Origin of the sequence: Parendozoicomonas verongulae (assembly GCF_009711465.1) — a bacterium.
Taxonomy (GTDB): domain Bacteria; phylum Pseudomonadota; class Gammaproteobacteria; order Pseudomonadales; family Endozoicomonadaceae; genus Sansalvadorimonas; species Sansalvadorimonas verongulae.
On sequence record NZ_SMME01000870.1, the window covers coordinates 1 to 57671 of the forward strand.

General features: G+C 50.5%; 41 protein-coding genes (1 of these 41 running past the window's edge). 24 read left to right on the forward strand and 17 right to left on the reverse strand.

Translation table 11 applies throughout. The features are described 5' to 3' along the window. Nucleotides 1–888, forward strand: an 888-nt coding sequence (gene bamJ, locus E1189_RS20190; protein ID WP_230460558.1) for a BamJ family beta-barrel-assembly machinery protein, incomplete at its 5' end; no start/stop codon positions are given. Nucleotides 889–949: 61 nt separating this feature from the next. Here bamJ and rsd read toward each other — a convergent pair. The 3 genes from rsd to aceE all read right to left on the reverse strand — a co-directional run bounded on the left by rsd (nucleotide 950) and on the right by aceE (nucleotide 6203). After that, nucleotides 950–1435: a sigma D regulator gene (rsd, locus tag E1189_RS20195; protein ID WP_329602143.1), complete on the reverse strand. Its 486-nt coding sequence runs from the start codon at nucleotides 1433–1435 to the stop codon at nucleotides 950–952. A gap of 415 nt (nucleotides 1436–1850) precedes the next feature. Further along, a complete protein-coding gene (aceF, locus tag E1189_RS20200) occupies nucleotides 1851–3473 on the reverse strand; it encodes a dihydrolipoyllysine-residue acetyltransferase (RefSeq protein WP_155162950.1) in 1623 nt (540 codons plus the stop codon). Between the two features lie 69 nt (nucleotides 3474–3542). Then, on the reverse strand, nucleotides 3543–6203 hold the full coding sequence (aceE, locus tag E1189_RS20205; protein ID WP_155162952.1) for a pyruvate dehydrogenase (acetyl-transferring), homodimeric type: 2661 nt from the start codon (nucleotides 6201–6203) through the stop codon (nucleotides 3543–3545). A gap of 311 nt (nucleotides 6204–6514) precedes the next feature. Here aceE and glnE point away from each other — a divergent pair, with 311 nt between their 5' ends. The 9 genes from glnE to E1189_RS20250 all read left to right on the forward strand — a co-directional run bounded on the left by glnE (nucleotide 6515) and on the right by E1189_RS20250 (nucleotide 18666). After that, complete coding sequence (glnE, locus tag E1189_RS20210) at nucleotides 6515–9427, forward strand: bifunctional [glutamate--ammonia ligase]-adenylyl-L-tyrosine phosphorylase/[glutamate--ammonia-ligase] adenylyltransferase (RefSeq protein WP_155162954.1); 2913 nt, start codon at nucleotides 6515–6517, stop codon at nucleotides 9425–9427. Between the two features lie 165 nt (nucleotides 9428–9592). Beyond that, entirely contained in the window at nucleotides 9593–10519 is a 927-nt protein-coding gene (locus E1189_RS20215; protein ID WP_155162956.1) for a branched-chain amino acid transaminase, read from the forward strand. Between the two features lie 121 nt (nucleotides 10520–10640). Continuing rightward, nucleotides 10641–11672: a lipopolysaccharide heptosyltransferase II gene (gene waaF / locus E1189_RS20220; protein ID WP_329602144.1), complete on the forward strand. Its 1032-nt coding sequence runs from the start codon at nucleotides 10641–10643 to the stop codon at nucleotides 11670–11672. Beyond that, nucleotides 11669–12664 carry a lipopolysaccharide heptosyltransferase I gene (gene waaC, locus E1189_RS20225; RefSeq protein WP_155162958.1) on the forward strand — a complete coding sequence of 332 codons (996 nt, stop codon included), beginning with the start codon at nucleotides 11669–11671 and terminating at the stop codon, nucleotides 12662–12664. Before waaF ends, waaC begins: the two co-directional genes overlap by 4 nt. Next, nucleotides 12661–13809, forward strand: a complete 1149-nt coding sequence (locus E1189_RS20230; RefSeq protein ID WP_155162960.1) for a glycosyltransferase family 4 protein — start codon at nucleotides 12661–12663, stop codon at nucleotides 13807–13809. Before waaC ends, E1189_RS20230 begins: the two co-directional genes overlap by 4 nt. Nucleotides 13810–13811: 2 nt before the next feature. Further along, nucleotides 13812–14624: a lipopolysaccharide core heptose(I) kinase RfaP gene (gene rfaP, locus E1189_RS20235; RefSeq protein ID WP_329602145.1), complete on the forward strand. Its 813-nt coding sequence runs from the start codon at nucleotides 13812–13814 to the stop codon at nucleotides 14622–14624. Beyond that, nucleotides 14621–15397 (forward strand): lipopolysaccharide kinase InaA family protein, encoded by a 777-nt coding sequence (locus tag E1189_RS20240; RefSeq protein WP_155162962.1) that lies wholly within the window; start codon nucleotides 14621–14623, stop codon nucleotides 15395–15397. The genes rfaP and E1189_RS20240 overlap by 4 nt, the downstream gene beginning before the upstream one ends. Next, complete coding sequence (locus tag E1189_RS20245) at nucleotides 15394–16848, forward strand: lipopolysaccharide kinase InaA family protein (protein ID WP_155162964.1); 1455 nt, start codon at nucleotides 15394–15396, stop codon at nucleotides 16846–16848. Before E1189_RS20240 ends, E1189_RS20245 begins: the two co-directional genes overlap by 4 nt. 75 nt (nucleotides 16849–16923) lie before the next feature. Further along, on the forward strand, nucleotides 16924–18666 hold the full coding sequence (locus tag E1189_RS20250) for a carbamoyltransferase family protein (protein ID WP_155162966.1): 1743 nt from the start codon (nucleotides 16924–16926) through the stop codon (nucleotides 18664–18666). A 50-nt stretch (nucleotides 18667–18716) separates the two neighbouring features. Here E1189_RS20250 and argH read toward each other — a convergent pair whose 3' ends face one another. Then, a complete protein-coding gene (argH, locus tag E1189_RS20255; RefSeq protein ID WP_155162968.1) occupies nucleotides 18717–20069 on the reverse strand; it encodes an argininosuccinate lyase in 1353 nt (450 codons plus the stop codon). A gap of 145 nt (nucleotides 20070–20214) precedes the next feature. On the opposite strand from argH, the gene E1189_RS20260 reads away from it, so the two are divergent. Further along, nucleotides 20215–21300 (forward strand): sensor histidine kinase, encoded by a 1086-nt coding sequence (locus E1189_RS20260; protein ID WP_155162970.1) that lies wholly within the window; start codon nucleotides 20215–20217, stop codon nucleotides 21298–21300. An 18-nt stretch (nucleotides 21301–21318) separates the two neighbouring features. Further along, nucleotides 21319–22083 (forward strand): LytR/AlgR family response regulator transcription factor, encoded by a 765-nt coding sequence (locus E1189_RS20265; RefSeq protein WP_155162972.1) that lies wholly within the window; start codon nucleotides 21319–21321, stop codon nucleotides 22081–22083. 16 nt (nucleotides 22084–22099) lie between these two features. Here E1189_RS20265 and E1189_RS20270 read toward each other — a convergent pair whose 3' ends face one another. The 4 genes from E1189_RS20270 to E1189_RS20285 all read right to left on the reverse strand — a co-directional run bounded on the left by E1189_RS20270 (nucleotide 22100) and on the right by E1189_RS20285 (nucleotide 29086). Next, complete coding sequence (locus tag E1189_RS20270; protein WP_155162974.1) at nucleotides 22100–24229, reverse strand: class I adenylate-forming enzyme family protein; 2130 nt, start codon at nucleotides 24227–24229, stop codon at nucleotides 22100–22102. 37 nt (nucleotides 24230–24266) lie between these two features. Next, on the reverse strand, nucleotides 24267–25793 hold the full coding sequence (locus tag E1189_RS20275) for a SpoVR family protein (protein ID WP_155162976.1): 1527 nt from the start codon (nucleotides 25791–25793) through the stop codon (nucleotides 24267–24269). Continuing rightward, complete coding sequence (locus tag E1189_RS20280; protein ID WP_155162978.1) at nucleotides 25790–27079, reverse strand: YeaH/YhbH family protein; 1290 nt, start codon at nucleotides 27077–27079, stop codon at nucleotides 25790–25792. The genes E1189_RS20275 and E1189_RS20280 overlap by 4 nt, the downstream gene beginning before the upstream one ends. Nucleotides 27080–27163: 84 nt before the next feature. Then, a complete protein-coding gene (locus E1189_RS20285) occupies nucleotides 27164–29086 on the reverse strand; it encodes a PrkA family serine protein kinase (protein ID WP_155162980.1) in 1923 nt (640 codons plus the stop codon). Nucleotides 29087–29396: 310 nt separating this feature from the next. Between E1189_RS20285 and E1189_RS20290 the strand changes: the two genes are divergently transcribed. The 12 genes from E1189_RS20290 to E1189_RS20345 all read left to right on the forward strand — a co-directional run bounded on the left by E1189_RS20290 (nucleotide 29397) and on the right by E1189_RS20345 (nucleotide 40075). Continuing rightward, nucleotides 29397–30218, forward strand: coding sequence for an HAD-IIB family hydrolase (locus E1189_RS20290; protein ID WP_155162982.1), 822 nt, complete (start codon nucleotides 29397–29399; stop codon nucleotides 30216–30218). Nucleotides 30219–30482: 264 nt separating this feature from the next. After that, nucleotides 30483–31988 (forward strand): hypothetical protein, encoded by a 1506-nt coding sequence (locus tag E1189_RS20295; protein WP_155162984.1) that lies wholly within the window; start codon nucleotides 30483–30485, stop codon nucleotides 31986–31988. Between the two features lie 228 nt (nucleotides 31989–32216). Continuing rightward, nucleotides 32217–33185 carry a hydroxymethylbilane synthase gene (gene hemC / locus E1189_RS20300; protein WP_155162986.1) on the forward strand — a complete coding sequence of 323 codons (969 nt, stop codon included), beginning with the start codon at nucleotides 32217–32219 and terminating at the stop codon, nucleotides 33183–33185. Then, nucleotides 33182–33919: a uroporphyrinogen-III synthase gene (locus E1189_RS20305; RefSeq protein ID WP_155162988.1), complete on the forward strand. Its 738-nt coding sequence runs from the start codon at nucleotides 33182–33184 to the stop codon at nucleotides 33917–33919. Before hemC ends, E1189_RS20305 begins: the two co-directional genes overlap by 4 nt. 46 nt (nucleotides 33920–33965) lie before the next feature. Beyond that, the gene (locus tag E1189_RS20310; RefSeq protein WP_155162990.1) at nucleotides 33966–35183 is read left to right on the forward strand and encodes a uroporphyrinogen-III C-methyltransferase; all 1218 of its coding nucleotides are present in this window, start codon (nucleotides 33966–33968) and stop codon (nucleotides 35181–35183) included. Next, a complete protein-coding gene (locus E1189_RS20315) occupies nucleotides 35180–36400 on the forward strand; it encodes a heme biosynthesis HemY N-terminal domain-containing protein (RefSeq protein WP_155162991.1) in 1221 nt (406 codons plus the stop codon). The genes E1189_RS20310 and E1189_RS20315 overlap by 4 nt, the downstream gene beginning before the upstream one ends. Then, nucleotides 36400–36798 carry a DUF423 domain-containing protein gene (locus E1189_RS20320; RefSeq protein WP_155162992.1) on the forward strand — a complete coding sequence of 133 codons (399 nt, stop codon included), beginning with the start codon at nucleotides 36400–36402 and terminating at the stop codon, nucleotides 36796–36798. Before E1189_RS20315 ends, E1189_RS20320 begins: the two co-directional genes overlap by 1 nt. Before the next feature lie 27 nt (nucleotides 36799–36825). Further along, a complete protein-coding gene (trmB, locus tag E1189_RS20325) occupies nucleotides 36826–37542 on the forward strand; it encodes a tRNA (guanosine(46)-N7)-methyltransferase TrmB (RefSeq protein WP_155162993.1) in 717 nt (238 codons plus the stop codon). Between the two features lie 382 nt (nucleotides 37543–37924). Beyond that, entirely contained in the window at nucleotides 37925–38482 is a 558-nt protein-coding gene (locus E1189_RS20330; RefSeq protein WP_155162994.1) for an adenylyltransferase/cytidyltransferase family protein, read from the forward strand. A gap of 8 nt (nucleotides 38483–38490) precedes the next feature. After that, on the forward strand, nucleotides 38491–39108 hold the full coding sequence (locus E1189_RS20335) for an NUDIX domain-containing protein (RefSeq protein ID WP_155162995.1): 618 nt from the start codon (nucleotides 38491–38493) through the stop codon (nucleotides 39106–39108). 15 nt (nucleotides 39109–39123) lie between these two features. After that, a complete protein-coding gene (locus E1189_RS20340; RefSeq protein ID WP_155162996.1) occupies nucleotides 39124–39681 on the forward strand; it encodes a hypothetical protein in 558 nt (185 codons plus the stop codon). Nucleotides 39682–39742: 61 nt separating this feature from the next. Continuing rightward, nucleotides 39743–40075 carry a tryptophan synthase subunit beta like protein gene (locus E1189_RS20345; protein ID WP_155162997.1) on the forward strand — a complete coding sequence of 111 codons (333 nt, stop codon included), beginning with the start codon at nucleotides 39743–39745 and terminating at the stop codon, nucleotides 40073–40075. Here the strand turns inward: E1189_RS20345 and E1189_RS20350 are convergent. From E1189_RS20350 to pstA, 9 genes are all read right to left on the reverse strand, one after another. Then, nucleotides 40047–41417, reverse strand: coding sequence for a TolC family outer membrane protein (locus E1189_RS20350; protein WP_155162998.1), 1371 nt, complete (start codon nucleotides 41415–41417; stop codon nucleotides 40047–40049). The two genes, E1189_RS20345 and E1189_RS20350, sit on opposite strands and share 29 nt — an antisense overlap. A gap of 93 nt (nucleotides 41418–41510) precedes the next feature. After that, a complete protein-coding gene (locus E1189_RS20355; protein WP_155162999.1) occupies nucleotides 41511–45845 on the reverse strand; it encodes a cadherin-like domain-containing protein in 4335 nt (1444 codons plus the stop codon). Between the two features lie 33 nt (nucleotides 45846–45878). Beyond that, the gene (locus E1189_RS20360; protein WP_155163000.1) at nucleotides 45879–49739 is read right to left on the reverse strand and encodes a cadherin-like domain-containing protein; all 3861 of its coding nucleotides are present in this window, start codon (nucleotides 49737–49739) and stop codon (nucleotides 45879–45881) included. 69 nt (nucleotides 49740–49808) lie between these two features. Further along, complete coding sequence (locus E1189_RS20365) at nucleotides 49809–51257, reverse strand: HlyD family type I secretion periplasmic adaptor subunit (protein ID WP_155163001.1); 1449 nt, start codon at nucleotides 51255–51257, stop codon at nucleotides 49809–49811. After that, on the reverse strand, nucleotides 51257–53425 hold the full coding sequence (locus tag E1189_RS20370; RefSeq protein WP_155163002.1) for a type I secretion system permease/ATPase: 2169 nt from the start codon (nucleotides 53423–53425) through the stop codon (nucleotides 51257–51259). The genes E1189_RS20365 and E1189_RS20370 overlap by 1 nt, the downstream gene beginning before the upstream one ends. 160 nt (nucleotides 53426–53585) lie before the next feature. Beyond that, nucleotides 53586–54125 (reverse strand): pilin, encoded by a 540-nt coding sequence (locus E1189_RS25970; protein WP_408014780.1) that lies wholly within the window; start codon nucleotides 54123–54125, stop codon nucleotides 53586–53588. A 175-nt stretch (nucleotides 54126–54300) separates the two neighbouring features. After that, nucleotides 54301–55041, reverse strand: coding sequence for a phosphate signaling complex protein PhoU (gene phoU, locus E1189_RS20380; protein WP_230460559.1), 741 nt, complete (start codon nucleotides 55039–55041; stop codon nucleotides 54301–54303). A gap of 12 nt (nucleotides 55042–55053) precedes the next feature. Beyond that, nucleotides 55054–55950, reverse strand: coding sequence for a phosphate ABC transporter ATP-binding protein PstB (gene pstB, locus E1189_RS20385; protein ID WP_408014779.1), 897 nt, complete (start codon nucleotides 55948–55950; stop codon nucleotides 55054–55056). A 66-nt stretch (nucleotides 55951–56016) separates the two neighbouring features. Next, nucleotides 56017–57671, reverse strand: the 3' portion of a protein-coding gene (gene pstA, locus E1189_RS20390; protein WP_155163003.1) for a phosphate ABC transporter permease PstA. The gene runs 10 nt beyond the window's last position; 1655 of the gene's 1665 nt are visible here — the last part of the coding sequence; the start codon falls outside the window, past its right edge — the gene reads right to left on this strand; the stop codon is at nucleotides 56017–56019.

The following is a 57671-nucleotide window of genomic DNA, read 5'->3' on the forward strand; positions in this document are numbered from 1 at the left end:
CAGACAAGCCTTTCCGAAGACCCTGGAAAAACCCCTATTAAAACACGTCAAAAAACCGTAGTTTCCTTATTCATAAAAACACCAGAATCGCTTGCCTTCATCACTAAATTGAACAAAGATGTCCCTTTGCGGCCTGGCCGCACACTGCCATTGAAAGAAGAGAACGCAATGAAGCTGACAAAAATTGCTGCGGCCCTGGTGCTGTCTACTGTTACTGCCCTGCCTGTTATGGCAGCGGATAAAGCACCAACTACAGACAAGGAAAAGCTCAGCTACAGCTTGGGTGCGCTCCTTGGTATGCGAGTGAAGTCTGATTTCAACGACCTCGACGTATCCATGCTTTCTGCCGGTATGAGCGACATTCTGTCTGATAAAAAGCCAGCTATTGAGCAGGCAAAAATGCTTGAGATCATTCAAAAAGCTCAGCAGGAAGCTGCGGCAAAAGCTCAGCAAAAAATGATTGAAGAAGCTCAAAAGAACCTTGAGAAAGGCAACGCTTTCCTGAAGGCAAACGGTAAGAAAGCCGGTGTTAATACCACCAACTCAGGCCTGCAGTATTCCATTAAGAAGGAAGGAAAAGGTCCAAAGCCAACAAAAGACAGCGAAGTGACCGTTCATTACAAAGGCACGCTGCTGAACGGTAAGGTTTTTGACAGTTCCTACGATCGCGGCCAACCCGCAACATTCCGCGTAAACCAGGTTATCGCTGGCTGGACTGAAGCCCTCCAGATGATGCCAGAAGGATCGACCTGGGAGCTCTACATCCCATCAGATCTGGCCTATGGTCCGGGTGGCGCACCACAGGGCGGCATCGGCCCTAATGAATTGCTGACCTTCGAGGTTGAGCTGATCAAAGTCACTCCTCCTGCGGCACCAGCTGCTCAGTAAACCACCGTCTTAATAAGACAGATACTTGCCTGTTGCTGCAATCAGCAACAGGCAAGTACCTCTATCCCGCTTCAATTTGTGTGACAGTGTCTCTGTGAGCATTGTGCAGAATCTCAATGAGCCGATCTTCCAGCTCAAAGCGCTCCTCAAGGGTTTCCCCTATTTGAGAAAGCTGGTTCTGCAGCCCTACAACACAACCGACTTTCTCACAGCTGTCATTGAAATCAAGGCAGGCTCCCGTATTTTTCTGGATAGAGGCAAACAGCTGCCCAGAGTTGTTTAAGGCTTCTTTGTCGCCAAACTCCAGCGCCTCTTGCTCTAACTGCTCATAAATTTCAAAGTGCCCTGCTGATACGTAATCAACAAGTAACTGGCAGAAGTTACGAAGCTTATCCTGCAATGGCCGCTCATCATTACTGTGCGGCTCGACCCCAGTCATTGAACAATACAAAACAATCATATTCTGTCGTTCATTCAACCAGTTATCAATAAGCTCAGAAACTCCCCCCCACCTTTCTTTGGCTGACTTACAACCCTCCAGCATCATCTTTCCCCTTTACTGTTAGCATCCAAATTTTACAGCCATATCAGGAAAGACCGGTCGAAGGCTGATAATTTCCGACCGGTTTTGACCATCCTACGGCAGCCAATATGCAAACAGCAAGAGTTAATAACTAAAAAAGCAACGCTTCTAAAAAAAAATGAAATACAAAACAAAAACAAGGTTTATTGAGAATAATTCGAGATAACAAAAACAAAACTAATCAAAAACTAATATTTGAAAAAACAAATAAATAGTCTACTTATTTCAACAAAATAAAATAATAAACAACAGGTGACGCTTATTTTTTCAAAAGGAAAAACGTCTGTAAGGGAAACGTTATTTAGAGGGACTCTCAAAATAGACCATCAAATCAAAAAGGAGCTTAAAACTCCTTTTTTTGATTTGATGGTCTTCTCGTTTAGAGAAGAAGCTTTCTGATATCCGCAAGTAAGGTAGAAATCAGTACAGTGAATTTCGCTGCTTCTGCCCCGTTGATAGCTCTGTGATCATAAGACAGAGACAGAGGAAGCATGAGGCGAGGCATAAACTCGCTACCGTTCCACACTGGCTTCATAGAAGCCTTGGAGATACCCAGAATCGCTACCTCAGGAGAGTTTACGATTGGAGTAAAGGATGTACCACCAATGGAACCCAGGCTGGAGATAGTGAAGCACCCACCTTTCATCTCGTCCGGCTTAAGCTGCTTCTTTCGAGCCTTGTCGGCCAGCTCAGCACACTCAACAGCCAGCTCCCACAGGCCCTTCTTATCAACATCCTTGATAACAGGAACCAGCAGGCCGTCCGGAGTATCAACAGCAATACCGATGTTCACATACTTCTTCAGAATACGAGATTTGCCGTCTGGAGACAGAGACGCACAGAATTGTGGCATTTCTTTCAGGGCATAAGCCGCAGCCTTCAGCATGAAGGGCAGAGGCGTCAGGCGAGTGCCACGGGCTTCTGCAACTTTCTTCTGAGCTTTGCGGAACGCTTCCAGTTCGGTGATGTCGGCATCGTCGTGCTGAGTTACGTGAGGAATGTTCAACCAGCTGCGCTGGAAGTTCTTTGCAGCAACCTGACGCAGACGGTTAATCTGCACAACCTCGATTTCACCAAACTGGCTGAAATCAACTTCTGGAATCTCAGGAATACCTGAACCAACCATGGCACTGGCAGCTTCTGCCACAACAGGCCTGGACAGACGTTCACGAACAAACGCCTGAACGTCTTCCTTCAGAACACGTCCCTTGGGGCCAGTACCCTTCACCAGAGGCAGCTCAACGCCAAACTCACGGGCAATGCGGCGCACGGCAGGGCCTGCGTAAACATGACCAGTCAGAGCAGGCTTCACTTCTTCAATGCTGGCAACCTTCGTCGCATGGCCAGATGGGCTCACAGACGCGGCTGGAACAGGAATCTCTTTCTGAGGTGCTGGCGTGGGAGCAGACTCAGCCGCTGGGGCTGGTGCAGCGCCTGCAACTTCCAGACTGATAACCAGATCGCCTTCGCCCAGCTCGTCACCCACGTTCACATGCACAGCCGTGACTTTACCGGCCTGCGTGGAGGGTACTTCCATGGTAGCTTTGTCGGATTCCAGTGTGATCAGCGCGTCATCAACCTGAATCTCATCGCCAACAGACACTGCGATTTCAACAACGGGCGCTTTATCGCCGCCAATGTCCGGAACCTTCACATCGATCGTCTGAACAGACGGTGCAACCTGTGGCGCAGGAGCTGCCTCAACAACTTCCTGTTGGGGAGCTGGTGCTTCTGACTCTGGAGCCGGTGCAGGAGCTTCTGCTGCACTACCTTCCGTTTCCAGTTTCAGAACCTGCGCACCTTCACCCAAGGTGTCACCAATATTCACCAGAATCTCAACAACCTTTCCGGCTATAGGGGCCGGAACTTCCATGGTCGCTTTGTCAGACTCCAGAGTGACGATTGTGTCTTCTGCATCAACGGTGTCGCCAACGGAAACGTTAATCTCAACGATTTCGCCTTCGCCGCCGATGTCCGGAACCTTGATTAACTCTTCAGCCATTCTCTTAGCCTTCATATCTGATCGGGCAGCGATGCTGCCCGAATTCAGAGGAAATGTTCAATGCGTTTCTCAGCTGTAGAGCGGAGAAGCCTTTTCTGGGTTAATGCCCAGCTTAGCGATCGCGTCACTCAGCACACTTGCTTCCAGCTCACCGTCTTTCACCAGGCCAGTCAGGGCTGCAAAAGCAATAAAGTTACGATCCACTTCGAAGAACTCACGGAGGTTCTTGCGAGTGTCGGAGCGGCCAAAACCGTCGGTGCCCAGGGTGATGTAGGTAGCAGGAACCAGATCGCGAATCTGATCAGCGTACATTTTCATGTAGTCTGTGGCTACAATCACAGGGCCCTGTGCGCCTTCCAGCTTGGTTTCTACCCAGGACTTACGCTGCGCCTTCTCAGGGTTCAGCATGTTCCAGCGGGCAACTTCCTTACCTTCACGGCTCAGTTCGTTGAAGCTGGTTGCACTCCAGATGTCAGATTCCACATCAAACTGCTCACGGAGAATGTCGGCAGCGGCGCGAACTTCTTCCAGAATGGTGCCACAGCCCATCAGCTGCACACGCTTGCCTTCTTTCTTCTCACCTTCGGAGAAGCGGTACAGGCCCTTCAGAATGCCTTCAACAACATCATCACCCTCTGGCATGGCAGGCTGAACATAGTTTTCGTTCATAGTGGTGATGTAGTAGTAAACATTTTCCTGCTCACCGTACATACGACGCAGACCGTCCTGAATCACTACAGCCAGCTCGTAACCGTAGGTTGGGTCGTAGCTGATGCAGTTAGGTACAGTGCTCGCCAGAATGTGGCTGTGGCCATCCTGATGCTGCAGGCCTTCACCGTTCAGGGTGGTACGGCCAGCGGTTGCACCAATCATGAAGCCCCGCGCCTGAATATCACCTGCAGCCCAGGCCAGGTCACCCGTACGCTGGAAACCGAACATGGAATAGTAGGCATAGAACGGAATCATTGGGATGTTGTTGTTGCTGTAGGAGGTTGCCGCAGCAATCCAGGCAGCATGTGCACCCGCTTCGTTGATACCTTCTTCCAGAATCTGGCCTGTCTTGGACTCTTTGTAGAACATCAGCTGGTCGGAATCCTGGGGCTCGTACTTCTGACCGTGGGCAGAGTAGATACCCAGCTGACGGAACATGCCCTCCATACCGAAGGTACGGGCTTCGTCAGGAATGATCGGCACAATGTGCTTACCCAGAGTCTTATCCTTCACCAGCACACCCAGAACACGGTTGAACGCCATGGTGGTGGAGATTTCACGGCCGTTGCTGCCCTTCAGGACGGCATCGAACGCAGACAGTTCAGGAATTGGCAGCTGCACATCGGTGTTACGACGACGCTGTGGAATAAAGCCACCCAGCTTCTCACGACGCTTGCGCATGTAAACCATTTCAGGGCTGTCGGGCTCTGGTTTGAAATATGGAATGTTTTCCAGATCTTCATCTTTAATAGGCAGGTCGAAACGGTCACGGAAGCCCTTCAGGTCATCCATTGGCAGTTTCTTAACACTGTGAGTGATGTTGGCAGCTTCACCGGTAGCACCGGTACCGTAGCCTTTTACGGTCTTGGCCAGAATCACAGTGGGGGCGCCCTTGTGGTTCACAGCAGCGTGGTAAGCCGCGTAAACCTTGTATGGATCGTGACCACCACGGTTAAGCTTCCAGATATCTTCGTCAGACAGGTTTTCAACCATCTTCAGGGTTTCTGGATAGCGACCGAAGAAGTTCTCACGGGTCCAGGCACCACCTTTGTTCTTACAGTTCTGGTAGTCGCCATCTACGGCTTCATCCATCAATTGCTGCAGAATGCCGTCTTTGTCCTGTGCGAACAGTGGGTCCCAATGACGGCCCCAGGTCACTTTCAGCACATTCCAGCCTGCGCCTCGGAATACACCTTCCAGCTCCTGAATGATCTTACCGTTACCGCGAACAGGACCATCCAGACGCTGCAGGTTACAGTTCACTACGAACACCAGGTTGTCCAGATGCTCACGGCCTGCCAGAGAGATTGCACCCAGAGATTCTGGCTCATCCATCTCGCCATCGCCGAGGAAGGCCCAAACCTTACGGCCCTGCTCTGGCATCATCTCGCGGTTAATCAGGTACTTCATAAAGTGAGCCTGATAGATCGCCTGCAGCGGGCCAAGGCCCATGGATACGGTTGGGAACTGCCAGAAGTCGGGCATCAGCCATGGGTGTGGGTAAGAGGAAAGACCCTTGCCATCCACTTCGGAACGGAAGCTGTCCATCTGCCCTTCGTTGATACGGCCTTCGAGGAAAGCACGGGAGTAGATGCCCGGTGCTACGTGACCCTGATAGTAAACAAGATCGCCATCACGGTCGCTGTCAGGGCCGTGGAAGAAATAGTTGTAACCAATGTCATACAGAGTGGCACTGGATGCAAAAGAAGAGATGTGACCACCCAGATCGCCGCCACGTTTGCTGGCACGCTGAACCATAGCCAGTGCGTTCCAGCGTACCAGAGAGCGAATACGACGCTCCATGAACAGGTCGCCGGGCATCTTGGCTTCTTTGGAAGACGGGATGGTATTCCGGTAAGGAGTGGTTATCGCATAAGGCAGCTGGGTGCCCTTTCGGCTGGCCTGTTGGGCCAAGCGGGTAAGCAAGTAGTGAGCCCGCTCTTCGCCTTCATTTTCCAGTACGGCTTCAAGTGCTTCAAGCCATTCCTGTGTCTCAATCGGATCGGTATCGCGTTGCATGTTATGTCCCCGGTACTGAACGAAGTCAGTATAGATAGAGGAAGAGTTTGAAGGCGCCGATAGGGTACGCATACGCGCCGGGCACCCATTCTAAAGTATATGTAGTTTTACAACGCAAAACCGATCAATTTCAACTAAAAATTCAACTTTTTCTGTAATTTTTCTACAAAAAAACGAGTTTATTAACAAACTAAACATTTTCGGTAGTTTTTTACTCACAAACAGCCGAAGTAAACACCCCCTTACACTTCCGGTAAACTTAGCCTTCCAGCGACGTATCACTAGCGAAATGCCACTGAGGATGAAAAACTATGGCCACTGTTCCACCGGATACACGTGCCGCAAAAGTTACCGAGCAACAGGAGCAACGCTGGCAGTTATTTTCAGACACTTTTTCTCCTGAGCGGCAACCTGATATTCCTGCGACAGCTAAGAAACAGATTCTTCATCTATGGGGCGCCAGCGAGTTTTCCTGGGCTGTCTGCAGCACATCCCCCAACGTTCTCACAGCTTTACTGCACAGTGGCCTTTTACATCGTAGCTTGTCTGAAGGTGAGATGGAGGAAGAGCTTGCCCAGCTCTTGGCCGAGTCTGACTCCGAAGAAATTTTGATGAGCCAGCTGCGCCAGTTCAGAAAAAAGCATCTGCTAAGAATTATTTTTCGGGATCTCAACCGCCTCGCTCCCATGACCGAAACCACAGCAGACATCTCTATCATGGCAGACACTTGTATACAGCAGTCGTACAACTGGTTGCACGACGATTGTTGTAAACAACTCGGCACGCCCACACCACACCAGAAGATGACCATTCTCGGCATGGGGAAGCTGGGAGCAGGGGAGTTGAACCTGTCGTCTGATATCGATCTGATTTTCTGTTATCCCGAAAAAGGAGAAACTCGGGGGGCAAAACGCGTTCTCACTAATCAGGAGTTTTTCACCCGCCTCGGCCAGCGGTTGATTCGTGTGCTGGATGCCACTACAGCAGAGGGTTTTGTCTTCCGGGTTGATATGCGACTGCGGCCTTATGGTCAGAGTGGTGCACTGGCACTCAGCTATTCAGCCATGGAACAGTACTATCAGGATCAAGGGCGGGACTGGGAGCGTTACGCCATGATCAAAGCCCGTGTTATTACCGGTGGCGAAGCTGCTAACGAACTGATGCAAATGCTTCATCCCTTTGTGTTCCGGCGTTATATCGACTTCAGTGCCATCACTGCCCTGAGAGATATGAAGCGCATGATCCAGCAGGAAGTTGCACGACGCAGTATCTATAACAATATAAAGCTTGGTCACGGGGGGATACGGGAGATCGAGTTTATTGTGCAGAGCTTTCAGCTTATTCATGGCGGGCGGGATCGCAGCCTGCAGGTGAGGGCGCTGCTGACCTGCCTCGACCATCTTGAAAACTCCGGTTATCTTCCCCAGCACGTCTGCATGGAGCTACGTGAAGCCAACGAGTTTCTGCGCAATGTGGAACATGCACTGCAGGCATGGAAAGACAAGCAGACACAAACCCTTCCCAGTCATCCCGATGAGCAGTTCCGCCTGGCTCTGGCGATGGGTTTTACGGGCTGGGATGATTTTGTGACAGAGCTCGACAGACATCGCAACAACGTAGACCGACACTTCAGCGCCATTGTCTCCGAGGCTGAAGACACACAAGACGACGAAAGCCACCCAGTGGCAGACTGGGATACATTCTGGAATACCCGCCTGGACAAAGAAGAGGAAGTTGCCCTCCTCAATAAGATGGGATTCTTGAATCCTGATGAAACCCATCGCCGTCTGACAACTCTCCGCGACGGCAAAGTGCTCAAAACCGTACGTCGCCAAAGTGCCGAGCGCATCAGCCAGTTTATGCCTTGTTTGCTGAAAGCCGTACTTCGGGAAGAGAACCCCGATCAGGCTTTACAACGATTACTGACGATTGTTGAGGCTGTTTTGCGCCGAACTGCCTATCTGATGCTTTTAATAGAGAACCCCGGTGCACTGGAGCATCTGGTATCTCTCTGTTCCGCCAGCCCGTGGATTACCGAGCAGGTGGCTCGTCATCCGGCTTTGCTGGATGAGTTCCTGAACCTTGGCAACCTCTACACGCCACCGGAAAAAGCTCAGCTGGAAGATGAGCTGCGCCAGCAACTGGCCCATATTCCGGAAGATGATCTGGAAATCCAGATGGAATCCCTGCGCTACTTCCGCATGGCACACATGCTGCGGGTGGCTGCTGCGCAGGTGGTGGGGAAAATGCCGCTGATGAAAGAAAGCGACTACCTTACCTGGACTGCAGAGACTATTCTCTGTGCAGTTCAGGATATTGCCCAGCACCAGCTGACCAGTCGCCATGGTTCACCGGGCTACAAAAGCGACGAACCGAAGCCGGGCTTTTTGATTGTCGGTTACGGAAAACTGGGGGGCATTGAGCTGGGGCCAGGGTCAGACCTTGATCTTGTGTTTATCCACAACAGCAACCCGAACGCCATGACCGCTGGAGAACGCCAGCTGGATAACAGCATGTTCTTCACACGGTTAGGACAGCGGATTGTTCATATGCTCTCCACCAGTACGATGTCCGGGCAGCTTTATGAAGTGGATATGCGGCTGCGGCCGTCTGGTAACTCTGGCTTGCTGGTGTCATCACTCACCGCTTTTGAGAAGTATCAGCAGAAAGAGGCCTGGACATGGGAGCATCAGGCGCTTGTGCGTGCCCGCTGTGTAGCAGGTTCTCCAGAACTGGCGAAACAGTTTGAAACAGTGAGGGCCGAAACCCTCTCTCAACCAAGGGATCTTACAAAACTACAAAAAGAAGTGCGGGAAATGCGCCATAAAATGGTGAAGAGCCTAGGCACAAAATCCACCAGGGGAGGCACTCTTCCCACAAGCTGGACAGCAAATAGTCCGTTCCACCTCAAGCATGACCATGGCGGTATTGTTGATATTGAGTTCATTGTGCAGTTTGCGGTGCTGGCCTGGTCTCACACGCATCCGGCTCTGACTCGCTGGACAGACAACATCCGCATATTGGAAGAGCTGGCAGATGCCAAACTTGTTTCTGTTGAGCATGTTCAGCAGTTAAGTGAGGCCTATAAAGTCTACCGCAAAACATTGCACCGGCAGGCGTTACAGAACTTGGGAAGTCAGGTCAGTGGCGATCAGATGCATAGCAATCGAAAAACCATTATTTCCTTCTGGAACATGCTGCTTGACGACGAGATACTCTATTAAGACAAGGTGTTTTATGATGCAATAGAAAAGCCTTGCGGTTACAAACCACAAGGCTCTTCACATGAGCACTGTTAAACTTGAAACGGCGCACACAACAAAAAGAACGATCGGGCGGGAAACTGCCCTCCACAGACAGCAACAAGCAAATGAATGACAGGAGAACCTATGTCTTTCGCCGATCGAGATGGCGTTATCTGGTTTGATGGCGAGTTGATTCCCTGGCGTGAGGCCAAAACTCACGTTCTGACACACACTCTGCACTACGGTCTGGGTGTGTTTGAAGGTGTGCGTGCTTACGCAACTGACAAAGGCCCGCAGATTTTTCGACTGCAAGAGCATACTGACCGCCTGTTCCGCAGTGCTCACATTCTGAGCATGGACATACCTTTCTCCAAGCAGGATATTTTCGATGCCCACAAGACGGTTGTGCGGGAGAATAATCTTTCCGAAGCTTACCTGCGCCCCATGTGTTTTTATGGTTCTGAAGGCATGGGTCTGCGGGCAGACAACCTGAAAACCCATTGCATCGTCGCAGCCTGGGAGTGGCCCTCCTACATGAGCCCGGAGGCAAAAGAGCAGGGCATAAAAATTCGCACGTCGTCTTACACCCGCCATCACGTAAACATCACCATGTGCAAGGCTAAAGCAAACGGCAACTACATAAACTCCATGCTGGCCCTCAAAGAGGCGCTGGACAGCGGTTGTGAGGAAGCCCTGCTTCTGGATAACGAAGGTTACGTGGCAGAAGGCAGCGGTGAGAACATCTTCATTCTGAAAGAAGATGGTATTCTCTACACACCAGAACTGACTTCCTGTCTGGAAGGCATTACCCGGGACACCGTGATCCGTTTTGCGAGTGAGCTGGGCATTGAAGTGCGGGAGAAGCGCATCACCCGCGATGAAGTGTATATTGCCGAAGAAGCCTTCTTTACCGGAACAGCTGCAGAAGTACTGCCCATATGTGAGCACGATGGCCGTAAAATTGGCTCTGGTAAGCGAGGCCCTGTCACCGAGAAACTGCAAACCATGTATTTCGAGCAAGTCACCGGCAAACGAGAACAGTGGCCGGAGTGGCTCTCTCCAGTCAGCTAACTGCGGAAAACCGTAAAAGACAGATAGAAACTGTTATACAAAAGAGGCGTATAATTACCGCCTCTTTTTTTGTGGCACCACAAAATCGAGTACTGACGGAAACAATAACTCAGGGAAAAATGTGAAGTATCTGATTGTTGGCCCATCCTGGGTGGGTGATATGGTCATGGCCCAGCCCCTGTTCACCACAATAAAAGAACAGGATAACGACGCCCGAATTGACGTACTGGCCCCCGCCTGGAGTGCTCCCCTGTTGGAACGCATGCCAGAGGTCAACCGTGGGCTGGATATGCCTCTTGGCCATGGCAAACTGGAAATTGGCGTCCGCAGGCAGCTAGGGAAAGAGCTGGCCGCCAACAATTACGATCAAGCCATTGTGCTGCCCAACTCCCTGAAATCCGCCCTTGTGCCATTTTTCGCCAGTATTCCCAAGCGCACTGGCTGGAAGGGCGAAGTGCGTTACGGCCTGCTGAACGATATCCGTAAGCTGGATAAAGAACGTTATCCACTGATGATTGAGCGGTTCATCGCTCTGGCTTACGAGCCACACAAAACACTCCCCGCTCAACTGCCAAGCCCTGCACTCAAAGCTAACGCCGAGAGCTGTACTGCGGCACGTCAGCGCTTCAACCTAGCTGCCACCAAGCCTGTTCTGGCTCTGTGCCCCGGTGCCGAGTTTGGCCCCGCTAAGCGTTGGCCGGAGCGACACTACGCTGAAGTCGCCAGACAGAAGCTGCTGGAAGGCTGGCAGGTCTGGCTGTTTGGTTCTGCCAAAGACAAGCCGGGCAATGAAGATATTGTGTCTTTGATTCCCGAAGAGCTGCGTTCAGCTGCTCACAACATTGCCGGTGAAACCAGCCTTGGTGAAGCAATTGATCTGCTCTCCTGCGCCGATGCCGTAGTGAGCAACGATTCCGGCCTGATGCACATCGCTGCTGCTTTAGGCAGAAACCTCGTTGTGGTGTATGGTTCCACGTCACCGGAATTCACACCACCGCTAAACAAGAACCACAGGGTTTTGCGCCTTGGGTTGGATTGCAGTCCCTGCTTTAAGAGGGAATGCCCTCTTGGTCACCTGAATTGCTTGAACAAGCTGGAGCCAAAGCTGGCGCTGAATGCTCTTACTGAGCTGGCACAGGAGCATCGTGCATGAGAGTTCTGATTATCAAAACCAGCTCACTGGGTGATGTGATTCACACCCTGCCCGCCATTACTGATGCCTGCGCTGCCATTCCCGACATTACATTCGACTGGGTTGTCGAAGAGGGCTTTTCCGAGATTCCGTCCTGGCACCCGGCTGTGGACAATATTATTCCGGTTGCCATTCGACGCTGGCGAAAAAACATTCTGCGAACCTGGAAGAGCGGCGAGTGGAAAAACTTCCGCGACCAGATCAAAGCCAACAAATACGATGTAGTGATTGATGCTCAAGGCTTGTTGAAAAGTGCCATTCTTACCCGGGGCATCCATGCACCGGTTTACGGGCTGGATAAAAATTCTGCCAGAGAACCCATGGCTGCACGCTTTTACAGCCACCCGCAAGCAATTGCCAAAGGCCAGCATGCCGTTGAACGTGTACGACAGCTGTTTGCCAAAGCATTGGGTTATCCACTTCCAGAAGGGAAAGGTCATTTCCAACTGAAGGCAGAAACCTTCACCGACACCAACAAAGTACGCCCCTCCAGCCCTTATCTTGTTTTTATTCACGGAACCACTTGGGTGGATAAGCATTGGCCGGATACGTACTGGTGTAAGCTGGCTAAAAAAGCGACAGAAGCCGGTTACTACGTCTGCCTGCCCTGGGGCAGTGAGCAAGAGAGAGAGCGGGCCAACCGTATTGCTGAGTCTGCCGACAACGCACTGGTTCTTCCCCGCATGAGCCTCAAAGACATGGCCTCGGTGATTGCCGGTGCCAAAAAGGTAGTCGCTGTGGATACCGGCCTTGGTCATCTCACCGCGGCTTTGGAAGTTCCCGCCGTTTCCCTTTACGGCCCCACAAGCCCGGCTCTTGTTGGCGCTTATGGCAAGGAGCAGGTTCACCTGACTCTTGATGATTGCCCAAGTAGCATGCCCGCTTCCAATATTGAACCCGCTATCTTTGCCCCTATGACGCCAGATATTGTCTGGCAGGCAGTGTCTCAATGAAGCTGGCTTTTATACTCTACAAATATTTTCCCTTTGGCGGGCTGCAGCGAGACTTCCTGCGGATCGCCAAAGTCTGCCAGCAGGCAGGACACAGCATTACCGTTTATACGATGGACTGGGATGGCGAACGGCCGGACGGATTTGAGATTCACACAAATCGCCCGTTTGGTATGACTTCACCGACCCGCAACAACCGTTTTCAGGCGTGGGTAAAAGGTCAGCTGAAGCAAAACCCTGCCGATGTGGTTGTTGGCTTTAACAAAATGCCCGGGCTGGATGTGTACTACGCAGCAGACACCTGCTTTGAACACAAAGCCCGCACCCTGCGTAAAGATTGGTATAAGCACACACGCCGTTATCGTCATTTCTCTGCCTATGAACGAGCAGTGTTTGAGATAGGCGCTGAGACAGTCTCGTTGCTGATTTCTGAAAATGAGAAGACACTCTTTCAAAAATACTACGGCACACCAGAGAATCGCCTGCACCTTTTGCCGCCGGGTATTTCCCGGGATCGTCAACGGCCAGACAACGCCGATGAGATTCGTGCCCAGTTCCGCAAAGAGTTCCACCTGAAAGACGACGAAAACCTCATTTTGATGGTGGGGTCCGGATTCAGAACCAAAGGTGTAGATCGTGCTCTGCTGGCTATTAAAGGCTTACCTGATACCCTTCGCAGTAAAACGCGCCTGTTTCTTATCGGGCAGGATGACCCTCGTCGTTTTCAGGCTCAGGCGAAAACCCTGGGTATCAGTGATCACATCACTTTCTTTCAGGGCCGGGATGATATTCCCCGTTTTCTGGTGGGAGCCGATATGCTGATTCATCCGGCGTACAACGAAAACACAGGCACAGTTTTATTGGAGGCTCTTGTAGCAGGCTTGCCTGTTCTATGCACGGCGGTGTGTGGTTATGCCCATTATATTCTGGATGCTCAGGCCGGTGATGTGGTGCCATCCCCCTTCCAGCAAGACGATTTAAACCAACGCCTGACCACCATGCTAAATACCGACCCGGCACAAAGGCAACAATGGCAGACTAATGCATTGGCCTTTGCCCAAACCGCGGACATTTATAGTCTGCCCCAGCGCGCCGCCGATATTATTGAAAGCACTGGAAAAATGATGAAAGACAGGGAGCTTCCTTAACTGTGTTGTATCTTCGAGAGGACTTCCTGAAAGCATGGGAAGGCCAGGATCCATTTGAGAAAGTTGAGCAACTGGAAGGTGAGGTGTTTCGCCAACTGGAAGCTCGCAAAACCCTGCGTTTTAAGCAAGACGGCAAAAGCTTCTTTGTGAAAATCCACCGAGGTGTGGGCTGGTTTGAAATCATCGAGAACTGCATTCGTTTGCGCAAACCGGTGCTTGGGGCAGAGAATGAGTATCTGGCAATAAATAAGCTAGAGCCTCTCAGTGTAGATACCATGAAAGTTGTCGGCTATGGCAAAAAGGGTTGTAACCCTGCTACACAGCACTCGTTTATTGTTACAGAAGATTTGGTCGACACTATCAGCCTTGAGGACTTCTGCAAGCCTTGGCCACAAAACCCGCCCTCATTTCGCCTTAAGAAAAAGTTGATTGAAAAACTCGCGCAGGTTAGTCGCACTCTGCACACGAATGGCGTAAACCACCGGGACTACTATCTCTGTCATTTCCTGCTGGCTATTCCCAACGGTATAGAGAATGTTGACCCGGATAATTTCAAAGTCTCACTTATCGACCTCCATCGCACCCAACTGCGGGACGAAACCCCACGACGCTGGGTGCGTAAAGATATTGCAGGCCTCTATCACTCAGCGCTGGATATCGGTTTAACCCGCCGGGATATTTACCGCTTTATTCGTGTATACACCGGCCTGCCGTTACGGGAAGCCTTCAAACAGTACGACTGGCTTTGGTCAGGTTTAGAAAACAAAGCCCAGCAGCTTTATGACCGTGCCCAACGCAAATGGGGGACGCCATGATCGGCAACCTGCTTCGCAAAGTTCGTTGGACAGTAGCGCCCCAGTACCGTGGGACGCCTATCGGAGATAATTTCTCCACTCTGGATAAAGTTTTCAGTCTTCCCATTCTCGAAGGCATTGTTTCAGGTGATACAGAAAGTACCGTGTTTCGTTACCAACAGGATGGCGTTACTTTCTATGTAAAGCGCTACCATGCGACCAAAGGCCTGCGCAGCTGGTTGGGCCGTAGCCGCTTACGGGGCGAGTGGAACAACCTTAAGCTGTTCAAACAGCTGGATATTCCTGCGGCACGATTAGCCGCTTACGGCGAGGAACGTTTTCTCACTTACGCTGGCCGAGGTGCATTGATTACCGAGGCTCTGCCCAATACCCGTGACCTGTCAGATCTCGCTCACAGCAAAGACCCTTGTTTTCAAAATCGCCAATGGGTGCAAAAGGTAATCGCACAGGTAGCCGATAGCGCCCGTAAAATGCACAACGATGGTTTTGCTCATAACGATTTCAAATGGCGCAATGTTCTCGTAAATGACGATATTGATAATCCCGGTGTGTTCCTGATTGATTGCCCCGCAGGTCAGCACTGGTTCGGGCCATTTCTCCGTTATCGTATTATTAAAGATTTGGCCTGTCTGGATAAGATGGGGAAATACCACCTCAGTCGCACCCAGCGTTTGCACTTTTTTAAGCTCTATCGCAGAACAGATAAAAAACTGACGTCACAAGATAAAAAGATGATTCGTCGTATTGTTAAGTTCTTTGAGGGGCGGGAATGAACCAGCAACTCAGTCAGGAAACCAAAGTGTACACTGCCGAGGAATTGCCGGAGCTGACTGAAGCTCCAGAAGTCCCCTTTATTATTGTCAGTGATGCAGGTGATTTACTTTGTCAGAAGGTTCTGCGCTTTTTACCCGGTAAGCGTATCGTTGTTCAGGCGGTCCTGAATGAGCAACCCGTCGTGACAAAATGCTTTTATGGACCGAAGGCGCGGCGGGATGCGCAGCGTGAGCTCGACGGCATAAGCGGGTTTCAGCGTGCAGAAGTCAGCACGCCTGCATTGATTGCGCATAGTTTAAACGACAACCTTAGCATTGTGGCAACCGCTCTCCTCGCCCCAGTGGAAAGCTTTGAGCAAGAGTGGCATAAAGAACTCACCAAAACATCCCGTCGGCAGTGGATTATAAAAATTGGTCGAATCCTGGCCAGTATGCACAAAGCCGGAGTTCGTCAGACAGATATCCATCTTGACAACCTGCTTTTGCACAAGGGAGAGCTGGTTCTGATTGATGGTGGTGGAGCCAGGATTTCCGCCTCTCTCTCGCGCAAAGAAGCACTGGAAAATCTGGCACTGTTTCAGGCGGTACTCTATCCGATGTATGACAATTTTATCCCTGACCTGTGGAATGCTTACTCTCAAGTTGCTCCTGATATCACCGCCCAGAGTTCACAGAATGAGTTTTCATTACTTGTTCAGCAGCAGCGCAAGTGGCGTGAGCGGTTTGTGCAAAAATCACTGAGGAACTGCACCCAGTTCCGGGTTTATGATAGCTGGCGTGAGTTTGTCTCTGTGGATAAAAGCGAAGACACTCCAGCCCTACGGGCGTTTCTCGCCAACCCTGAGCCCTATATTGAATCTGGCAAAGTTCTTAAACGGGGCACAACCAACACCGTTGCGATTGTGACACTGGATGATGGAGAAGAGGCTTTTGTTAAACGTTATAAGAGCAAAAAAGGCTTTCTCCATAAATACGTCCGCTGTCTGACAACGTCACGGGCACGCATCAGCTGGTTGAATGGACATTTGCTTCACATGCTGGGAGTTAAAACACCCAAGCCGCTGGCGATGAAAGAAAAACGTTTTGGCCCTATCACAACCTGCAGCTATATCATCAATCGTTTTCAGCCTTCTCCCCATGCCCTTGAGTGGTTTACGGAAGGTGAACTGCCAGCCAATTGTAAGGAAGTGCGGGATAACATTGACGTGATGCTGAACACGCTAAAACGTTCGTTGATTTTCCATGGGGATTTAAAGGCAACCAATATCCTGCTGGTTGATAACCAGCCTGTTTTGATTGATTTGGATGCTATGACCTCGTATAAAGACCCTCAAAAATTTTATAAAGTTCACCAGCAAGACATAAAAAGGTTTGCCCGCAACTGGGATAACTCCCCTGAGGTTGCCGCACTCTTTGAACCAGTAATCCAGCACTTATCCAGGGTGTTTTAGGCAGTAATTGTTTTCTCATAGTTTGGCTACTTCACCCCGGGATAGGGCTTTGCACTGAGTACTAAGGAATCGTTGATGATTATTCTTGGTCTGTCTGGCGCTATTGGCCACGACCCTTCTGCTGCACTGTATATTGACGGTAAGCTCGTTGCTGCCGTTGAAGAAGAACGCCTGATTCGGGATAAGCACGCCAAGGGTAAAATGCCTTTGGAAGCGACCCGGTTTGTATTACAGCAAGCCGGAATTCAGCCCTCCGATGTCGACATTGTTGCCGTCCCCATGGCTCCTATCAGTCTGTCCTCCAAAGCACGCTGGCACTACGCCAAGCGCTATTGGTACGCGCCTGATCGCTCCCTTGATGCTCTGTTCAACGGCAACCGTCGTTATCGCCGCTATGTGCGCAACATCCGCTTGATGCTGGAAAGCATTGGCTTCACTTGGGGCGATTTTGAGTTTGAACCGGTTGAGCACCATCTTGCCCACGCTTCCAGCACCTACCATCTGAGCGGCTTTACCGAAAAAACCGCCATTATGGGTGTGGACGGCAAAGGTGAATACGCCACTACCTTTTTTGGTTATGGCGAGAACGGTAAGATTCATAAGATTAAAGAATTTTACGACCCCGACTCCCTTGGTGGTTTGTACGGCGCCATGACCGAATACCTCGGCTTCGATATGCTCGATGGTGAGTTCAAAGTGATGGGCATGGCTCCTTATGGTGATCCGAACAAATACGACCTTAGCCGTTTGATTGATTTCGATGGAAAAGACTTCAAGATCAACACTAAGCTAGCCAACGTCATCGGCCTGCGCCGGTACAAGGAAGAAGGCAAAGGCTTCTACTTCACCCCCAAACTGGTGGACTGGCTTGGGCCTCGTCGTCAGGGTGATGTGGCTGACGATCCTTACATTCACTATGCTGCATCCATTCAGGCTCTGTATGAGAAGGTGGTACTGGGGCTGATGGATCATTATCTCGGCGATATCATCAAGGAAACCGGCAAGATTGCTTTTGCAGGTGGTGGCGCACTGAACGTGAAGCTGAACCAGAAGATTATTGCTCGCCCGGAAGTCAAAGAGCTGTTTGTCCAGCCTGCATCTGGTGATGCCGGCACAGCTATTGGGGCGGCGTCGTATGTTTCCATGCAGCGCGGGCAGGGCGTTGAGAAGATGGAGCACGTTTATCTTGGCCCATCATTCACTAATGAACAGGTGGTTGAAGCCTGTAAGGCACACCCTGAGCAACCAAAGTTTAAGCAAATTGCAGATATTCCCCAGAACATCGCCAAAGTGCTTCACGAAGGTAACCCGGTTGCCTGGTTCCAGGGCCGGATGGAGTTTGGCCCTCGTGCATTAGGTGGCCGAAGTATTGTCGGTTGCCCCAGCCATCCGGGGATTGCTGACCGTATCAATGAACAGATTAAATTCCGCGAGCGGTGGCGCCCGTTCTGTCCCAGTATGCTTGCGCGTACAGCCAGGGAAATGTTTAAAGTTGATCATCCAGCACCGTATATGACGTTCACCTTCGAAGTAAACGAGGAGTGGAAGAGCCGCGTTCCGGAAGTTGTTCACGAAGATGGCACATCCCGCGCACAGGCTCTCAACCCCGGAATACACGACCGTTACTACACATTGATGGAAGAGATGGAAAAGCTCACCGGCAATGGTGTGGTTTTGAATACGTCCTTGAATCGCCGTGGTGAGCCAGTTGTGTGCACACCTACGGATGCCTTGAATATGTTCTTTGGGTCAGATCTTCAGTATCTGATTATGGAGGATATTCTGGTGGTGAAAGGGGATTTTCCTGAGTACGTGTAAATGAAAAGGCCTGAGGTGTTTACCTCAGGCCTTTTATGACCCTGAGAGCGTCAGGCAAACTCTCCAGTCCCGCCAACATGCCCACGGGCACTCACACAGCCCTCCAGAGAAAGCGCATCCTGCACGCCATATTCAATCACACCGGAGAACTGCTGTAGTTCATTCAGTGTCATGTCTGAAAGGTCTTTACCGGTGTTCAAACCATAAGCCACGGCCTTGCCGACAATTTCGTGAGCTTCACGGAAGGGTACGCCTTTCTTCACAAGGTAATCGGCCAGATCGGTTGCCGTAGCAAAGCCTTTCCTGGTAGCAGCGCGCATATTCTCCGGTTTGGATTTGATATGGGGCACCATATCCGCAAAAGCTCGAAGGCAGTCTTTCACCGTATCCGCGGCATCAAACAGTGGTTCCTTGTCTTCCTGATTATCTTTGTTGTAAGCCAGCGGCTGACCTTTCATCAGTGTCAACAGACTCATCAGATGGCCATTCACACGTCCTGTTTTGCCGCGCACCAGTTCCGGTATATCGGGGTTTTTCTTTTGGGGCATGATGGAGGAGCCGGTACAGAACCGATCTGGCATTTCGATAAAGTCGAACTGCTGAGATGTCCACAGCACCAGTTCTTCCGACATTCTGGAGAGGTGAGTCAGCACCAATGCGCTGGCGGAGCAGAACTCGATGGCGAAGTCCCGATCACTGACGGAATCCAGTGAGTTAGCCGTTGGCGCATCAAACCCCAGAAGCTCCGCAGTATAGTTACGATCAATCGGGAAGGTAGTTCCCGCCAAAGCTGCTGCGCCGAGGGGGCTTTGATTCATACGTTTGCGGCAGTCCTGCATACGGCTGGAGTCGCGCACTAACATTTCTCGCCAGGCTCTGAGGTGATGTCCGAAGGTAATGGGCTGGGCAACCTGCAGGTGAGTAAAGCCCGGCATGATAGTTTTGTTTTCTTTATCGGCCAGTTCTGTCAGGCCATTTTGTAACCGTTCCAGCTCATCAAGAATATTGTCGATTTCATCCCGCAGCCAGAGACGTATATCGGTAGCTACCTGATCATTTCTGGAACGGCCGGTATGCAGCTTCTTACCTGCAATACCAATCTTTTCAGTCAGCCGCGCTTCTATATTCATATGAATATCTTCCAACGCTACCGACCATTCAAACTCGCCCCGCTCAATTTCGCCTTCAATGTCTGCAAGGCCATGTAGAATACTTTCCAGCTCTTCGTCTGTAAGAATACTGGCCTTGTTAAGCATTTTAGCGTGGGCTTTGGAGCCCTTGATATCGTGATGATAAAGGCGCTTATCAAAATCAATTGATGCCGTGAATCGCGCAACGAACGCATCCACTGGTTCGCTGAATCGTCCGCCCCACTGCTGATTTGATTTCACCTTCTCACTCATGATGTCTGCATCCCGAGAAATGTTTTGCTTATTGATTTATAAATGGACTTGTCGGGAGATTATACCGCTGGCGACATTTCTTCGCTTCCCGATTAGCGGTATAACTAAGGAATAAATTCTAATAGCGTATAAGTTGAGCCTGTTGATGAGTCTGCCCGACAAAGATGCAGATAATTTTTTTCTACCCAATATTTGCTCCCCCCGTGCAGTATTTCTGCTGGTTGTTATTGCTGAGCTGTTTGTGCTGGTTCTGGTTCTTGCCTGGACAGGTGCTGGCACCTTTGACTGGAATCGTCTGGCGCTGACCTCCTTGTTTGTGCAATGGATTGTGCTGGTTTCGGCCGCTGTCATCTGCAGCCTGCGGCCACTGCTGTACCGAGCTAACCCTGCCGTTATCACAGGTACATGTCTGTCGGTATGCCTTGCTGTAACATCCCTGTTTACGCTGATTTCTATATGGATTATGGGAAGCCTCTCTCTTTCCACCCTTAGTCCCGGGGCGCCTGTCAGCTTCTGGCAGGAGCAGGACGGTCAGCTTCTTCGTAACAATATTATTGCTCTGATTATGGGAACCATGGTGTTGCGTTACTTCTTTCTGCAAAAGGAAGTTTTACGTCAGCAACAGGCCGAGCTGAACTCTCGCATCCAGTCTCTTCACTCCCGCATTCAGCCGCACTTTCTGTTTAACAGTATGAATACGATTGCCAGCCTGATTACCTCACGGCCACAGATTGCCGAGCAAGTGGTTGAGGATCTGGCAGACTTGTTCCGTGCCAGTCTGGATAAGGCCACCATTCTCATTTCCGTAAAGGAAGAAATCGCTCTAGCCAGGCAGTATCTCAATATCGAATCTCTGCGCTTTGGAGAACGCCTCAACACAGTCTGGAAAACTGATGAGTTCTCTCCGGATGCAGTGATTCCAAAACTTTGCCTGCAACCCATTCTGGAAAATGCGGTTTATCACGGCATTCAGCCCGACCCGCAAGGCGGTGAGGTGCATATAAATATCTGCAGTGAGAAGCAGATCATAACTTTAACAGTGCGCAATACACTTCCTCAGCAAGATGTGGATAACTCTTCTCATGGCAACAAGATGGCACTGAATAATATTACCGACCGACTCCAGGCACTCTATGGAGACGAAGCAGGTTTGCAAACCCGCATTTATCAGAGCGACAATCGTAGCTGGTTTGAAACCACCCTTAACTGCCCGGACAGATCAAAAAGCTAGAAGACATAAACGTACAACATGACCATAAACAACAATATAAAGGTACTGGTCTGCGACGATGAACCTCTCGCCCGAGAACGCATGCGCATAATGCTGGACCGCATTACGGGTGTTGAAGCAGTAAAAGAAGAAGCAGGGGACGGTCAACACGCTTTGCAGTTGATTGAAAAACACACACCAGATATTGTCCTTCTGGACATTCGTATGCCGGGGATGGATGGCCTTGCCTGTGCACAACATATCGCCAGGATGGACACACCACCCGCTGTGATCTTCTGCACAGCCTACAATGATCACGCTCTTGATGCTTTTAAGGCGCAAGCCGTGGATTACCTGTTAAAGCCCGTTCGTCAGGCTCAGTTAGAAGACACTCTACAGCGTGCCCAACGCCTGACCCGCTCACAGCTCTCCGCACTTAATGCCAAACAGGGTGAAGGTGCCCAGCAATCTCCCGACAGTCATATCTCAGCCCGCACTCACAAAGGTATTGAGCTGATTCCAGTTGACGACATCACCCTGTTTCATGCGGACCACAAATATGTCACCGTGCACTACAGCAGGGGGGAAGTATTGATTGATGAATCTCTCAAGAGCCTTCAGAGCAGGCTGGGGGAAAGCTTTGTACGCATCCACAGAAACGCCCTTGTCGCTCATGACGCCATCGAAAATTTTATGCGTAACGAGCAAGGCTTTTATGAAATACATATTCGTGGAAAGGAACATCCTATGGTTGTCAGCAGGCGCCATGTTGCCTCTGTCCGGCGCCTGCTATCAAACAGATAAGAACCTCGGGTTAGCTTTATTTACCTCCCTCTAAACTCACCTGTCTCAAAAATATTGCCTGATCCTTAACAGAAAGCTCCTCTTTGAGACTGCTAGAATGTTTCCGAATCATATCTGCAAGTTGATTCTTTACCGGCACCCTTTTCAGCTTAAACAGGGGGGTTCTGGGCAAAACCACACCCGGCTTAAGCACATGAATTAATTCTTCCACAGGCAACTCATGAGCTTCAAGACCTCTCGATTCTCGTAGAGCTTTGAGAACCTGTTCTGGCGACACCTCGTGTCCAGGGTGAGGGTTAACAATCAAGGCTACCCTTTCATCCGCAGTTGCTGTATCAGTGTACTTTTGTATTCCGATAGACATGGACTCCTGAACCCCTGCCACGGTATTCGCGATAGTTTCAATACTCTCAGGGTTTACGTTTTGACCACCAACAATAATAATTTCCTTTGAACGACCAGTTAACTTAAGGTGGCCCTCTTTCAGAACGCCTTTATCTCCAGTTTTTATCCAGCGCCGTCCGTGCTTGTCAACGATGAATGTTTTGGCTGTCTCATCAGGGCAGTCATAGTACCCGGAGCAAACATTATCACCAGAAACCAACACATCCCCTTCGTCGTCCACCGCATACATTTCAAGATCAATACCAGCACTTATATCTGCATCATCAGGAATATTGGCAATTACAAGGTCGACATAAGGCAAAGGTACCAGTCCCGCCCCTGGCTCTAGTTCCAAAGCTATAGCAACAGTGGTTTCAGACATACCATACCCCTCGGTAATGTTGGTGCCGAAAACACGTTGCACCGCGGTTCGCGTCGTGCTTCTTGTAGCTGAGGCTCCAGAGATAACCAGAGTTGGCTTTTTATTTTCAAATACTTTTGTGAGGCTTTCCGACATCCCCGTCGCTAATCTATGCAATAGTTTATCAACCCCAAACACCATGTCAGGCTGACTATTTGACAAGGTTGACATGAGCTCTTTGGCATTACGAGGGTCTGCTACGAGATGCAAAGTTCCTTTCACTGTAGGTGTAACACCGAGCGCCACCAATAAACCAAATGAGTGAGTCATCGGCAGAGGCATCCACATAGAAGGGTTTTCTGGTGCGTCCCTCATATAGTGCTGCAATATATCCACAACCTGCGCATGGTTTGAAAACAGGTTTTTATAGCTGATGGGTATAGCTTTAGGTGTCCCGGTTGTGCCACTGGTAAACTGCAATATAGCTGTATCATCAGGCTTTTTTTGAAAGTATCTCAGCTCTCCACTCTCTCCAATGTTTATAGCCTGTGATAAAGAGATGCTCCCCCTTGGAGGGGTTTGGGTCTTGCCCTGCAACGATGCCCCTGTCGTCACCGCCAGTCGCTTAAGTCCCCCCACAATACCTCTCCCTTTATCAGCATCCATAACTCCAGACATCACGAGTGGTATACTGGAGAAATCACTTTCTCCTCCCCTTTCGGTTTCCAGCCTGTTAGCCACATCGATTCCAGCATCCACTACTTTAGAGTGTGTTTTCATGCCAATCAGCATGGATGCTCCCGATGCCTGCAATTGCTGCCCGAGTTTAACTGTCAGCATCTCATGATCGCCAGCTGTCAGAACAATCACAGGCACCAAACCTGCCCTGAAAACTCCCAGCAGAGTAACCAGTAGTTCCGGTGAAGAAGGCATCATCACTGCCACGCGAGCATTATCTGGAAATTTCTGCCTTTGTAGAAAAACAGCCAGGGCTTTACTCTGTCGATCTAATTGATTAACCGTGAGCTTCTTTTGCAAACCTGTCACAGCTATACGAGTAGCTGCATCTGAAGTAGCGAAATAATCTCCCCATAATGCCTCAATATCGATAGAGGGCGGGCTCAATTCCGGGTTAGTGGTCAGCTTTTTCTGAATATTGTCTGGGTAGTGCTTAAACCATGGCTTATCAGCCCAGTTGACGGCTTGTACGCTTGAGCAAAAAAACAATAACGCAAGGGAAAAGCATAACCTCCTGTTGACTACAGTTACGTAAGTCCAAAACTCATTGCGATCATCTGATTTCATGCGAGGAAAGCCTAAAGGAAACATACTTCTACCTGTTCTTACGCTATTACCTGCTGGAAGAACTCCATTGTAGGCGAATAAAAAAATGCTGGGCATAAAGCCCAGCTAGCACAAGAAAAAAGATTGCGGTTTTTTAAGCCGCCTCGCTATCGCCTCCCTTGGCTGACGTTGAATAGGTTTCAAGAACCTGCTCGCCATCAACCGACTCCAGCCGCACATCAAAACCCCAAAGGCTTTGAATGTGGCCCAGAATTTCGTTGGTGCTGCCATTATCCAGAGGGCAGTTTTTATGACGGTAATGACGAAGCGTCATCGACCGATCGCCCTTGGCATCCACGCTGTATACCTGAATATTAGGTTCCAGATTTCCCAGGTTGTACTGTGCAGCCAGATTCTGACGCAGCTGCCGGAAGCCTTCATCGTTGTGAATAGCCCCCACTTCCAGATAGTTATTTGCCTCTTCAGAGACAATCGTGAACAGACGCATATCCCGCATCACTTTCGGTGAGAGATACTGGAGGATAAAGCTCTCATCCTTAAAGTTACGCATGGCATAGTCCAGCACTTCCCCCCAGTTCTGATTGCCTGCAAAGTCCGGGAACCAGCGTTTGTCTTCATCTGTGGGATCAAGGCAAATGCGCTTGATATCTGTGAAGATGTTGAAGCCCAGAGTGTAAGGGTTCAAACCACTGTAGCGGGGATCATCAAACTCCGGCTGGAACACGACATTGGTGTGAGACTGCAAAAACTCCAGCATGCTGCCGTCGGTAATAATTCCCCTGTCGTGCAATTCATGCATCAGGGTGTAGTGCCAGAAGGTCGCCCACCCTTCGTTCATCACTTTGGTTTGCTTTTGTGGATAGAAGTATTGCGCCATCTTCCGCACGATACGGATCAGTTCACGCTGCCAGGTGTCCAGCAATGGCGCGTGCTTCTCAATAAAGTAGAGAATGTTCTCTTCCGGATCCGCCGGGAAGCGGGCTTCCACCTTCTCTTCCTTGCGGAACTTCTGGGGAATCGTGGTCCAGATATCATTCAGTGTGCGCTGAATATACTCTTCCCGCTCCTTCTGACGATGCTTTTCTTCATCAGCAGACAGCGGCACCGGACGTTTATAGCGGTTCACTCCCTGACTTTGCAGAGAGTGCGCTGCATCCAGAATTTCCTCCACCGCATCAATGCCATATTTCTCTTCACACTGAGCGATGTAGTTTTTGGCGAACATCAGGTAGTCAATTATAGAATCCGCATCCGTCCAGGCCCGGAACAGATAGTTCCCCTTGAAGAATGAGTTATGGCCATAGCAGGCGTGGGCAATTACCAGCGTCTGCATAGTCATGGAGTTCTCTTCCATCAGGTAGGAGATACAGGGGTTGGAGTTAATCACAATCTCGTAGGCCAGCCCCATCTGGCCTCGCTGATAGTTTCCCTGGTTGGCAAGAAACTGCTTACCGAAAGACCAGTGGTTATACATCAACGGCATACCCACCGATGCATAAGCATCCAGCATCTGCTCGGAGCTGATTACTTCAATCTGGTTGGGGTAAGTATCCAGACCAAACTCTTTGGCAATCCTGGCAATCTCATGATCGATAGATTCAATCAACCCGAAGTTCCACTCCGAGCCGGTAAACAGGGGGGCTTTTGCTGACTTGGTCATGCCATCGCCTCCTTCTTCTCAAACAGTTCACGGAACACCGGATAGATATCCGTCGGCCCCTTGATATGGGACATGGCAAAGTGGTCAGGGTGCGCCTGTTCCAGCTTCTTGTACTCGTGCCACAGGTTCTGATGATGACGGTCGGTAATCTCGACATAGGCGTAGTATGCCAGATTCTTCATCATATCTTCCGAGATAACCTTCGAGCACTTGGGCGAATCTGCCTCCCAGTTATCACCATCCGAAGCCTGGGCCACGTAGATGTTGTACTTCTTGGGATCGTACCGTTCGTCGATAATATCCCGTGCCAGCGTTAGGGCAGACGACACCACCGTTCCACCAGTTTCCCGCGCGTAGAAGAAATCGTGCTCATCGCACTCTTTTGCTTCGGCGTGGTGGCGGATAAATACCACTTCCACCTTCTCGTAGTTCCGCTGCAGGAACATATAGAGCAGGAAGAAGAAACGCTTGGCCATATCCTTTATGTCACGGGTCATGGAGCCAGATACATCCATCACGCAGAACATCACTGCGCTACTGGACGGCAGTGGCACTTTAATCAGGTTGTTGAACTTGAGATCAAAGTCATCAATAAACGGCAGCCGTTTGATTTTCTCGTTCAGTTCCTTAATACGCAGTTTAATTTCTTCTGCCCGTGCCTCATTGGTATCGTCCGGGCTGACTTCCATCTCCCGCAGTTCACGCTTGAGGGCACGAATCTCTTTGCGATCCTTGCCAGACAAAGCAATCCGCCGTGCGTGTGCACCACGCAGGGAGCGAATCACATTCAAACGATCCGGCGCACCGGCACTGGTGAAACCACCACGGCGGAAAGCAAACTCGCTGCTTTCCTTTAGCTCTTTGCGCACCATGTTGGGCAGCTCAAGATCGTCAAACAGATACTCGAGAAACTCATCACGGTTAATCTGGAAGGCAAAATCGTCCAGGCCTTCACCACTGTCGGAGGCATCTCCTCCGCCACCGCCTTTGCCCTTTCCCTTACCGCCCTTGGGCTTGGGAAAACGGTCGCCTGTCACGAACTCTTTATTGCCCGGATGGGTCTGATCCCGATCACCACCTTCTCCGTGATGGAAGAAGGGCTCGGACAAACTTTTCCGGGAAATAGTTATTTCTTCACCACTATCAGTGTCGGTGATACTTCTGCTGTTCACCGCGTCGTTTACAGCTTTCTGGATCTGCCGGCGATAACGGCGCATAAAACGCTCGCGATTCACCGTACTCTTCCCTTTACTGTTACGACGGCGGTCTATGATAATACTGCTCATAAACACCTCCAGCTTTGTGTCAGGAAAGACTGGGGCGACTCCCTAAGGAGCCCCCCGTCGTGTTATACACATGACTGTCTGACGTTACTGAGACTTGCGAACCCGGATATACCATTCGCACAGCAGGCGTACCTGCTTCTCGGTGTAGCCATGCTTCATCATCCGTTCCACAAAATCGTGGTGCTTCTTCCGCTCATCCTGGCTGGACTTGGTGTTAAAGCTGATCACCGGCAGCAGATCTTCAGTATTGGAGAACATCTTCTTCTCAATCACTGAGCGCATCTTCTCGTAGCTCAACCAGCTTGGGTTCTTACCTTCATGATTGGCGCGAGCCCGCAACACAAAGTTCACTACTTCGTTACGGAAGTCCTTCGGATTGGCGATACCCGCAGGCTTCTCGATCTTCTCCAGCTCATCGCTCAATGTTGCTCGGTCGAGGATGTGGCCGGTGTCAGGGTCACGGAACTCCTGATCCTGAATCCAGAAATCAGCGTAAGTGATGTAGCGGTCAAAGATATTCTGGCCGTACTCAGAGTAGGACTCCAGATAAGCAGTCTGAATCTCTTTGCCCAGGAACTCCACATACTTGGGCGCCAGGTATTCCTTGATGAAACGCATATAGCGATCATGGGTTTCCTGTGGGAACTGCTGCTGCTCAATCTCACGCTCCAGCACATACAGCAGATGAACCGGGTTGGCTGCCACTTCTGATGAGTCGAAGTTAAAGACCTTGGACAGAGTCTTGAACGCGAAACGAGTGGAGAGACCTTCCATGCCTTCATCAACACCGGCCGCATCCTTGTACTCTTGCAGAGACTTGGCGTGTGGATCGGTATCTTTCAGATTTTCACCGTCGTATATTCGCATTTTGGAGTAGGCGTTGGAGTTATCAGGCTCCTTGATACGGGACAACGTGGTGAACTGAGCCAGCATCTTCAAAGTGTCAGGTGCACAGGGCGACTGCTTCAAGGAGCTGTGCTCAAGGAGCTTCTCATAAATATGAATCTCTTCACTGACACGGGTGCAGTAAGGCACCTTGACGATATTCACTCGGTCGATGAAGGCTTCGTTAGTCTTGTTGTTGCGGAATGTCTGCCACTCGGATTCGTTGGAGTGCGCCAGCAACACACCTTCAAACGGAATCGCGCCGAGGCCTTCGGTACTGTTGTAGTTACCTTCCTGAGTGGCAGTCAGTAACGGGTGGAGTACCTTGATGGGCGCCTTGAACATTTCGACGAATTCCATGACACCCTGATTGGCACGACACAGGGCTCCGGAGAAGCTGTAAGCGTCTGGATCGTCCTGAGAAAATTCTTCCAGCTGACGGATATCAACCTTACCAACGAGACTTGAGATGTCCTGATTGTTTTCATCGCCGGGCTCCGTTTTGGCTACTGCAACCTGGTTGAGAATGCTCGGGTATAGCTTCACAACGCGGAACTTGGATATGTCGCCGCCGTACTCATGGAGGCGCTTCACTGCCCAAGGTGACATGATGTGACGCAGGTATCTGCGAGGGATACCGTACTCTTCACTCAAAATGGCGCCGTCTTCCGCGTCATCAAACAGCCCCAGTGGTGATTCAAACACCGGCGAGCCCTTGATGGCATAGAACGGCACCTTCTGGATCAACGCTTTGAGGCGCTCTGCCAGAGAGGATTTACCACCACCCACAGGGCCCAGGAGATAAAGAATCTGCTTCTTCTCTTCCAAACCTTGAGATGCATGGCGGAAATAGGAAACGATCTGATCTATGGCTTCTTCCATACCATAGAACTCGTTAAAGGTTGGGTAACGCTTGATGATTTTGTTGGAAAAGATACGGCTCAGGCGCGGATCTCTGGAGGTATCCACCATTTCTGCTTCGCCGATGGCCATGAGCATCCGCTCAGCGGCATTGGCATAGGTACCTGAATCCTGCTTACACAGGTCCAGATACTCCTGCAGGCTCATTTCTTCCTGTTGTGTAGAGTCGAAACGGCTCTGATAGTGCTGAAACAAGGACATAAACCACCCGTCTTATCGTTATTCATGTTACGGATCTGCCAGGGCCTTCCACTCAGGCCACTTTGCTTCCCTGTTTGCGCTCCTTTTCGAGTCTTTCTTATAACTGGCAGCCTTCTTCTTGTGCTATTGGATCATGCCCATTACTGTTCCTGATGAACATGGCAGGATATAGGTATTTTTAACTATAAAGCAAAGCTATTTTTACTTAACTCGTGCACCCATCCTACCCATAACCACTAGAATTAAAAAGACTGTTTTGGTCAGGTATTTTATGTAATATTGGATCTGTTACCTCTTCGGTAAAATAATAATGAAAGATATCAGACTGCTTGTTTTTACCGATCTTGACGGCACTCTTCTGGATCATGAAAGCTACAGCACCGAGCCCGCCGCAGAGGCCCTTGCCCTTCTCAAAGCTCTTCATATTCCCCTGATATTCAACACTAGTAAAACCCGTACAGAAACGGTTTTCCTGCGGAATCAACTCAATAATAACGACCCGTTCGCCACAGAAAACGGCAGCTGTCTTTCTATTCCAGATAACTACTTTTCTGGCGAAGCTGAAAAAGGCTATCGCACAACAATGTTTGGCAGCCTGTATTCCCAGACTATCCAAATACTTGCAAATATTCGCTCTGAATATGGTCTATCCTTCACAGGCTTTCACGATATGACACTGAGAGAAATATCAGCCTGCACAGGGCTGGATCTCGAAGAGGCTAAACGCGCCCGGGACAGAGACTGCAGTGAACCACTGATCTGGAGCGATACTGAAGAAAACCTGTCGCTATTCAAACGCCTGCTGGATGCCAGAAACCTGCACCTTACACGGGGTGGACGCTTTCATTATGTGTCAAGCGAGGGTAATAAAGGGTTAATAGTGCAGTGGCTGAAGGATCATTTTCAGGCGGAATATCCTGACAGCAAATTCATGACTATCGGGTTAGGTGATGGCAGTAACGATCTCCCGATGCTGGAGGCTGTGGATAACCCCGTGCTGGTCATATCAGACCATGGTCATGCACCAAAATGCAACCACATCAAAAACCTGATCACCACGGATGCACCTGGCCCGGTCGGGTGGAATCAAACGATTCTCAAATTGGTGCACGAGCTACTCTATGAGTCATAGCATTCTTACAACCGGCGTGCAGTTCAATCAGAAAACCTTCCACACCATAAAAGACACTTACTACCGCCAGGCTTTGGGCTTCATTAAACCTTATTAGGTACCCGGATCATTGCTTTCACATAATGATGGCAAGTGAATCCTCACAATGAAGAGCAGGCGGTAAAACTGGACGGCTGTAAAACTGGACAGCTAAAAGCAATATAATCTCGCTAAACGACATCCATGGTCTATACATAAATGGCAGCCCCTCAAGAGTGATGACCAATGGGATCTGTTGCTGCGAGTCTGGTTTTGCCGATCTGGAAAAAGTTATTTGCGTGTATTTTGATCCTCTGCCTGTTTTTTATTACGCCCCATACTCATGCAGTGAAATTTAAACGCTTCAAGGTCACAAATCTGCAAACCAGTACAAAAGGCGCAGATCTAGTATTCCAGCTCCGACATCAAGCAGAGCAAGCCAAGCGTCAAGAGGATGAAAAAGAAAGAGAGAAAAAAGGTTTCTGGAAAAAACGAATGGACAAAAGCCCAAAAACCAGCCCGCTAACATTGAGTCAAGCAGCACCTGCCTCACATTTAACGACAACAAAGATGAAAGAGTTAAGAGACGAAATGCTAACAGAAAGGGGGGATTTAACCGCACTGGAATTTATGGGTTCTGTGACTTTAGACACCAGTTTTTCAAAACAGGAGCACGGATCCGGTCAACTCATAACCAAAGAAAGCGACGACCCCGTCATCACCTTTGGCCATATCAACCTGGCTACAGATGAAATAGAAGCCAGCATTCAAAGTGCCCAAATGAACATTCGCCGCATCACACTTTATGATAGGTTAAAAGCAAAAGACGAACTGTGGTTCAGTGATAGATCCATAACACTGGATGGCTGGGACGTTATCCCCGATTCATCTGTCCCCCTGGAATCGTTCACACGTTTTTTATTTTGGAACCACGCACTCAGACCGCTGCGAAATGAAGGACATGCTTCCTACCCTGGTTCCACCGCTGCAATGCCAAGTAGTCCGCTCTATGGTCATTCAAATGCAGACATTCCCATAGACCCTCAAAAGCCCTCGATCCACGAACTGCGTCTGAGCGTTACAGTTCAAAGTGCCTATGAAACAGCCAATTCTGTGACAAAACCAGAACAGCTTTACCAAGCACTTGTGACTTTTGCCAATAGCCACAGGCCTATGCTGCAAAAGCTAGGAGTAATTGATGATCTGCTGGGAAGACATGTTGATAAGATTAGTATTCTCTTGCATAGCGAAAAACCCAATACGCCTGTCTCAGCAATATCTGCCTCAACACCTTCATTAGTGCATACAGCTTCAGTACTCACACACCAAAGACTCTCCTATCTGCAAACCCATACTTTCCTTGGTTTTGAGTATGTGTACACACCGGAAGCAACTGCAGCGTCCCCTCAAGCTCATGAAATACGATGGGATATACATGAGGACAAGACGGACCTTTTCATCCCACCTGAGCTTAGGCTCCAAATGCCCCCCATAGAGCAGAGTTATCGAATGGGAGGGGTTTCAATGTTGCCTCACTCTTTTGATCAGCCCAGGTATCACCACATACTCAATGAGACTGCTCAGCAGTGGCCTGGAACCAATACCCTAAATACCTACCCTCGAGTTTCAGGATACACAGCTGGCGCAGTATACCCTCCGATCACTACACTTCCAGCATCAGTTACACAACTGTATGGGCGTTTTCCAAGCATTGTCTGTCCTGCATGCAGCTCATTCTATAAACAGAGCTAGGAAATACGCAGAGGACAATGGACTCACCCTCGTTGTTACTCTTCTTTTTTTCTCCCACAACCACACAGGCCCCGTCTATCAAAGTCGATTTGAGATAAAAGCTTATGACCAGGCAGTCAGGCATTTCATTGGATGCTGCAGTTTTTTTCCTGCAAAAACCGTATGATTGGGTAATTATTGGAGCGCCCTGCTACACAAAGCTGGCAGTAAAAAAGAGTACAAGCAGCAATGAAAACCCTCAGAATCGCCACCCGCAAAAGCGCACTGGCTCTCTGGCAGGCGGAATATGTAAAAAGCCGACTGGAAACCTTACACCCGGATCTGAACGTCGAATTGGTAACAATGGTCAGTCGTGGCGATAAACTGCTTGATGCTCCACTGGCCAAAATTGGTGGCAAAGGGCTGTTTGTAAAGGAACTGGAACACGCCCTGCTGGAGAACCGGGCGGATATCGCCGTTCATTCCATGAAAGATGTCCCCATGCACTTTCCGGAAGGCTTGGGACTTTCTGTGATCTGTGAGCGGGAAGACCCTCGGGATGCTTTTGTTTCCAACACATACACATCTCTTGAAGAGCTGCCTCAGGGAGCGATTGTTGGTACCTCCAGCCTGCGCCGCCAATGTCAGATTCTGGCCAAACGCCCAGACCTCACCATCAACTTCCTCCGTGGCAATGTGAACACCCGTCTCGCCAAACTGGATGCTGGAGAATACGATGCCATCATTCTCGCCGCGGCAGGGCTGATTCGCCTTAAGTTTGAAGATCGCATCACCCATTGTCTGGAAACAGATTTATCCCTGCCAGCAGGCGGGCAAGGCGCCGTTGGCATCGAGTGCCGTACAGGCGATTCAAACATCATCGACCTTATCAAGCCACTGCATCACGAGGACACGGCCAAATGCGTACTCGCTGAACGCGCCATGAATCAGACACTGAATGGCGGTTGTCATGTCCCTATTGCCAGCTTTGCCGAGCTTCAGGGCGACCAACTCTTTCTGCGCGGCCTTGTCGGCCAGCCAGATGCCAGTAAAATTTTGCGAACGGAACACACCGTGCCTGCTAATGAATACGAACAGGCAGGCATCCGTGCTGCAGAGCACCTTCTGGAGCAGGGGGCCGGAGAGATTCTCGCCTCACTGCTACATTCCACCACAGCCAACGCCAGCACACCTGCTGGCTCATCAGACGAACAATGAGCTTACCTTTGGAAGGGCTGCGGGTGCTGATCACCCGCCCGCAGCCACAAGCCAACCGGCTTGCGGACTTTCTGCAGGGCAAAGGCGCCAAAACCACTCTTCTTCCCATGGTGGAGATTCGCCCTGTACTGCCAGCACCAAAGCTGGAGGAGCTATCACAGTTTCATAAAGTGATTGCTATTAGCGTGCCCGCTGTCGAAGTGGGTTTTCAAAAACTTACAGGGTTTCATCCAGATACCAAGTGGTTTACGCCGGGCAAGGGAACGGCCAAAGCGTTGAGGGAGAAAGGTATTCATCCCCAGTGTCCTGAATCGGAATTCACCAGCGAGTCCATGCTGGAACTACCTGCGCTGAAGCAGGTAGAAGGCGATAATATTCTGATTCTGAAAGGTGAAGGTGGGCGAGATCTGCTGACAGAGGAGCTCACTCGCCGGGGAGCACGGGTTGTAGCGGTGGTTCTCTATCGTCGTCAATGCCCTGATTACTCCCCAACCGAAATAGAAACGACACTGGCAAGTGCGGACATAAATGCTATTGTCGCCACCAGTGGTCAAATCATCAGCAATATTCAGGCCTGCGTACCCAACCTTCAGGATTTGATTCTTGTACCGCTGATTGTGCCCAGCCCACGAGTGGCCAGGCAGGCCAGAAAGTTTGGTTTTAAAAAAGTTGTTATCAGCCCAGGTGCGGGTGATCAGGATATTGCCGAGGCTTTATTACAGCTCGTATATTGATACGCTAAACAAACCGATAGACAAACTGATAAGTGAGCAGGTCAGGGTGAACGACAATACGCCACAGAAGATGTCCCAGCCCCCGAAGGATGAGCGGGCGGACAAATCATCATCGGGTATGGCCAATCGCCAGTCCGTCAAAACACCAACCATTAGTAGGCTGGCGGTGTTTGCCACCGCTCTGTCCCTGACTCTAACAGCAGTAATTGGAGCGGCAGGCTGGTACGGCTATCAGAGTGTCTGGCCGCTGCTCTCCAACGACAAACTGGCAGGCCAAAGCTGGGTAGATCAGCAATTCACTGAAAACAACCAGAGCGTTAAAAGCGCCCTCTACCAGACCCAGCAAACGATAAAACAGAATATGCAGGACGTTGTGGGGCAGTCTGACCGCCTGGTTACCCGCATCGATAATGTGGATCGTCGTCTGAACCGTCTTCAGGGCGCAGACCGTAATGTCTGGAAGCTGGCTGAGGCAGAATACCTGATGCGACTGGCTAACCAGCGCCTGCTCACCATGCATGATATCAAAAGCGCCAAAACTCTCCTGTCTCAAGCCGATGTGCTGTTAGTGGCTGTGGATGAATACGGCCTGTTCAATGTGCGTCAGGCTCTGGCAGAAGACTTGGCTGCACTGCGTGCCACACCGGAGAATGATATTACCGCCAGCTGGATGGAATTGAATGCTCTGGCTGACCGCATTGATCAATTGCCTCTGGCATCCTCCAATGCTCCCATGGTCGAGCCAGCCTCCGAACCGGAAATCATTACCAGTGATCAACCTGAAACCCTGCCAGATGATGCGCCCTTGCAAGAACAGGTAAGCTTTACTCTGAGCCAGTGGATCAGCGCAGCCTCCGAAGCCGCGGAGGATATCTTCAACACTTTTGCGGCCCAGTTCCGTCTGCGTGAAAGCAACCACAAAGTGGCTCCTCTGGTGTCTGCCCGCCAGGAGATGTACCTGCGTCAGAACCTGCGCTTGATGCTGGAGCAGGCCCAGACTTCTCTGTTGCAAGGGCGCACTGAGGTTTATCAGGCCAGCCTCAGGAAAGCTCAAGGTTGGCTCAACCAGTGGTTCATTAATAACGGTTCCGAGATTACCGCTCTTCATACAGCTCTGGATCGTCTTGCGGGAACGCCCGTTGAGCAATCAACACCAGACATCAGTCGCTCACTGACTTCTCTGAAAGCCTACATCAACGAAAAAGCGGATCATAACCTGCCCGTTGAACCTGTAACCAAAAGCAAGACGGAGGACAGATCATGAGACAGATCATCCTCAAATCCCTGTTTGTTCTGCTCTTGATTGCGGGCTGTTTTCTGACTGTTCGCTATTTCTTCCTTGATAGCGGGTATGTTCTGGTGGCCTATAACGGCTACACCCTTGAAAGCAGCCTTTGGGCGTCTATCCTGGCACTGGCTTTTTTACTCTGTGGATTAAAACTTGCGCTGTCACTTATTCGTACTTTGCAAAATGGTGCAGGTGCAATTGTTCCCATGACTGCCAAAGCCCGCCGTCGTCGTGGTCAAAAACTCTCTAACAAAGGTTTGATCGCATTTGCCAACGGCAATTGGAAAGCGGCCCAGCGTCATCTTTCCCAGGCTGGACAAACCGGCACTTTCCCTCTGCTGAATTACCTTGTGGCGGCAAGAGCCGCCAGCGCAAGTAATGATATGGAAGCCTGCAAAGACTTTCTGCGAAAAGCCGATGAGACAGCACCTGCCGCTTATATGGCCATTGGTATTACTCAAGCTGAGGTGCAGAGCTCGCAAGGGCAGTTTGAGCAAGCTTTGGCAACGCTCAAATCTCTCCATAAAAAATCACCCAGGCACCCGTACCTGCTTAAACTGCTAAAGCAAACCTATGAGCGACTGGGCGACTGGCATGCGCTGGCAGAATTACTTCCCCAACTGCGTAAGCACAAGGTTCTGGACAACGGCGCTCTGGAGGAGCTGGAAAAAAACATTTATCGCGAACTGTTTGATCAAGCACGTAATAAAGGTCGCAACCTGAAAGGAAGTGAGTGCACCCGTCCTGCCGATGACATCTGGCAATCTCTCACTAAAGCCCAGCGTCGCAATACCGATTTGCTTTATCGGTATGCACTGTGCCTGTTTCAGCTAGGCGCTCAGGAACAGGCGGAAGCGTTTATTCGTCGCCAGCTTCCCGCACTCTACAGCGTTTCCCTGATTCACATTTATGGTCGGATTGTCTGCACTGACCCCAGCCGCCAGCTTCTCGCTGCAGAAAAGCTGTTGGCAGAGCGCCCGAATGATCCAGAGCTGCTCTTGGCTCTTGGCCGTATCTGCTCCAAGAATCAGTTGTGGGGCAAATCCCGGGAATACCTGGAAACCAGCCTGAAGCTGCGTCATAGCGTTGATACCTATAACGAGTTAGGCATACTGCTGGCACAACTGGGAGAGCATGAGCTAAGTTCCGGCTACTTCCAGAAAGGCCTGACTCTTGCGACGGATAATGTGTAATGGGGCGCTCATTTCTGATTACTGCTGCAATATCAGGATTTCTTGTGGTGGCACTGGGTGCTTTTGGCGCCCATGCGCTGGCCGCAAGTTTTTCAGCCTATCAGCTGAATATCTGGGATAAAGCCGTCAATTATCAAATGTTTCATACAGTAGCCCTTGGCCTGGTTGCGGTGCTGGCACTTTTTTCTTCTGATAAACCCAATCGCACATTATTGTGGGCTGGACGCTTTTTCACCACAGGTATCGTGCTGTTTTCTGGCAGCCTCTATCTGCTGGCGATTACTGAGATTCGCAAACTCGGTATGGTCACTCCGCTGGGTGGAGTCGCTTTTCTGCTGGGCTGGCTTACAATTCTCTGGCACGGGATTCGGATCACCCCGTATAATGCGCGCCCTTGAAAAACGTTCACTGACAGTTTCTCCCCCATGACCGAAACCGATATTTCTTCAAACGATCAGGCGCAAACGCCTCATCCCCGTAAGATCAAAAGCTTTGTACTGCGAGCTGGGCGAATGACAACCGGCCAACAGAAAGGCTGGGATGTTATTTTTCCGAAGCAGGGCCTCAAGCTGGAAGACGGGCTGTTGAATCTTGATGGCGTTTTTGGCCGCAAGGCTCCGCTGGTACTGGAGATCGGCTTTGGTATGGGTTTGTCTCTGGTTGAGATGGCTGGTAACGAGCAGGATAAAAACTTTATCGGTATTGAAGTTCATCGCCCCGGCGTTGGCAGCCTGATGAACGAAGCAGATAAAGCTGGTCTCAGAAACTTACGCGCTTACTGCGACGATGCGGTAGAAGTTCTGGCCAAATGCATTCCAAATAGCAGTATCGACCGTCTGCAGGTGTACTTCCCGGATCCATGGCACAAAAAACGTCACAACAAGCGTCGCCTGATTCAACCTGGATTTGTTGCATCTCTGCTGCCCAAGCTGAAAACCGGTGGTGTTCTGCACTTGGCAACAGATTGGGAAAACTATGCAGAACAGATGATGGAAGTGATGAACGCCGCAGAAGGCTGGAGAAACCAGGCTGGCGAGAACAATTACTCTCCCCGTCCGGATTACCGTCCCATTACCAAGTTTGAAAAGCGTGGCGAACGTCTGGGCCACGGTGTGTGGGATCTACTCTTCGAAAAGATCTGAGTATCAAAATAGAAATACAAATGCTCGACTTCGGTCGGGCGTTTTTATATCGGCCAGAACAAAGAGCTAAGGGGGTTATTGAGAGTAGCTGGAAAAAGCAAAAAAAAAGCCTGACATCCAAGCAGAGGGGGGAGGAAAATGATGTCAGGCCTATTATTACAACCAAAAGTCAGGGAGTAATGAAAAAGCCTGTCCATAATAGCTCTTTACAATTTTCACAAAATCCGTAAATCCACGAGAGGGGTTGCCATAATTACCTAACCTGACAAGAGCTATACCAAGTGTATATTTTTGTAGTTCTACAAAAGCCAGTATTCATTTCCCGAACTTCGCAAGTCAGTTAGAATTAACAGCTTCACCACCATTCATTTTCGGTTGATTCATGAAGCGTACTGGCGTTTTCGGCTCGGCTTTTAATCCTCCTACACGAGGGCATCTGGACGTTATTCAACAAGCCGCCTCAGAGTTCGAGCACATTCTTTTGGTTCCCAGTGCTGCACACGCTTTTAACAAGCAATCCCTCTCTCTGGAAGCCCGTGCCGGGCTGCTGGCTGCTTTTTGTGAGGATATGGCAGACATCCACTGCTCTGTGACTGTATCCCTTGTGGAACAGAAACTTCACCAGGAAAAGCCGGATCGCCCCGTATACACCTGGACGCTATTAAATCACCTTAGCCAACAAAACCCTGATACCGAATTCAGCTTTATCCGAGGCCCGGATAACGCTGCCCCTGAAACCTGGCAGCGGTTTTACCGCCATCAGGAAATTAGTGAACGGTGGAATATTTTTACCGCCCGTGAAAATATTCATGCACGCAGCACACTGGTACGAAAACTTCTGCAAAACTGTAATGAGAGTGAGATTCCAGAGCAGGCACTTGCCAAACTGGTTACACCATCGGTTTTAGCACATCTGAAAGCGAAGAACCTTTACAGATAGGAAGGACAATGAGCAGCAAGAGCAAACTCTCTTTCACCATTGAAAAAACAGAACCTCTCTACAAAGGTTTTTTTCACGCTGCTCGCTATTACTTTCGCCACTCTCTGTTCCGTGGAGGGGAGAGCAACCTTGTTGCGCGAGAGGCCTTTCTTCGCACACCCGCCGCCGCAGCATTGCTCTACGATGAAAAACTCGACAATGTCGTTCTGGTAGAACAGCTTCGGGTTGGCGCCATGATTGAAGCTGGTGCTAACGCCGAATCTGCCTGGATGCTGGAGGTTGTGGCAGGCATCGCAGAGCCAGGTGAAAAGCCGGAAGATGTCGTGATGCGTGAAGCGGTAGAAGAGTCTGGCTGTCTCATCACAGAACTGAAGCCCATCTTTGCGTATTATCCGTCTCCCGGTGCCTGCAACGAAGTCATTCACCTCTTCTGTGGTCTGGTCGATAGTTCCAATGCTGGAGGCATTCACGGGCTGGATTCAGAAGACGAAGACATCCGCGTACATGTCATCAAAGCGACAGATGCTCTTGCTATGCTGGACGATGGCAAGATCAATAATGCAACAACAATTATCGCCCTGCAGTGGCTGCGCACTTACAGAAGCCAGCGCACATCAGCAGGCTAAATCAGGACATCAACAATGACTCCTTTTCGCGGTTTTTTGTTTGCCCTCACCCTGGCTGTTCTCGCTGGGTGTAGCTCAACACCTTATAAAGATGGTTATCCGTTTTCAGCGAACTGGGCGGTATTGCCTGTTCAGTCCCTGCAATCGGAAGAAGCAGGTATTCAGATTGAACGGATGCTGACGGTGCTGCTGGCCTCCAAAGGTATTAAGAAGGTGGAGCTGCCACCGGAAACAGAAACCCGCGGTGACAATTCCCTGCTGGACAGCGCCCATCGTCTGAAAAATGCACTGCAGTGGGCCGCCCAACACGGTGTAGAGCTCGGAATGGCAGGCACAGTCAACGAGTACACCAAAAGCACAGATGGCCGTTTCGCGATGGATCTGACCCTCAACCTGATGGATATCAAAACCGGTGATGTGATGTGGACTACATCTGGCCGAGGTGAAGGCCGCCCGGGGGATGACCCGATTGCCGTTGGCCGTAAGCTGGTGAGTACTCTGCTGTCCGGCCTTCCCCTGACATCCACTATGAAAGAGTCCAGCGGTTGGTTCAGCTGGGTTTCTGCGATGTAAGCTAAGGTCTGTGACGGAGTGCTAACCTGAAAAGAACGCACACAAATAACGGTCACTGATTATGCTTTACGGGCTCAGGGATGATGACGGAATACTGATAGCCATCGGCGAGCAGGCTGTATCGGAGCAGTGGCAGGAGCTGGACCAGAATTCCAGAGAAGTTCTCCGCTTCCTTAATAAACAACGCAGTTCAGATCTGGAGGACTCGGATAAAGACTTCATCCGGGTTCTGGACGACTTGATTGAGTTGATGATTGAAAAACAGCTTTTCCAGTTTACCGAGCTGCCCCAGCCCGCACAGGATAAACTCTTAAAACGCCGCTGGTACCGTCAGCAACTACGAGGCGATGACGATACTACCCACCTTATTGACCCCCAGGAAGGTTTACTCTGAAGTTCATTTCGGCCTGAAGCATCATTGGCAGGTCAACATTCATACTATCCAGCAGTTGCCCCGTTCCGTACAGTACTCGGTAGCGGGAAAACAACTCTTCGTGAACAGCTTCAATAAAGTCCCTCTGAGACTGGAACAGCTCGTTTTCTGTATCCAGCAAATCCAACAATGAACGTTTTCCTAACCGGAACTGCTGCTGATAGGCCTTGGCCACTTCCCGGCTGGCAGAAATGTGCTCCTTCAGATAATTCACCTGACCATCCATATAAACGAATGAGTCCCAGGCCAGGCGTAAGTCTCGCGTCACATTACGATAACTCAGTTCACGGGAAGCACGCGCTTCTTCTACCTTCCAGGCTGCTTCTCTGCGGCGAGCCTGATCTGCCCCACCGTTATAGAGGTTGTAGGAGAAGTTCAGCATGGCGCTGAGCGTGTCGGTACGGCCATCGGCCGTAGGAATATCGGAGCGGATGTCGCTGAAGGTTTGCCCAACTTCCAAATCCAGCTGGGGCAGGAAATTACTTTTGGTGGCTTCAGCCTGAGCTTCATAGGTTTTTACATCGTAACCGGAGGCCTTAATCATGGGGTTGTTCTGCCCAGCCATGGCCATGGCTTCATCCAGGGTCACAGGCAGCATGGAGATATCCATCTCCGGCATAACCAGACTATTAGGCTTGCGATTCACAACACTGAAAAACTCACTGCGCCCATTGGAGAGTGTGTTTATAGCTGTTACGAGATTGGCACTGGCCCGTGCCCGACGGCTTCTGATTTGTTCGAGATCTGAGGTGCGGGAGAGCCCGCTATCGGTACGGGTGTGAATTTGATCGTATATCTCATCGTGAATCGCAAGATTTTCACGAGCCAGCTCCACAAGCTGCTCCGCCCGAATCACTTTGAGATAGACTTCTGCAACTTGCAGGGCCACAGTTTCTGCTCTGGCGTGCATCATCAGAGAGCGGGAACGGGCATCCATCTGCGCTCCTTTCAAGCGGCTGCTGGTGCGGAACCCATCAAAGAGCATCTGTTGAACGGCGAAAGTCGTTTCTCCCAAACGATCCGTTGTTTTTGTATTTCCAGATTTGACATTGGTGTTCTTACGCTGCCAGCCGGTACGACCGCTAATACCCAGTTTAGGCAGGTATCCGGCACGCTCGATGGCAATAGTTTCTTCCGAAGCACGAAAACGGTTCATGCTGATCAGCACTTCCGGATTAGTTTCGATGGTATAGGAAATCGCCTCCTGAAGGGTGTCGGCCTGAGCCTCCAGAGGAAGTGTACTGAAAGCGCACAGCATGGCACCTGCGAGATAACTTTTAGCAACGGAAAAACGGCGTCCCATCCCTGGACCCTCTGAGTAGTGGGCATAACATTCTTATTGTTATCGACGGCTCCTAGCTCAGAGTTTAGAGACAAATCTAACGGTGAGTAGAAATCAGGAGAGCAGGTTGCCATTATCCGTCAGCTGACTGGTCAACAGCGTGACATCCGTGGTACCAAAAGTGGCTGAGAGATCAACACCATCCAGCACTATGTTTTGAACCACCGGGCCACCGGCTGTGGTGCTGATGCCAATGGTAGTATCTCCACTTTCAAAACTGAAGCTCAGGAACTGATCCAGACTTTCGGAAGCGTTATCAGGCAGCAGATCCCTTAGATCCAGTACATCGCCAGCCCTTCCGGTACTGAAATCTGTGATGGTATCCACAGTAGGATTATTCTCTACTCCCTCGTGCCCGGATTGCCAGATAAAGAAATCCTGACTTTCGCCACCGGTCATAACATCAAATCCGGCACCACCGATGATGGCATCATTCTCCGCTGTGCCACTGAGGATATCTGTGCCGGTGCTTCCAGTCTGTTCATTTTCGATGGTGACCAGATTCATTGAGATAGAAGATGCCGTTGTCCAGTTACTGGACACATTACCCCATACATCATATTCGCTGGTTATTACTGAGATATTGATCTCCCCGCCATTGAATGAGGATAAAGTCAGCCCATCCGCTATGGCATCAACACTCTCCAGCCCTGCACGATTGCCGGGAGTGGCTGTCCATACAAGTTCGTGCCCACTGGTCGTCACAGTGCCGTGATCTGTCCACTCCGGTGGAATATTGAATTCCGTTCCATAAGGATGAGCGATACGAATCTCAGTAATGCGGTCCGTGTCATTTTGGGTACTCACCACAAAATCAATGGGCATCATATCACTCGATGTATCCACACGATCAACAGCAGAATAATCGCTAAAAATCGCATTATCCGTTACCTGCACTTCATTCGAGCCATTGACATACACCGTAAGAATGCTCTGACTGATATCACCATCGGAACCTGTAGCAGTATAAATAAACCGATCATTTCCGGTTTCTCCTGCCACAAGATTATTAGTGGCCTCCAGATTGTTATTGATGTTGTAGATATAGGTGCCATCGCTACGAAGAGTGAGGGTGCCATAGCTTCCTTGCAATGTTACGCCAGCACCGTCGACAGAACGTGATGTACCATCTGGCAAGGATACTGTGGTGACACTGACTGCTCCTGTGTCGTTACTCAACACATTACCTTCCACCAGCTGTTCAATAGATGTAGCGTTTTCGGGGTCGAAGGTACCTATTGAAGGTCTAAGTTCCTCAATCAGCCCCGTTTCACTGTCTATAGTCATCATGGCAGGAACGTTTGCCCCCCAATCGATACCAATCAGCTCACCATCAACGGAAGCTAATGAGTGAAGAGAACCAATATCGGAAGCACTTGGTAATACACTCATGCTGGTTGAGTTACCATCAACATCAATGCGTAGAAATGTGTAGCGAGCTGGAGACTCTGCATAGCCCTGAGTGTAGAGGGCTCCATCATGCCAAACCATATCCCCAAACAAACCCACTTGCTCTGCAGACGACACATTACCGATACTTGTTAACGCCCCGGTGGTTGTATCCGCTCTATAAATATTGCCGTCATACTCGCTAGCGAACAGGCTTCCATCTGGAGCGAAAGTCAGACCCGTTATATTCAGGCTACTTGAAGGAAGATCATAAGAGCCAACAACCGTTGCACTTTGAGTGGCTGGGTCAATCGTGTAGATATGAGTGTTATTCGCACCGTACAACACTCCAGATGGCGACATTGCAATTGCCAGCATTGACGGGGATAACTCTCCCAGTTTATGGGTTATACCCGTTTCCGCATTCACGACACTTAAATGCATACCGCCATCATTTACATCGTCCAGAACATACAGAGAACCGGCTGGCAGGGCAGACTCTACGACAGTTGCACTATCTGCATTGGCGAAACTGTCGGCAATCACACTCACAGTCAGGGTAGCGGTCGAGGTTGTTGTACCATCACTCACTGTGTAACTGAAGGTATCAATGCCACCACTCACAGCAGTAAACAGTGGTGAGTAAGCGTATGTACCGTCAGAGGCGATCGTGAGAGTACCGAAATCTCCGGCAATATTCACTGTGCCGAACTGATCCACTTCCTTATCGCCGACATGGGTGACTCTCAAAACATCACCATCGCTATCGGCATCATTCCCAAGCAGCCCCAAATTCACTGAGCTGTTCACTGAGAAGCTCTGATCCGACATAACAGACAGACTGTCATCAACAGCAATCGGAGCTTGGTTTTCTGCCGTATTTAAATAAACGTCCAGGGTAGAATCGGAGGTACCACCTTCAGCATCCTCAATCTGGTAATCAAAGGTATCAACTGGCATTTCGCTGCCGTTAGCCAGTGTATTGAGTTCAACATTACTTAAAACCCGGTCATACACCCGCACTTCATCAATCATGCCGTCAAAGTTAAACGACCCTGACTGAACACCATCATGATATTTATTCACAGAACCGGCCGAACCAAGGGCTACTCCACCAATAGCATCATCAAGGCTTTGGGCATTTGTTGAAAGGCCAAAACTTTCACCATTCAGAAAGGCTTCCAGTGTTCCTGCGCTACCATCCAGAGTAAGGGCAACATTCTGCCATTGACTGGCATCTAAACTGGAAATATCGGTACTGAGATATTCGCCATTCCAGTTTGCACCATCGTGGGCACCGGCATACAGTGTGTTGTTCTGGATATAGACAATGAATCCCCCACTACCTCCACCTTCTGTATAAAGCACCTGACGATCGGTTAAGTCATTATCAGCACCGGGCTTGAAGGCGAAGCTGATGGTTCGTTCTTCAACGTTACCGCCACTGGATTCAAGAGGGTCAACGTAGGTATGGGCAACTTCAACAGTGTCATTGAATAGAACATCTTCAGGTATGTTTTTGGTGATAATGACATCATCAATGCGGAAGAATCTCTGATCCTCAGTGAGTTTCAATTCTGTGGTGGGATCACCCGTTGCTGGTAAAGTGATTGTCTGCTGTGTGGTATGAAGACCTACCCCACGGGGAGCTGTAAAAGTTGCAACGCGCTCCCCACCCCAGTCGAGATAGACTTGGGCGTCTGAACTGTTACTTTTACCCTGTGCAAGAGTGAACGTCAGGGTATAGCTCTCAGCAGTCTCATCACTGGTGTCTACCTGTCGTTTTAAGGTTGCAGTGTGCCAGCCATACAAAAAGCCTCCCTCTGTAGGGTCTGCGCCGAAGCCACCGGAGACATCCCATCCTTGTGTTGTACCATCATTGAAATTGTTATTCACAACCTGATTACTGACTGGCGTGTAATCTTCTACTGAATGATGGATATTATTAACGGAAACATGATCTCCCCGGCCATCAAGACTCAGAGCATTACCAGAAAATCCATTTTCTACAATCGCAGCCTGCCCATGAAGCATGCCGTTATCGGTGACCTGATCGACACCAGACTGATCTTCTGCCACCTTATCAGACGTTGGCTGGTTAAATCCCCAATAGGCCACCAGTCCGCTCTCAATATCCACCTCTTCCGCCTGGTAACTATAAGAGCCATCCGTCTGAATCGTGAGCGTCCCGTAATTCCCCTGAATTGTTGTTGGTCCCAAGTCAGTTACAGCCGTACCATTCACAGTATTGAGTGATATACCTGTGCCCGAGTCGTTTATCAAAACACCGGATTGCTGACTCAGGGTTTCACCAAATACTATCTGCACGGAGTCCCTTGCTGCTGATGCGGCTTCATGCACAGGCTCTGGTTCAGCTATGACTGTGGTTATCTGTGTGCCGCCAATCATCACTTGAGGCTCTGGCTCAGCTTGTGGAACGGTTATAGGGCTATTAGGAACAACTTCTTGAACAGCAGGCGCTGGATTGGTTATCGGATTGACCCCTTTACCTGTATAGGCACTCTCAGTGCCTCGCTGAGATAAAAAGCTTTCTCCCGCTCTACTCTCAGAGTCAGGAAGAGCGGATAAATCCAGCGCACTTTCCAGGTCACTGCTGACAATTTCAGGTGTTGTTTGAAAGCTATGGGCAAACAGCATTTCACCACCATCAGGACTTTCGCTCTCTCGGGATACAGCATCGTTCTTTCTGGGCGCTCCATCCTCCATTTCAGTCTGTTCAGTTTGAGATTCGTTGATAGCCTGAGGAGATTCAACAAAATCCGTAGCGGGGATGGCCACAGAACCACCGGATAACGAAAACGCCATATTGGCCGGAACGGTAATAGTTCGCCCGTCAGCAGCCTGCAAAACAGCAGAGCTGCCACTCTGTGTTTGAACCGTTTCCTCAGGTTTGAGTACATCGCCTTCAGACAGCACTCTGGTTGACCCATCAGGGGATACAGCCAGCACCGTTCCTGTCATTTCCCCAACCTTCACCATATCAACCGCTCCTTCCCTGTCAGCTGTCGCTTATCAGCTAATAAGATTTCCGTTATCCGTAAGATTATTCACCAGTGATGCGGAATCTGTTGTTCCGTAGCGCACCGTCAAATCAACATCCTGCAAAACAATCTGCTGAACCACTGGCCCACCCGCCGAAGTGCTTACGTTGATGGTTGTATCTCCATCCGCAACATTGAAGCTGAGATATTGATCAAGATTCTCCGACGCACCGTCCGGTAATAAGTCACGCAAGTCCAGAACATCTCCGTGACCAAAGGCATTAAAGTCGGTGATGGTATCTACAGCCGGAGAGCCACCGGTGCCTACATCTTCTGGCCGCCAAACATAGAAATCAGAACCATCACCACCTGTCATCGTGTCGTTGCCGGCACCACCGATAAATTCATCATGAAAATTCTGACTTTCAGAAGAGCCTGTCAGAGTGTCATTGCCATCGGTTCCCATCCGTGTGTGGTCGATATCCACATAGTTGGTTTGGATGGTGGTGATGGCTGGAAGTGCATCTGTCAGATTGCCATCAGCATCGTATCCGCTACTGGTGATATTGATTCGCATCCAGAAACCGTTAACGAAATCACCATCTTCAGTGGTGAACGTCAGGCCGCTGGAGAGAGCGTCGAACACTTCCAGACCTGCGTGAGTACCGGGGTTAGCAGTCCAGATGAGATCAAAGCTATCTGCGTCATTGCCAGTGATAGTACCGGCTTGAAGAAGCTCATCCGGAATATTGAAAACAACGTCCTTATGGTGGCGAATATGGATCTCTGTAATGCGATGGTTCTCACTGGCCTGCGCTGTAAAATCAACAGGTACAGGGTTATCGGCATCAACGCTTTCCATAGTAATTGAGCTGGTCAGCAAAGCAGATTCCGCCACGTCCTGCTCATCCTGGCCATTTACGTACACGGTCAGTACGCTTTGGCTTGGCTGGCCGTTGATATCCGTTGAGGTATAGGTGAATCGGTCAGTCCCTGTTTCACCAGTAGCAAGGTTGTTAGTTGCTGCAAGTCGATCATCAACCTGATATTCGTAGCTGCCATCACTCCTGATTGTGAGGAAGCCAAAGGTGCCCCGGATAGTTGTACCGTTACTGGTCACAGAATGAGAGGAGCCACCTGGCAACTGGATAGATGACACCGCCTGCGGATTTGTATCGTTATCCAGAACATTACCCGCCATTGTTCGCATTCCGGTAAGGGAACCACTGCCTCCATCCTGTAACTGGACAATGTCTCCGAACTCCTTGATGCCGCCATTCACTGTATCTAACACCACCGATTGCCCGGTATTCAAAACCCCAACCAACTCTCCGCCCACAGAGGCCAGTGTATCCAGATAGAACAAATCCCTCTCATGAGCAGGCTCAGTCACAACAAGACCGCTGTCTGTTATGTCAATTCTTACCAGATAGCTTTCGGTAACAATTAAACTTCCACCATCATCCACTCCCAGCCCTGCTGTCAGTGCATACAAGGCTCCGTCATGCCAGGCAATACTATCGGACGTGATATTTTCGTAGCCTTGATCCTCAAGAGAGCCGAGAGAAGTGGCCTGACCAGTTGTGAGATTGATCGTGTTTACTTCTCCGGAGGTGTCATACATATATAACGTGCCATCCGGTGAAAAGGCCAAACCCGATATATCGTACTGAGGGAAATGTGAGACACCGTGGTTACCGATTTCCGAGAATTGAAGTGTCTCAGGGTCAAGGGAGTAAAGGCGTGAATTGTCCACAGCGTAAATTTCTCCGGAGGGAGATACCGCTAACTCCAAACCATGATTCTGCACCGCCCCCTGCAAATCTCCGAGAACATAGGAAACACCGCTTTCAAGGTCATAGGCCCGTAAATAAGCGCTGTCATTATCTGCGTCGTAATCCACAACAAAGACAGTGGCGGGTGACCACCCGGATTCACTGATGCTGAGACTGTCAGCATTGGCATGACCCTGAGCCAGAATATTTACGGAGAGTGTGGCAGTTGACGTTGTTGTGCCATCACTGACGGTATAACTGAAAGTATCCGTCACACCGCCACGGACCCCATTGGAGGGCGTATAAGCATAAGTGCCATCAGCAGAGATAATCAGCGTTCCGTACTGACCATCGATTGTCGTTGTGCCATCGGCACCAACAACCGTGCCGCCGACATCTGTCACTGTGAGAGTGTCGCCTTCCAAATCTCGATCATTCCCCAGCAAACCAACGACTGCCGCACTGTTAACCGCTACGCTCTGACCGGCCATCACTGTCAATGCATCGTTCTCAGCGACAGGTGCCGTATTATCCGGGGCCTGAACCGACACAGTTAGTGTTGAAGTTGATACACTTCCGGATGCGCTCTGAATGGTGTAATTGAATTGATCATTCGGTGCAGCACCTTCTGCCAGGGCCTTAGCCTCAACCTCATTTAAAGCGCGATTATAAACACGCACATCGTCAATCAGGCCGGTAAATGTGAAATTCCCGGAATGATGACCATCGTGGAATTTCGTTGTAGCGCCGCTGCTTCCCCCAACGCCGATATCACCATCGTGGGAATCAAGCCCCCTGGCGCTGGAAGTTTGCCCGAAGAGCTGACCATCCAGCCAGGCATTCATGGTGCCAGCATCACCATCCAGAGCCACGGTCACGTTATGCCACCCATTCAGACCAGACAGATTGACACTGAGAAATGACCCCGACCAGTCTGAGCCGTTATAAGCTCCGGCGTACAGCATGTCATCGATGATATAAACGATCCCACCGGTTGAAGCGTCCCCTTCCTGATACAAAACCTGCCGCTCCCCCTCAAGAGTGGCTTCTGGCATTTGAAAGGACAAATTGACAGTTCGCGCCTCAACACTCCCATCCAGAGGAATATTCAGCTCGGGGGATTCCTTTATAGAAAGGTGCCCATCTAAAGCTCCTCCGGTTACTCCACCATCAGTAATCGAAGCACCACGCTCCAGCCTGCCCGGGTTGGCATAGCTGTCTACTGTCGCCTGATCTGACACAATTCCATCGACAACATTCTGATTAAAATTCCAATAGGCAACGAGATCATTATGCAAGTCCATCTCAGTCGCATCATAGGTATAACGTCCATCTGGCCACACTGTCAGGGTTCCAAAGTTGCCGTCAAGTGTGGTCGTCCCATTGGTATTGACGGGGCTGCCATTCAAATGGGTGAGACGAATCCCTTCCCCTGTGTCATTAGCAAGAACTCCACTTTGCTGTGAGAGTGTTTGCCCTGTAATCGCGACGACAGAATCAGCATTCGCACTGGTAACCTCCGAACGGTCTGTAGACATAACCTGTACCCCAGAGATCATAGCCCCGCTATCAGTAGATGAATCAAGAGCAGGGCGTCCGGCACTGGTTGCAGACAAAGGAGTAAAGCCGTCAGGCTGAGAAGAAACAGCTGGTGCGGATGGTTTTACAGGAGAAAATGCCGAGAAGTCATCAAGGCCACCACCAGCCTTAGCAACGGATGGCGTGCTTCCAAAACCGTGGAGAACGCCGGCACTTCCACCCCCTAGAAGATCCGATGTGGCAGACTCTTCTATGAGACAGGCCACAGAGCTATCGTTCCCATCACCACAGGCTGCCGCATCATCAGGCGTACTTTCTGCCGCCGTATCATCACCCGCAGCAGGAGTGGGTTGAAACATATTAAAGTGGATGGGAACACCGGTCTGGGGCACAGGCAAGGTCATATTGGCGGGAACAGTAACCATCTGGCCATTGGAGGAGACCAACACAACATTGCTGCCATCACTGGTTTGAACCGTATCATCAGGTTGTAAGGTTGCCCCCTCAACCAGCATCCGCTTCGAACCATCTGGGGATACAGCGAATACCGTTCCTGATATGTCCCCGACTTTCATCATGGCAACTGCTCCTTCCCTGCATCCGTACCCTGTGCAGTAGTACCTCTACCTCCCCCTCAGCCTAGCAGGTCAGCGCTCTGTCAAAGCGTTGTCGCGGGCTTTGAGAATGGGCTTCAGAAGGTAGGAAAGTATCGTTTTCTTACCTGTGACAATATCCACCTGAGCATGCATTCCCGGGATAATTTCCAGTGGTTTTTCTTCCGTTCCAAGGTGACTGCTGTTGGTGCGAATCAGCACCTGATAAAAGCTCTCGCCTTCCTCATCAACAATCGTGTCAGCACTGATATGATCCACCACACCTTCCAGGCCGCCATAAATAGCAAAGTCGTAAGCGGTGAGTTTCACAATGGCTTCGTCGCCAATCTGGAGAAACGCCACGTCTTTAGGATTAATCTTCGCTTCCACAAGCAGGGCCTCTTCCACCGGTACGATTTCAATCAAATCCATACCCGGCTGCACAACACCGCCCACTGTGGTGACGTGAATCTTTTTGACGATGCCTGCCAGTGGCGCCTGTACCTCCCGGCGGGCCACCTGATCTTCAAGGGATTTACGGGACTCGCTTAACTGGGCCAGCTTCACTTCCTGATCCCTCAGCTCTTCCTGAGCCTCTTCCCGGAATTTGATAGCCACTTCCCGCACCCGGCCTTTCTGTTCCTGCAGGGTGGACTGCAAGCGGGGCAGTGTCAGCTCTGCTTCGTTGAGTTCGGAGAGCAGGTCGTTCACCCTCTGTTCTAGCTGAATCATCTCCACTTCCGACACCACACCTTTCTGGGCCAGCGGCCGGGTCATGGAGAGTTCCTTCATGCCCAGATCGTAGCTGCGCTGCAGGTGGTCACGGCGGGTTTCCATGGCACGCATTTCCTGCTCACTCTGGCGTACCTTCTCTTTGGCTACGTCAGTTTCAGCTTCCAGACCGGCCCGACGGCTGTTGTAAAGCTTCAATTCTCGGCGCTGAACCTTGGGATATTCTGACACCTCCTCGGGGAACACCAGCTCACGATCTTCTGCCAGAGCTCGCAGGCGGGCAATAGAGGCCAGAACGCTCAAGTACTCAATTTCTGATTCCTGAAAAGTGGAGTTAAAGCTGGTGTCATCGAGCATCATCAGCACCTGGCCTTTTTCCACTCTCTGGCCTTCCCGCACCATCAGCTTTTCGAGTATCCCCCCTTCCAGGTTCTGAACAACCTGCAAACGGGAGGAGGGAACCACCTTTCCGGCTCCTCGTGTGATTTCATCGACCTCCGCCCATGCGGCCCACATCAGGGCAGCAATCAGCGCAAACAGACAAATAAAGATGAGCAATCGCCCCCCCTTTGGGGATTTCAGCAGCATAGCGGCCGAGGCGTCAGACATATATTCCAACTCAACTGCCGAAGCCTTACGGGGAGGGCGACCACCCTTTGGAAACTGAGCCACAGGAGCCTTCTGGCCCTTGGGGATAGGAGGCCGTACCTTTTTGCGGCCTCGCTTGGGGTCAAGCGGTATCGTTTTCTTATCAGATTTCTTGTCCGCCATCAGGAAATCCTCAACTTGCCTTCACGCAGGGCTGCAAATACCTGCTCCTTCGGGCCATCAGCAACAATTCGCCCCTGATCCATAACAATCAGGCGATCCACCAGCTCCAACATAGACGCTTTATGGGTAACCAGCAGCAATGTTCTTTTTTCACAGTACTTGCGCAGGTTGTCCCGCAGCCGGCTTTCTGTGGTGTTATCCATCGCGCTGCAGGGCTCGTCGAGGACAATAATAGGTGCATCCACCAGCATTGCCCGTGCCAGAGAGACACTCTGCCGCTGCCCGCCGGACAAACACACTCCGCGCTCACCCACCTGCATATCCAGTCCATCGGGGTGGCGGTTAGCAAATTCCTTCACTCCAGAGAGTTCTGCTGCCTGAATAATCGCACTGTCTTCCATATGGCTGACGCCGAGGGCAATATTTTCTTTCAGGGTGCCGTACAGCAACGTGGCATCCTGCAGGGCGCAGCCGATGTTGTGGCGAAGATCCGATGGATTGATCTGACGAAGATCCACGCCATCCACCCTTACAGCGCCGCTTTCCGGCTGGTAAAGCCCTAGCAGCATTTTCTCAACAGTGCTTTTGCCAGAGCCGATTCGTCCGATAATACCGACCTTCTCACCAGCTTTAATACGCAGGTTCACATTGTTCAGGGCTTTGAACTCCTGACCAGGATAGGAGAAGTTCACTTGATCAAATTCGATATCACCTTTCAGGGTAGGGCGGTGAGCAAAGGATTTTCCTTCCGGGCGGTCGGAAGGCATTTTCATAATGTCGTTCAAAGCAGCCAGCGCTACCTTACTCTGGTTGTAGCGTGTAGATAAGCCCGCTACCTGTGCCATGGGAGCCAAAGCACGGCCGGAAAGCATTACCGTAGCAATCAGGCCCCCCATACTCAGCTCGCCAGCAGCAATCAGATACACCCCGCCTACAACCATGGAGATGGTGACCAGCTGGGTAATAAACGAGGCCACGGTTCCGGCAGAAGAGGAAAGCATTTTGCTTTGAATACCCCACTTGGCGATATGGCCCACATTCTTTTCCCAGCGAGCCTGCATTTCACTTTCGGCGCGGGCCACTTTGAGGCTTTCGATGCTGGTCAGCACCTCAATCAGCGTGGCGTTCTTTTGGGCGGAGGAACGCACAGTTTTATCCACAGAGCGACGCAGCGGCCCCTGCAGGGCAATACCGTAAAGAGCAATCAGCGCAGCACCAACAAAGGGAATCACCGCCAGCGGGCCACCTATAAACCCAATCACCAGAAGAATGAGAATGGTGAACGGCAAATCCACCAGCGCGGTTACGGTTGAAGAGGTGATAAAGTCCCGAATGCTCTCAAACTCCTGAATATTTCTGGAGAAAGAACCAACAGACTGAGGCCGTGAGGCCATGGACAGCCCCATCACTTTTTCAAATATTCTGGAGGACAAAAGAATATCGGACTTTTTACCGGCAAGGTCGATGAAATAACCGCGCATCAACTTCAGCGCAGTGTCGAAACTAAACAGGATAAACGCACCGATCGCCAGCACCCACAGGGTTTCAATAGCATTATTGGGCACAACCCTGTCGTACACATTCATCACAAACAGCGGGCTGGCCAGAGCAAATATGTTGATCAGAAAAGAGGCCAGCAACACATCCCGGTAAATCCGCCAGGACTTGGTAATCGTGCCCCAGAACCAGTGACGTGAACGGACATTCAGGGTTTCCGGTGCCCGGTCATCGTACTGATACTTCTCCTTGATAAAGAAGGTATGGCCTGCGTATTCCCGCGCCAGAGCAAGGAAAGGCACCTCCTGAGCACCACTGCCGGATTCCGGCAAAATTACCTTGGCGGTTTTGGCTTTCCGGTCGATGCCGGTGAGCACACAGGCTTTCCGACCCTTGAGAAGCAGAACAGCGGGAAGAACCAGTGGAGAGATACGTCTCAGGGGTGTTTTCACCAGCCGGGCAGAGAAGCCACCTCGCTCCGCCGCACGAATAAACAACTCAGCGGTCAGCTTCCCATCCTGCAGGGGAAGACCGTGCTTCAGAGCATCAGCACTGCTGGGTCGCCCATGAATACGGGTGACAGTCACGAGGCTGTCTAACAGGGGGTCGAGATGGGTGCTGCCATCCTTGGGGACAAACCAGTTTTGCTGTGCATCGGCTGAAGCAGACATAAGACCGATGGAACCTTTACTGAGTACGCTATCTGCAAGACTAGGGGGTTATGGCAAAGGTGAGAGAAGATGAAGAAATCACGTCATAAAGCAGTCAACTTTCCCGAAAGTGAGCTACGCCTGTTCATCGTTGAACAGGCGCTGTTGACGCTGTGGCTCCTTACTCGCCAGGCACAGCCTGTGCTGTGACATCAACACCATCAACATTGATATGCATGCCACCACCTGAGCCCAGATAGTTACTACGGCAGGCTGCAGGAAGATAATTTTTATTAATTCGGAGAATGGAGTCATTGTGGTAACCACAATGCCATTTGAGTGTAGAGCCATCGTAGGTTGGAAAGAATAGTACTCTTGTATTGGGCAGAACATCCGATGGGAACCGGTTAGTGTTCAATTTAACCTGTATGTGAAATATGCTTTCAATACTACAGACAAACGTTTCAGCATACTCATTGGATATCGCTCCAAAATCAACTCCCACATCGCTGGCACAAAATCCAACCAGCGAATTATTAACTGCATAGTACTCAGTCGCATCTTTCGCGCCCTTACTGAGAATAGGAATAAGCTCACCCGCTATAGCCGCCCGGGCTGTATAGTTTTGATACGCTGGAATAGCGATAGCCGCGAGAATACCGATAATTGCTACCACAATCATTAGCTCTATCAGAGTAAAACCTGCCTGTAACTGCTTGATTATCTTCACGTTGTCACCATCATCCTTGATTCGGTCACCCTTTCCACTATAGCAGGTGTTTTAAGTACCCGGACCATTGCTTTCTCCTCTTTCAATAAAGAGAGAAGAGTCAGAAACATTAAAGCCGGACACTCCTGAGAAGTGTCCGGCTTTGTAAAAAAGAGGAAAAGTGGAATCAGGCGCCGGTCGAGTTATCCTCAAACACCTCGGCCCGCACACGCTTGAGACCAATGTGGCGAACATCCGTGCCTTTCACCAGATAGATCACATACTCGGCAATATTACGGGCATGGTCGCCAATACGCTCGAGGGAGCGCAACACCCACATAATGTTCAGTACACGACTGATAGCCCGTGGGTCTTCCATCATGTAAGTCACCAGCTCGCGCATGGCGGAGCGATACTCCCGGTCTACATTTTTATCTTCCTGAGCCACGGTGAGAGCCAGATCAGCATCAAAGCGGGCAAAGGCGTTCAGAGTATCCTGCACCATTTTGCGCACATGGTTACCGATATGCCGCGCTTCCACATAGCCGTGGGGAGATTCACCATGCTCTGCCAGATCCATGGCAAACCGAGCGATTTTAGCCGCTTCATCACCAATACGCTCCAGATCAGTAGACGCCTTGGTACAGGCAATCACCAATCGCAAGTCAGAAGCAGCAGGCTGACGCCGTGCCAGAATGCGAGCGGCTTCTTCATCGACCTTAACTTCCATAAAGTTCACATCGTCGTCTTTGGCGCGCACGCTCAAGGCAAGGTCGTTGTCCGCTTCCATCAGTGAGTCGATGGCATCAGACACCTGCTTCTCCACTGCACCACCCATGGCCAGAAGCTGGCTGCGCAGTTCTTCCAGCTCAGCGTTGAACTGCTGAGAGATGTGCTGGTTCAGATCGGTGTTCATATCAACTGGCATTATTTTTCATCCTTAACCGTAACGGCCGGTGATGTAATCCTCAGTTTTCTTCTCCCGAGGATTGGTGAAGATGGTATCGGTATCGCCAAACTCGATCAGCTGCCCCATATACATAAAGGCGGTGTAGTCAGACACTCGCGCGGCCTGCTGCATATTGTGGGTCACAATCACAATGGTGAACCGTTCCTTCAGTTCATTAATCAGCTCTTCGATTTTCAGGGTTGAGATGGGGTCCAGGGCAGAAGCCGGTTCATCAAGGAGCAAAACTTCAGGTTTCACCGCAATGGTACGGGCAATCACCAAACGCTGCTGCTGACCACCAGACAACCCCAAAGCACTTTCGTGCAAACGGTCTTTCACTTCATCCCAGAGTGCCGCGCCTTTCAGTGCCCACTCAACAGTTTCATCCAAAACGCGCTTCTTGTTAATCCCCTGAATGCGCAGGCCATAAGCCACATTTTCATAAATGCTTTTGGGGAAAGGGTTGGGCTTCTGGAACACCATGCCCACCCGGCGACGCAGGTCCGATACATCTACCTTTTTGTGGTAAATATCTTGCGCATCGTGGAGCACCTCACCTTCTATACGACAGCTTTCCACCAAATCATTCATCCGGTTCAGGCTGCGCAGCAGGGTCGATTTACCACAACCTGATGGCCCGATAAACGCAGTCACACGTTTTTTAGGGATTGGCATATTGATGCCGAATAACGCCTGTTTCTCTCCGTAGAAGAGATTCAGGTCGAGGATCTCGAGACAGGTTTCTTCCTGCTCCAGAGAGAGCTTTTGACGACCACGACCAATGTGGTCAAGGCTAATCCCGTGGGTGCGGAATTTGGCTTCAGTATCAGTTTGAGTCATATCCGCACGCTCGCTTTGTTTCTTGGCTACTGCTGCTTCACTCATCATTAGCCTTCCCTCTTCATCTTGTTCTTCTCTCTGGCAGCCTGCTGCCAGATATCCTCTATTTCCGGTTTACACTTCCAGAGACTTGTACTTCTCACGGAGATGATTCCGGATAGCAACCGCTGAAAGATTCAGGGCAGCAATAACAATCACCAGCAACAGGGCTGTGGCGTAAACCAGTGGTCGTGCCGCTTCAACGTTGGGGCTCTGGAAGCCAACATCGTAAATATGAAAGCCCAGATGCATGAACTTCTGATCCAGATGCAGGAACGGATAGTTGCCATTCAGCGGCAGGCTCGGTGCCAGCTTCACAACACCCACCAGCATCAAAGGTGCAACTTCACCGGCAGCGCGGGCAACAGCCAGAATCAACCCCGTCATCATGGCAGGGCTGGCCATGGGCAGCACAACGCGCCACAGAGTTTCCGCTTTAGTTGCCCCCAGAGCCAGACTGCCTTCACGCACGGAGCTGGGAATGCGAGACAAGCCTTCCTCCGTAGCAACAATAACCACCGGCAACGTCAGCAGTGCGAGAGTGATAGATGCCCACAGCAAACCCGGTGTACCAAACGTTGGGGCAGGCAGTGCTTCCGGGAAGAACGCAGCATCCACATGGCTGCCAAGGAAGTACACAAAGAAGCCCAGACCAAATACACCATAAACAATGGACGGTACACCGGCGAGGTTATTCACGGCGATACGAATGATCCGGGTAACGGTGCCCTGCCTGGCGTACTCACGCAGGTAAACCGCGGCAATCACACCAAACGGTGCCACTATCACCGACATGATCAGCACCATCATCACCGTGCCGAAAATTGCCGGGAAGATACCGCCTTCGGTGTTGGCTTCCCGTGGATCATCGGACACAAATTCCCAGATCTTGCTACCGTAAAACGCAACCTTGCTGCCAAGGCCCATGGCATTGGGCTGATAGGCGCGCACGATTTTGGAGACGTTAATCTCAACAGTCTGGCCTCCTACAGTCTCAGCCAGCACGCTGTCTCGGGTAAACGACACATAAAGATCACCCAGTTGTTTTTCCAGAACCTTGTAGGCTACATCCAGCTCAGCACGTTGGGCAGCAATATCCGCCAGCAGGGCCGGAGTCACCTGATTGCGCAGCTCCAAACCGCGCTGTTTCAGACGCAAACGCTCCATCTTACTGTTGATGGCACCAATATCCTTTTTCTCGATATGGTGAATCTCTTTATAAATCTTCAGCGCACGCTCAAGGCGGGTATTGAGAGCGGCCCAGGCCTCTGAACCAGTGGCAACAACAGAATCTCCCTGACGTACTTCTTTGAGGAAGCCATAGAAATTACCCCACTCCCGTCGTTCAAGGGCGATAGCATCTTCCGGATACTGGATACTTTGCAGCCATGGCTCCACAACCCACACGAAATCGCTGCCAGACACATCACGGTTGCCTACTTTCAGGAGCTGGCGGGTCACCAGCTCTTCTTCCGCTAATCCTGTAAAGCCAGCATCTATCAGACGCTGAGCAGGTATCTCTTCATCATCCGCAAGCTGTCCCATCACTGCGGAGCTGGTGTGCCCGGGAACAGAGTACTCAGCCATCATAATGGCAGAGGGCCAGAAGTGACCTAATCCACGCACGGCAATCAATGCCAGCAAGCCAATCACCATCACCAGGCTGATGGCGACAGCACTAGCATTCATCCATACCCACGGAGAACCGCTTTTAAACCAGCTTTTGACAG

Coding starts and splice junctions, on each gene's coding strand:
- rsd (WP_329602143.1), bottom strand. CDS start 1,435: ATGATGCTGGAGGGTTGTAAGTCAGCCAAAGAAAGGTGGGGGGGAGTT.
- aceF (WP_155162950.1), bottom strand. CDS start 3,473: ATGGCTGAAGAGTTAATCAAGGTTCCGGACATCGGCGGCGAAGGCGAA.
- aceE (WP_155162952.1), bottom strand. CDS start 6,203: ATGCAACGCGATACCGATCCGATTGAGACACAGGAATGGCTTGAAGCA.
- glnE (WP_155162954.1), top strand. CDS start 6,515: ATGGCCACTGTTCCACCGGATACACGTGCCGCAAAAGTTACCGAGCAA.
- E1189_RS20215 (WP_155162956.1), top strand. CDS start 9,593: ATGTCTTTCGCCGATCGAGATGGCGTTATCTGGTTTGATGGCGAGTTG.
- waaC (WP_155162958.1), top strand. CDS start 11,669: ATGAGAGTTCTGATTATCAAAACCAGCTCACTGGGTGATGTGATTCAC.
- E1189_RS20230 (WP_155162960.1), top strand. CDS start 12,661: ATGAAGCTGGCTTTTATACTCTACAAATATTTTCCCTTTGGCGGGCTG.
- E1189_RS20240 (WP_155162962.1), top strand. CDS start 14,621: ATGATCGGCAACCTGCTTCGCAAAGTTCGTTGGACAGTAGCGCCCCAG.
- E1189_RS20245 (WP_155162964.1), top strand. CDS start 15,394: ATGAACCAGCAACTCAGTCAGGAAACCAAAGTGTACACTGCCGAGGAA.
- E1189_RS20250 (WP_155162966.1), top strand. CDS start 16,924: ATGATTATTCTTGGTCTGTCTGGCGCTATTGGCCACGACCCTTCTGCT.
- argH (WP_155162968.1), bottom strand. CDS start 20,069: ATGAGTGAGAAGGTGAAATCAAATCAGCAGTGGGGCGGACGATTCAGC.
- E1189_RS20260 (WP_155162970.1), top strand. CDS start 20,215: ATGAGTCTGCCCGACAAAGATGCAGATAATTTTTTTCTACCCAATATT.
- E1189_RS20265 (WP_155162972.1), top strand. CDS start 21,319: ATGACCATAAACAACAATATAAAGGTACTGGTCTGCGACGATGAACCT.
- E1189_RS20270 (WP_155162974.1), bottom strand. CDS start 24,229: ATGCCCAGCATTTTTTTATTCGCCTACAATGGAGTTCTTCCAGCAGGT.
- E1189_RS20275 (WP_155162976.1), bottom strand. CDS start 25,793: ATGACCAAGTCAGCAAAAGCCCCCCTGTTTACCGGCTCGGAGTGGAAC.
- E1189_RS20280 (WP_155162978.1), bottom strand. CDS start 27,079: ATGAGCAGTATTATCATAGACCGCCGTCGTAACAGTAAAGGGAAGAGT.
- E1189_RS20285 (WP_155162980.1), bottom strand. CDS start 29,086: ATGTCCTTGTTTCAGCACTATCAGAGCCGTTTCGACTCTACACAACAG.
- E1189_RS20290 (WP_155162982.1), top strand. CDS start 29,397: ATGAAAGATATCAGACTGCTTGTTTTTACCGATCTTGACGGCACTCTT.
- E1189_RS20295 (WP_155162984.1), top strand. CDS start 30,483: ATGGGATCTGTTGCTGCGAGTCTGGTTTTGCCGATCTGGAAAAAGTTA.
- hemC (WP_155162986.1), top strand. CDS start 32,217: ATGAAAACCCTCAGAATCGCCACCCGCAAAAGCGCACTGGCTCTCTGG.
- E1189_RS20305 (WP_155162988.1), top strand. CDS start 33,182: ATGAGCTTACCTTTGGAAGGGCTGCGGGTGCTGATCACCCGCCCGCAG.
- E1189_RS20315 (WP_155162991.1), top strand. CDS start 35,180: ATGAGACAGATCATCCTCAAATCCCTGTTTGTTCTGCTCTTGATTGCG.
- E1189_RS20320 (WP_155162992.1), top strand. CDS start 36,400: ATGGGGCGCTCATTTCTGATTACTGCTGCAATATCAGGATTTCTTGTG.
- trmB (WP_155162993.1), top strand. CDS start 36,826: ATGACCGAAACCGATATTTCTTCAAACGATCAGGCGCAAACGCCTCAT.
- E1189_RS20330 (WP_155162994.1), top strand. CDS start 37,925: ATGAAGCGTACTGGCGTTTTCGGCTCGGCTTTTAATCCTCCTACACGA.
- E1189_RS20335 (WP_155162995.1), top strand. CDS start 38,491: ATGAGCAGCAAGAGCAAACTCTCTTTCACCATTGAAAAAACAGAACCT.
- E1189_RS20340 (WP_155162996.1), top strand. CDS start 39,124: ATGACTCCTTTTCGCGGTTTTTTGTTTGCCCTCACCCTGGCTGTTCTC.
- E1189_RS20345 (WP_155162997.1), top strand. CDS start 39,743: ATGCTTTACGGGCTCAGGGATGATGACGGAATACTGATAGCCATCGGC.
- E1189_RS20350 (WP_155162998.1), bottom strand. CDS start 41,417: ATGGGACGCCGTTTTTCCGTTGCTAAAAGTTATCTCGCAGGTGCCATG.
- E1189_RS20355 (WP_155162999.1), bottom strand. CDS start 45,845: ATGGTGAAGGTTGGGGAAATGACAGGAACGGTGCTGGCTGTATCCCCT.
- E1189_RS20360 (WP_155163000.1), bottom strand. CDS start 49,739: ATGATGAAAGTCGGGGACATATCAGGAACGGTATTCGCTGTATCCCCA.
- E1189_RS20365 (WP_155163001.1), bottom strand. CDS start 51,257: ATGGCGGACAAGAAATCTGATAAGAAAACGATACCGCTTGACCCCAAG.
- E1189_RS20370 (WP_155163002.1), bottom strand. CDS start 53,425: ATGTCTGCTTCAGCCGATGCACAGCAAAACTGGTTTGTCCCCAAGGAT.
- phoU (WP_230460559.1), bottom strand. CDS start 55,041: ATGCCAGTTGATATGAACACCGATCTGAACCAGCACATCTCTCAGCAG.
- pstB (WP_408014779.1), bottom strand. CDS start 55,950: ATGATGAGTGAAGCAGCAGTAGCCAAGAAACAAAGCGAGCGTGCGGAT.